The organism is Roseateles sp. (assembly GCF_039595595.1).
In the GTDB taxonomy this organism is placed as follows: domain Bacteria; phylum Pseudomonadota; class Gammaproteobacteria; order Burkholderiales; family Burkholderiaceae_C; genus Roseateles.
In genome coordinates, this window is the sequence record NZ_JBCNLG010000009.1 from 56,138 (window position 1) to 112,556 (window position 56,419).

The 56,419-nt window shown below is 67.5% G+C and carries 52 protein-coding genes (2 of these 52 cut by a window edge); 27 read left to right on the forward strand and 25 right to left on the reverse strand.

Features of this window, described 5'->3' with window-relative positions; all coding sequences use genetic code 11:
* Both fliG and fliF read right to left on the reverse strand, forming a co-directional pair.
* Positions 1 to 16, reverse strand: the beginning of a protein-coding gene (gene fliG / locus ABDW61_RS13135; protein WP_343639228.1) for a flagellar motor switch protein FliG. It extends 980 nt beyond the left edge of the window; only the first 16 of its 996 coding nucleotides appear in the window; the start codon lies at positions 14 to 16; its stop codon lies beyond the left edge, outside the window.
* A gap of 48 nt (positions 17 to 64) precedes the next feature.
* Positions 65 to 1,783, reverse strand: coding sequence for a flagellar basal-body MS-ring/collar protein FliF (gene fliF / locus ABDW61_RS13140; protein WP_343639229.1), 1,719 nt, complete (start codon positions 1,781 to 1,783; stop codon positions 65 to 67).
* A gap of 170 nt (positions 1,784 to 1,953) precedes the next feature.
* On the opposite strand from fliF, the gene fliE reads away from it, so the two are divergent.
* Positions 1,954 to 2,274: a flagellar hook-basal body complex protein FliE gene (gene fliE, locus ABDW61_RS13145; RefSeq protein WP_343639231.1), complete on the forward strand. Its 321-nt coding sequence runs from the start codon at positions 1,954 to 1,956 to the stop codon at positions 2,272 to 2,274.
* 24 nt (positions 2,275 to 2,298) lie between these two features.
* Here fliE and ABDW61_RS13150 read toward each other — a convergent pair whose 3' ends face one another.
* The 7 genes from ABDW61_RS13150 to ABDW61_RS13180 all read right to left on the reverse strand — a co-directional run bounded on the left by ABDW61_RS13150 (position 2,299) and on the right by ABDW61_RS13180 (position 9,043).
* Positions 2,299 to 3,021 (reverse strand): flagellar regulator YcgR PilZN domain-containing protein, encoded by a 723-nt coding sequence (locus tag ABDW61_RS13150; protein WP_343639232.1) that lies wholly within the window; start codon positions 3,019 to 3,021, stop codon positions 2,299 to 2,301.
* 204 nt (positions 3,022 to 3,225) lie between these two features.
* Entirely contained in the window at positions 3,226 to 3,525 is a 300-nt protein-coding gene (locus ABDW61_RS13155) for a flagellar protein FliT (protein WP_343639422.1), read from the reverse strand.
* Positions 3,526 to 3,627: 102 nt separating this feature from the next.
* Positions 3,628 to 4,062, reverse strand: a complete 435-nt coding sequence (gene fliS, locus ABDW61_RS13160) for a flagellar export chaperone FliS (RefSeq protein WP_343639234.1) — start codon at positions 4,060 to 4,062, stop codon at positions 3,628 to 3,630.
* Between the two features lie 204 nt (positions 4,063 to 4,266).
* Positions 4,267 to 5,697, reverse strand: coding sequence for a flagellar filament capping protein FliD (gene fliD / locus ABDW61_RS13165; protein ID WP_343639236.1), 1,431 nt, complete (start codon positions 5,695 to 5,697; stop codon positions 4,267 to 4,269).
* Between the two features lie 155 nt (positions 5,698 to 5,852).
* On the reverse strand, positions 5,853 to 6,722 hold the full coding sequence (locus tag ABDW61_RS13170; protein ID WP_343639238.1) for a flagellin: 870 nt from the start codon (positions 6,720 to 6,722) through the stop codon (positions 5,853 to 5,855).
* A 360-nt stretch (positions 6,723 to 7,082) separates the two neighbouring features.
* The gene (locus ABDW61_RS13175; RefSeq protein ID WP_343639240.1) at positions 7,083 to 7,925 is read right to left on the reverse strand and encodes a flagellin; all 843 of its coding nucleotides are present in this window, start codon (positions 7,923 to 7,925) and stop codon (positions 7,083 to 7,085) included.
* A 278-nt stretch (positions 7,926 to 8,203) separates the two neighbouring features.
* Positions 8,204 to 9,043, reverse strand: coding sequence for a flagellin (locus ABDW61_RS13180; protein WP_343639241.1), 840 nt, complete (start codon positions 9,041 to 9,043; stop codon positions 8,204 to 8,206).
* Between the two features lie 642 nt (positions 9,044 to 9,685).
* On the opposite strand from ABDW61_RS13180, the gene ABDW61_RS13185 reads away from it, so the two are divergent.
* The 19 genes from ABDW61_RS13185 to ABDW61_RS13275 all read left to right on the forward strand — a co-directional run bounded on the left by ABDW61_RS13185 (position 9,686) and on the right by ABDW61_RS13275 (position 28,457).
* Positions 9,686 to 10,180: a tetratricopeptide repeat protein gene (locus ABDW61_RS13185; RefSeq protein WP_343639243.1), complete on the forward strand. Its 495-nt coding sequence runs from the start codon at positions 9,686 to 9,688 to the stop codon at positions 10,178 to 10,180.
* A 250-nt stretch (positions 10,181 to 10,430) separates the two neighbouring features.
* Complete coding sequence (flhD, locus tag ABDW61_RS13190) at positions 10,431 to 10,754, forward strand: flagellar transcriptional regulator FlhD (RefSeq protein ID WP_343639245.1); 324 nt, start codon at positions 10,431 to 10,433, stop codon at positions 10,752 to 10,754.
* 72 nt (positions 10,755 to 10,826) lie between these two features.
* Complete coding sequence (gene flhC, locus ABDW61_RS13195; RefSeq protein ID WP_343639247.1) at positions 10,827 to 11,363, forward strand: flagellar transcriptional regulator FlhC; 537 nt, start codon at positions 10,827 to 10,829, stop codon at positions 11,361 to 11,363.
* A gap of 4 nt (positions 11,364 to 11,367) precedes the next feature.
* Positions 11,368 to 12,387, forward strand: coding sequence for a glycosyltransferase (locus ABDW61_RS13200; protein ID WP_343639248.1), 1,020 nt, complete (start codon positions 11,368 to 11,370; stop codon positions 12,385 to 12,387).
* A 164-nt stretch (positions 12,388 to 12,551) separates the two neighbouring features.
* A complete protein-coding gene (flhD, locus tag ABDW61_RS13205; RefSeq protein ID WP_067276158.1) occupies positions 12,552 to 12,875 on the forward strand; it encodes a flagellar transcriptional regulator FlhD in 324 nt (107 codons plus the stop codon).
* A gap of 54 nt (positions 12,876 to 12,929) precedes the next feature.
* A complete protein-coding gene (gene flhC, locus ABDW61_RS13210) occupies positions 12,930 to 13,466 on the forward strand; it encodes a flagellar transcriptional regulator FlhC (protein ID WP_091722407.1) in 537 nt (178 codons plus the stop codon).
* A gap of 11 nt (positions 13,467 to 13,477) precedes the next feature.
* Entirely contained in the window at positions 13,478 to 14,236 is a 759-nt protein-coding gene (locus tag ABDW61_RS13215; RefSeq protein ID WP_343639250.1) for a class I SAM-dependent methyltransferase, read from the forward strand.
* A 96-nt stretch (positions 14,237 to 14,332) separates the two neighbouring features.
* Positions 14,333 to 15,190 (forward strand): flagellar motor stator protein MotA, encoded by an 858-nt coding sequence (gene motA, locus ABDW61_RS13220; protein WP_343639252.1) that lies wholly within the window; start codon positions 14,333 to 14,335, stop codon positions 15,188 to 15,190.
* Positions 15,191 to 15,205: 15 nt separating this feature from the next.
* The gene (motB, locus tag ABDW61_RS13225) at positions 15,206 to 16,153 is read left to right on the forward strand and encodes a flagellar motor protein MotB (protein WP_343639253.1); all 948 of its coding nucleotides are present in this window, start codon (positions 15,206 to 15,208) and stop codon (positions 16,151 to 16,153) included.
* A gap of 45 nt (positions 16,154 to 16,198) precedes the next feature.
* Positions 16,199 to 16,591, forward strand: a complete 393-nt coding sequence (gene cheY, locus ABDW61_RS13230; RefSeq protein ID WP_058934552.1) for a chemotaxis response regulator CheY — start codon at positions 16,199 to 16,201, stop codon at positions 16,589 to 16,591.
* A 16-nt stretch (positions 16,592 to 16,607) separates the two neighbouring features.
* Positions 16,608 to 17,243 (forward strand): protein phosphatase CheZ, encoded by a 636-nt coding sequence (locus ABDW61_RS13235; RefSeq protein WP_183490177.1) that lies wholly within the window; start codon positions 16,608 to 16,610, stop codon positions 17,241 to 17,243.
* 217 nt (positions 17,244 to 17,460) lie between these two features.
* Entirely contained in the window at positions 17,461 to 18,657 is a 1,197-nt protein-coding gene (locus ABDW61_RS13240) for a flagellar type III secretion system protein FlhB (protein WP_343639256.1), read from the forward strand.
* Positions 18,658 to 18,963: 306 nt separating this feature from the next.
* Positions 18,964 to 21,063, forward strand: coding sequence for a flagellar biosynthesis protein FlhA (flhA, locus tag ABDW61_RS13245; protein WP_343639258.1), 2,100 nt, complete (start codon positions 18,964 to 18,966; stop codon positions 21,061 to 21,063).
* On the forward strand, positions 21,060 to 22,775 hold the full coding sequence (gene flhF, locus ABDW61_RS13250; RefSeq protein WP_343639259.1) for a flagellar biosynthesis protein FlhF: 1,716 nt from the start codon (positions 21,060 to 21,062) through the stop codon (positions 22,773 to 22,775). Before flhA ends, flhF begins: the two co-directional genes overlap by 4 nt.
* Positions 22,776 to 23,218: 443 nt before the next feature.
* Positions 23,219 to 24,040: a flagellar biosynthesis protein gene (locus tag ABDW61_RS13255; protein ID WP_343639261.1), complete on the forward strand. Its 822-nt coding sequence runs from the start codon at positions 23,219 to 23,221 to the stop codon at positions 24,038 to 24,040.
* Between the two features lie 20 nt (positions 24,041 to 24,060).
* A complete protein-coding gene (locus ABDW61_RS13260; protein ID WP_343639262.1) occupies positions 24,061 to 24,774 on the forward strand; it encodes an RNA polymerase sigma factor FliA in 714 nt (237 codons plus the stop codon).
* Between the two features lie 144 nt (positions 24,775 to 24,918).
* Positions 24,919 to 26,208 carry a methyl-accepting chemotaxis protein gene (locus ABDW61_RS13265; protein ID WP_343639263.1) on the forward strand — a complete coding sequence of 430 codons (1,290 nt, stop codon included), beginning with the start codon at positions 24,919 to 24,921 and terminating at the stop codon, positions 26,206 to 26,208.
* Between the two features lie 526 nt (positions 26,209 to 26,734).
* Positions 26,735 to 27,691 (forward strand): retron St85 family RNA-directed DNA polymerase, encoded by a 957-nt coding sequence (locus ABDW61_RS13270; RefSeq protein ID WP_343639264.1) that lies wholly within the window; start codon positions 26,735 to 26,737, stop codon positions 27,689 to 27,691.
* A gap of 271 nt (positions 27,692 to 27,962) precedes the next feature.
* A complete protein-coding gene (locus ABDW61_RS13275) occupies positions 27,963 to 28,457 on the forward strand; it encodes a hypothetical protein (protein ID WP_343639265.1) in 495 nt (164 codons plus the stop codon).
* Between the two features lie 134 nt (positions 28,458 to 28,591).
* Here ABDW61_RS13275 and ABDW61_RS13280 read toward each other — a convergent pair whose 3' ends face one another.
* Positions 28,592 to 29,038 carry a type VI secretion system amidase immunity protein Tai4 gene (locus ABDW61_RS13280; protein ID WP_343639266.1) on the reverse strand — a complete coding sequence of 149 codons (447 nt, stop codon included), beginning with the start codon at positions 29,036 to 29,038 and terminating at the stop codon, positions 28,592 to 28,594.
* A 167-nt stretch (positions 29,039 to 29,205) separates the two neighbouring features.
* Here ABDW61_RS13280 and ABDW61_RS13285 point away from each other — a divergent pair, with 167 nt between their 5' ends.
* From ABDW61_RS13285 to ABDW61_RS13295, 3 genes are all read left to right on the forward strand, one after another.
* Positions 29,206 to 29,493 carry a hypothetical protein gene (locus ABDW61_RS13285; protein ID WP_343639267.1) on the forward strand — a complete coding sequence of 96 codons (288 nt, stop codon included), beginning with the start codon at positions 29,206 to 29,208 and terminating at the stop codon, positions 29,491 to 29,493.
* Between the two features lie 33 nt (positions 29,494 to 29,526).
* Positions 29,527 to 29,859 carry a hypothetical protein gene (locus ABDW61_RS13290; RefSeq protein WP_343639268.1) on the forward strand — a complete coding sequence of 111 codons (333 nt, stop codon included), beginning with the start codon at positions 29,527 to 29,529 and terminating at the stop codon, positions 29,857 to 29,859.
* A gap of 92 nt (positions 29,860 to 29,951) precedes the next feature.
* The gene (locus ABDW61_RS13295; RefSeq protein WP_343639270.1) at positions 29,952 to 30,296 is read left to right on the forward strand and encodes a hypothetical protein; all 345 of its coding nucleotides are present in this window, start codon (positions 29,952 to 29,954) and stop codon (positions 30,294 to 30,296) included.
* Between the two features lie 100 nt (positions 30,297 to 30,396).
* Here the strand turns inward: ABDW61_RS13295 and ABDW61_RS13300 are convergent, their stop codons facing one another.
* A complete protein-coding gene (locus ABDW61_RS13300; RefSeq protein ID WP_343639271.1) occupies positions 30,397 to 31,569 on the reverse strand; it encodes a Fic family protein in 1,173 nt (390 codons plus the stop codon).
* Between the two features lie 260 nt (positions 31,570 to 31,829).
* Here ABDW61_RS13300 and ABDW61_RS13305 point away from each other — a divergent pair, with 260 nt between their 5' ends.
* From ABDW61_RS13305 to ABDW61_RS13315, 3 genes are all read left to right on the forward strand, one after another.
* Positions 31,830 to 33,125 (forward strand): DUF445 domain-containing protein, encoded by a 1,296-nt coding sequence (locus ABDW61_RS13305; protein WP_343639272.1) that lies wholly within the window; start codon positions 31,830 to 31,832, stop codon positions 33,123 to 33,125.
* A 201-nt stretch (positions 33,126 to 33,326) separates the two neighbouring features.
* Positions 33,327 to 35,741 carry an Ig-like domain repeat protein gene (locus ABDW61_RS13310; protein WP_343639273.1) on the forward strand — a complete coding sequence of 805 codons (2,415 nt, stop codon included), beginning with the start codon at positions 33,327 to 33,329 and terminating at the stop codon, positions 35,739 to 35,741.
* Between the two features lie 90 nt (positions 35,742 to 35,831).
* Positions 35,832 to 36,347 carry a DUF1697 domain-containing protein gene (locus ABDW61_RS13315; protein ID WP_343639274.1) on the forward strand — a complete coding sequence of 172 codons (516 nt, stop codon included), beginning with the start codon at positions 35,832 to 35,834 and terminating at the stop codon, positions 36,345 to 36,347.
* A gap of 32 nt (positions 36,348 to 36,379) precedes the next feature.
* Here ABDW61_RS13315 and ABDW61_RS13320 read toward each other — a convergent pair whose 3' ends face one another.
* Genes ABDW61_RS13320 through ABDW61_RS13330 form a run of 3 tightly spaced genes read right to left on the reverse strand, consistent with a single transcriptional unit; the run spans position 36,380 to position 40,992 of the window.
* Positions 36,380 to 38,326, reverse strand: coding sequence for a diguanylate cyclase (locus ABDW61_RS13320; RefSeq protein ID WP_343639275.1), 1,947 nt, complete (start codon positions 38,324 to 38,326; stop codon positions 36,380 to 36,382).
* 54 nt (positions 38,327 to 38,380) lie between these two features.
* Positions 38,381 to 40,588: an EAL domain-containing protein gene (locus ABDW61_RS13325; RefSeq protein WP_343639277.1), complete on the reverse strand. Its 2,208-nt coding sequence runs from the start codon at positions 40,586 to 40,588 to the stop codon at positions 38,381 to 38,383.
* A complete protein-coding gene (locus ABDW61_RS13330; RefSeq protein WP_343639279.1) occupies positions 40,585 to 40,992 on the reverse strand; it encodes an Hpt domain-containing protein in 408 nt (135 codons plus the stop codon). Before ABDW61_RS13330 ends, ABDW61_RS13325 begins: the two co-directional genes overlap by 4 nt.
* Positions 40,993 to 41,215: 223 nt before the next feature.
* Here ABDW61_RS13330 and ABDW61_RS13335 point away from each other — a divergent pair, with 223 nt between their 5' ends.
* Positions 41,216 to 42,868 (forward strand): ATP-binding protein, encoded by a 1,653-nt coding sequence (locus ABDW61_RS13335; protein WP_343639281.1) that lies wholly within the window; start codon positions 41,216 to 41,218, stop codon positions 42,866 to 42,868.
* 39 nt (positions 42,869 to 42,907) lie between these two features.
* On the opposite strand, the gene ABDW61_RS13340 is transcribed toward ABDW61_RS13335, so the two are convergent.
* The 11 genes from ABDW61_RS13340 to flgE all read right to left on the reverse strand — a co-directional run.
* Positions 42,908 to 43,516 (reverse strand): response regulator, encoded by a 609-nt coding sequence (locus ABDW61_RS13340; protein WP_343639282.1) that lies wholly within the window; start codon positions 43,514 to 43,516, stop codon positions 42,908 to 42,910.
* A gap of 102 nt (positions 43,517 to 43,618) precedes the next feature.
* Positions 43,619 to 46,144 carry a PAS domain-containing protein gene (locus ABDW61_RS13345; RefSeq protein ID WP_343639283.1) on the reverse strand — a complete coding sequence of 842 codons (2,526 nt, stop codon included), beginning with the start codon at positions 46,142 to 46,144 and terminating at the stop codon, positions 43,619 to 43,621.
* A 48-nt stretch (positions 46,145 to 46,192) separates the two neighbouring features.
* Positions 46,193 to 47,338, reverse strand: coding sequence for an HDOD domain-containing protein (locus ABDW61_RS13350; RefSeq protein WP_343639284.1), 1,146 nt, complete (start codon positions 47,336 to 47,338; stop codon positions 46,193 to 46,195).
* 13 nt (positions 47,339 to 47,351) lie between these two features.
* On the reverse strand, positions 47,352 to 48,599 hold the full coding sequence (gene flgL / locus ABDW61_RS13355; protein WP_343639285.1) for a flagellar hook-associated protein FlgL: 1,248 nt from the start codon (positions 48,597 to 48,599) through the stop codon (positions 47,352 to 47,354).
* 46 nt (positions 48,600 to 48,645) lie between these two features.
* Positions 48,646 to 50,622, reverse strand: a complete 1,977-nt coding sequence (gene flgK / locus ABDW61_RS13360; RefSeq protein WP_343639286.1) for a flagellar hook-associated protein FlgK — start codon at positions 50,620 to 50,622, stop codon at positions 48,646 to 48,648.
* Between the two features lie 43 nt (positions 50,623 to 50,665).
* Complete coding sequence (gene flgJ, locus ABDW61_RS13365; protein ID WP_343639288.1) at positions 50,666 to 51,565, reverse strand: flagellar assembly peptidoglycan hydrolase FlgJ; 900 nt, start codon at positions 51,563 to 51,565, stop codon at positions 50,666 to 50,668.
* A gap of 1 nt (position 51,566) precedes the next feature.
* Positions 51,567 to 52,640, reverse strand: coding sequence for a flagellar basal body P-ring protein FlgI (locus ABDW61_RS13370; protein ID WP_343639424.1), 1,074 nt, complete (start codon positions 52,638 to 52,640; stop codon positions 51,567 to 51,569).
* Between the two features lie 130 nt (positions 52,641 to 52,770).
* Positions 52,771 to 53,487, reverse strand: a complete 717-nt coding sequence (locus ABDW61_RS13375) for a flagellar basal body L-ring protein FlgH (protein ID WP_343639290.1) — start codon at positions 53,485 to 53,487, stop codon at positions 52,771 to 52,773.
* 94 nt (positions 53,488 to 53,581) lie between these two features.
* Positions 53,582 to 54,364, reverse strand: a complete 783-nt coding sequence (flgG, locus tag ABDW61_RS13380; RefSeq protein ID WP_343639292.1) for a flagellar basal-body rod protein FlgG — start codon at positions 54,362 to 54,364, stop codon at positions 53,582 to 53,584.
* A 51-nt stretch (positions 54,365 to 54,415) separates the two neighbouring features.
* A complete protein-coding gene (flgF, locus tag ABDW61_RS13385; RefSeq protein ID WP_343639294.1) occupies positions 54,416 to 55,144 on the reverse strand; it encodes a flagellar basal-body rod protein FlgF in 729 nt (242 codons plus the stop codon).
* Between the two features lie 52 nt (positions 55,145 to 55,196).
* A protein-coding gene (flgE, locus tag ABDW61_RS13390; RefSeq protein ID WP_343639296.1) for a flagellar hook protein FlgE crosses the window boundary here: on the reverse strand, positions 55,197 to 56,419 show its 3' portion. 181 nt of this gene lie beyond the right edge of the window; 1,223 of the gene's 1,404 nt are visible here — the last part of the coding sequence; its start codon lies off the right edge, out of view; the stop codon is at positions 55,197 to 55,199.

Sequence of the window (56,419 nt, forward strand, 5' to 3'; positions counted from 1 at the left end):
CGCCTTTGTCGTCCATGGTGATGTCTCGCTGTCGATCCTGATGGGCGGGCCGCGGTCGGCGGCCTCAGCGGCGGGCGCCCGCCGGGGCCGCCGTGTCCAGTTCCTCGCCGTTGACCCAGGCGCGCATGATGTTGGCCACCGCGACGGGGTTCTCCTTGGCCAGTTGGCGGGCGCGCACCAGCTTGTCGTTGGAGATCGGCGCCTCCAGGGCCGGCAGGCCACCCGGGCCGCCCAGGGCCAGTTGCTCGTCCTCCACGACGCTGAGCTGATTCGTGGCAGTGTCGTCCTTCTGTTCGGCCGGCGGCGGGAAAGCCGCCTTGAGAGCAGGGCGAACCAGCCCGAACACGGCGATCAGCGCGACCAGCACCAGGGCGGCGGGCACGGCCAGGTCGCGGGCCACGTCGCGCAGCCAGGGCTGCTGCCACAGCGGCACGTCGGCGCCATCGACCTTGTCCGACACGAACGGGGCGCTCAGCACCTTGACCGAGTCGCCGCGCTCCTGCGAGAAGCCCAGCGCCTCCTTGACCAGCGAATCCAGCTTCTGGATCTCGGTCTCGGACAGCGGCTGGCTGGAGGTCTTGCCGTTCTTGTCGGTGACGGTCTTCTGGTTGACGACGACCGCGGCGTTCAAGCGGCGGATCTGGCCGATGGCGTTGCGCGTGACGCGCACGGTGCGGTCCAGTTCGTATTGCGTGTCGGCGTTGCGGCGCTGGTTCTGCGTGCCGCCGGACTGGCCGGCCGGCTGCATCTGCTGGGCCTGGCCGTTGATCGGGGCGGCGGCCTGGGGCGGAACCTGGTTGGAGGTCGCGCCGGGCACGCCAGTGGGCACGGCGGCGCTGCCGCCGGATTGCTCCTCGGAGGTCAGGCGGCGCACCGCGCTCTGGGTGTTGGGCCCTTGGTTGGGCTTGTATTCCTCGGCGGTGGATTCGACCTGGTTGAAGTCGACGTCGGCGGTGACCGTCGAGCGCAGGTTGTCGCGGCCGACCACCGGCTCGAGCAGCTCGGCGATGCGCTTGTTCAGGTTGGCTTCGACCTGCTGCTTGTACTGCAGCTGCTGGCTGTCCAGGCCGGAGCCGTTGCCGTCCGGGTTCTGGGAGAGCAGGGCGCCGGTGCTGTCCAGCACGCTGACGGCCTTGGGATTGAGTTCGGGCACCGACGAGGACACCAGGTGGACGATGCCGGCGATCTGGGCGCGGTCCAGGGTGCGGCCGCCGCGCAGGGTCAGCATGACGGAGGCGCTGGGCTTCTGCTGTTCGCGGAAGAAGCCATTCTGCTGCGGCATGGCCAGGTGCACGCGCGCGTCGGCGACGTCGGCCATCGCGGTGATGGTGCGGGTGAGTTCGCCTTCGAGCGCGCGCTGGAAGTTCAGGCGCTCGTTGAAGGCGGTCTGGCCGATGGACTGCTTGTCCATCAGCTCGAAGCCGACCACGCCGCCCTTGGGCAGGCCGGCGGAGGCCAGCTTCATGCGCAGGTCGTAGACCTGGTTGGCCGGGACCATGATCACGCCGCCCGGGTCGTTGCGGTAGGGCACGTTCATCTGCGCGAGCTGCGCGATGACGGCGCCGCCGTCCTTGTCGGACAGGCCGGAGAACAGCGGGCGGTAGTCCGGCCGGGCGGTCATCATCGACATCGCCACGATCACCGCGAGCAGCGCGGCGACGCCGCCGCCCAGCATCAGCTTGCTCTTGGTGGGCATCGCGGCCAGACGGGCGGGCAGGCTCGTGGCGGCGGTCTGCTTCACCTCGGGAAGTCCGGCGGCGGGGCTGCTCAGGGCGTTGTCCATGGGGTGGGTGGCGGTTACGGCGGGTCGATCGGGCGGCGAGGGCCGGGCGGACGCCTCGGCACAGGTCGGAATTATTTCGATCGGGGGCCTCAAGAATGGGGGAAACAGGCCGAAGAAGGCCCCCCTGTTCCGGGCTATGGGAGGACGGTTGCATCCCTACGATGCGTGCCGTGGACCTCAAACTCAAACCCTTCGACTTCGCCAGCGCGGTGGCCCGTGCCGGACTGACCCCCCAGGGTCAGCCGGTGGCCAAGGCCGCCCCAGGCGGCACGAGCTTCGCGGAGGCGATGAGCTCGGCGTTGAAGTCCGTCAGCACGCAGCAGAACGAGGCGTCGCGGCTGCAGCGGGAAGTTCAACTGGACAACCCGACGGTCAGCCTGGAAGAAACCATGGTCGCCATGCAGAAGGCGCAGATCGGTTTCCAGGCCACGCTGCAGGTCCGCAACCGGCTGGTCTCCGCCTATTCGGAAATCATGAACATGCAGGTGTGAGCCCGCGTCCCGCGAGCTCCGCGTTCAGATGCCGCGGCGCATCAGCCGCTCGCGCTTTTGCGCCTGGTCGATGAAGACCTGCAGCGCACGCGCCGCCGAAGGCGGCAGCGACACGAAGGCGCAGCCCGCCTGGTGCGGCGCGCCCGCTTCCCCGTCCGTCATGTGCTGCACGCGCAGCAGCGCGGTGAAGCTGACCTCGCGCTCGAGCTCGAGCGTGGCGCTGATCTCCTCCCCGACCCGGGGCACCGGCACCACGTTCGCGGGCCATTGCAGCGCAACGCCGCCAGCGCTCACGTTGATCACCCGGATGCGCGGCAGGTCCGCCTGCGCCAGCTTGAGCGCCGGATACAACTGCCCCGCCGAGGCCACCCGATAGGCTTGGCGCCGCTGGAAGCGGTACAGCCGCAGCGGCGTGGGCGCGCGCAGCACCTCGGCGCCGTCGCCGCGGATCGCCACCAGCCCCGAAACGTCGAACTGCAGCTTGATCCGGTCCAGGTAGGCCGTCGCCACCAGCTCGTCGCTGGCCAGCACCGGCGCCAGCGTGCCGCCCGCCACGGGCGATTCCATCGTCAGCATCCCCTGCGGCGTGTCCAGCGAACGCAGCACCGTGTGGATCGCCTCGCCCTCGGGCGTCGACAGCTGGATGCGCGCCTGCGACTGCAGCAGCTCGCGCAACCAGTTCATGATTTCCCCCGGCGCGTCCAGCCGGAAATCGGCATCCGCGGGATCGGAGGTGAGGACAGGCATCTTCAGGTCGGTCAAGGCCAGCTTCCGGCAGGGAATCGTTCGGAAAATCTACTCGCAACCCCAAGGCAAACGCCGCGCCAACCCCATCCGTTCGAGGGGCCGGTCGCGGCGTCGTCGCGAGCGGCAGGCCCGGAGCGTGACCGATGTCTCGGATCGTGTCCGAGGGCGCCAGGCCGTCCGGGCGTCCGGGCGTCCAGGGCGGGCTCAATGCACCGTCTTGGCCTTGCCCTTCATCAGCTGGTCCAGGTCCTCGAGCCAGGGCTCGGCCAGGTGGCGGATCTCGGCGTCGTTGAGCAGGATGCGCTGCATGATGCGCGTCTTGAGCTGCGATTCGTCCGGGCCCAGCTGCTGGCTGGACGCCGCGTGCTTGAGCTGCGAGATCAGCAGGACGCAGGCGCCCTCGAGTTTCACGACCTCGTCCCAATTGCCGGAGCGGGCGGCGCTCAGCATGTCGGCGCTGGCCTGTTCGATGGCTTCGTAGTAGCTCAACAGTTGGGTGCTCATGATGCGGTCCGGGGTCGGGGCGTGGGCGGTCTGGGGCTTGGCGGTGTACTTGGACATGGAACTTCTCAAGTCGTCAGGCGTTCGGCGTCGATCCAGATCGGATCAGGCCGCGGCACGTTGTTCGGCGGCAGCCGGGGCGATGCCCGCCCAGGCTTCACGGATGGGCTGCAGCAGCGTCACGCATTCCTCGATCGCGACGTCGTCGCTGTTCAGGTTGGCGCGGGTCAGCCGCATGCAGATGTAGGCGTACAGGTCCCGCAGGTCCAGGGCGAGCTCGCCGGACTCCAGGTCCAGGGCCGCCTTCAGGCCCTCGTCCAGGATCCGGACCGCGCGCGACAGGCTGCGGTTCTTCAGTTCGACGTTGCCGGTGCGGATCGCGCCGATGGCTTGCGTCATCGAATCGAACGCGCCATCCAGCAGCAGCGTCACCAGGCGATGCGGCGAGGCCGTCATCACGTCGGTCTCCACGCCGACGCGGTTGTACATGTTGCTGGCGCGCTGAGCGTGGGAAGCGAAGGGGGAGGAGTTGCCGTACATGATGTGCTGCTGCGGGAGTGCTGAAGTGCTTGATTCAGTTTTCGGCCCCCGCCGACCTGACTTGAGCCTCTCCCGTGCCGAATTTGTCTCGAAATTCTGCCCGCGTGCAGAAAAGAGAAAGCCTCCGTGAGGAGGCTTGTCGGCGGGCTTTTCGAAGCGCCGGAGAAGGGCGGTCCCGGTGGTCCAGTTCGGCGTGCCCGGGCGTCAGCTGCTGCCGAGCATGCTGGTGATCTTGTTGACGTAGCTCTGCATGTCGTTGAGCTTGGCCATCTGCGTGTCCAGCGCGGTGTACTGGGCGCGCACGCGCTTCTCGTAGGAGTCGGCGCGGTCGTTGAGCTCGTCGATGCGCTTGTTGTTGGCCGTCACGCGCGACTGCAGCCCGGTGGTGCGCGTCGTGATCGAGCCGTCGAAGCCCGTCACCTGGTCGGCGAAGGCGCGCCAGCGCGAGGCCAGGCCGTTGTTGTTCGGATCGCTCGTGTCCACGCCCATGAAGAGGTTCTTCAGGTCGCTCATGCTGCCCAGCGCGCTGGTGAGCTTGCTGTCGTCGACGGTGATGGTGCCGGCGGTGCCGATGCTCAGCCCCAGGTCCGACAGCCGCTGGAAGGCGCCGCCCAGCGTGCTGCCCGAGGCGGTGATGTTGCGCAGCTGGCTCTGCAGCCCGACCGCCGTGCTGTCGCCCTGCAGCGCGCCGGCGGTCTTGTTGGCGTCGTCGTACTTGGTGTCGTTCCTCATGAGGTTCATGAGGCTGTTGTACGAGGTGACGAAGTCGTTGATCGCCTTCTTGACGCTGTCCTTGTCCTGGCCGACCGAAACGGTCGACTGGCCGGTCTTGAGCAGGTTGACGGTCAGGCCGTCGACCGCGCCCTCGATGTTGTTGCTGGCCGAGCTGATGTCCAGCCCGTTGATCTGCAGCTTGGCGTTGGCCGCGGCGGCGTTGCGCGTCATCGACTTGATCGACGCGGTCGGGTCGTAGGCCAGGGCCGACAGGCCGCTGGCGTCCGCGCCGTTGCCGTCGTCGTCCGCGGTGGTGATGCGGAAACCGTTGGCCTCGCCGGTGTCGCGCGAGCGGATCACCAGGCGCGAGCCGCTGGCGTCGGTCACGATCGAGGCCAGCACGCCGGCGCCCGAGCCGTTGATCTTGTCGCGGATGCTGCTCAGCGTGTCGGTCGAGGAGATGGAGATGCTGACCGGGCTGGCGCCGCTCTTGCTCGTGAAGGTCGGGCTGGCGTCGGTGCCGCCCCATTGGCCCAGCTCGATGGTCATGGACCCGGAGCCGACGGTCGCGTTGTTCGTGAAGGCCTGGCTGGAGACGCTCTGGGCCGCGGCCAGCTGCGTCACGTTGAGCGAGTAGCTGCCCGCGCCCGACCCCGCGCCGGCCACCACGGTGGCCATGGACGTGTCGGAGGAGGTGGCGGTCAGCGCGGCCCAGGTGGTGGGATTGCTCAGCTTGGCGGCCGCGTCGCGCATCGCGCTGAAGGCGCTCTGGATCTTGCCGTACTCGGAGATCTGCGTCTTGATCGTGTCGGTGCGGGATTGCAGGTCGCTGATCGGCTGCTTTTCCAGCGCGACCAGCTTCGTGACGATGCTCTCGACGTCCAGGCCGCTGCCCAGACCGGTGGAGGTGATGGTGGCCATTCTGCGAACTCCCAGTGACCCTAGACGCCGTCGGCGGGATGCCCTGCCGCAGGCCCCATGCGCAACAGGGCCCCGCGAGAGGCCCTGTCCTGCATATCGGCGCCGGTCGGTCCGACTTTAGGACGGCGACCCGGCGGCTTGATTGCGATTTCCTATCAGCCCTTGAGCAGCGACAGCACCTGCTGCGGCAACTGGTTGGCCTGGGCCACCATCGCGTTGCCGGCCTGCTGCAGGATCTGCGCGCGGCTCAGGTTGGAGGTTTCCACCGCGAAGTCCGCATCCATGATCCGGCTGCGGGCGGCGGTCTGGTTCTCGTAGGCCACCTGCAGGTTGGAGATCACGGCGTCGAAGCGGTTCTGCGTCGCGCCCAGCGTCGCGCGCTGGCTGTTGACCTGGTCCAGCGCCGCGTCGATGTTGGCCACCACCGTGGCGATCGCGCCGGCGTCGGCGGTGTGGTCGATCACCGAGCGGCCGGTGCCGCCGGTGTCGGAACCCGACACCTTGGTGATCGCGTCGTCGGACGACATGTTGGGCGTCGTGACGGTGATCTCGTCATTGGACGTGGTGTTCGGCCCGACCTGGAAGGTCTGCGGCGTGCCCGCGTCCTGGCCCAGGATGTACTTGCCGTTGAAGGTCGTGCCGCCGGTGACGCGCTGGATTTCCTTGGCCAGCTCGCCGAATTCCTTGTCCAGCGAATCCTTGTCGCTGTCCGCGTTGGTGGCGTTGCGGGCCTGGATGGCCAGCTCGCGCATCCGCTGCAGCGAGTCGGCGACCTTGCCCAGCGCGCCTTCCGCGGTCTGCGCCAGCGAGATGCCGTCGTTGGCGTTGCGCATCGCCACCGACATGCCACGCGCCTGGGCGTTCATGCGTTCGGCGATGGCCAGACCCGCGGCGTCGTCCTTGGCGGAGTTCACCCGCAGGCCCGAGGACAGACGCTGCATCGAGGTGGCCAGCGACGACTGCGACGAATTCAGATTGCGTTGCGCGTTGAGCGAGGCAATGTTGGTGTTGATGGTCTGTGGCATTGATGCACTCCTGCGGAGATCCTGTCCTGGCTGCGATCCCGGTTGGGTTGGTCGTTCCCGACCTCGCCTGCCGATCCTCGCTGCGCCATCGCAGTCATTGTTCGGATCTGCCGGTTGGACCGGTGGTCGAGCGGGATTTCAAGCTCGATGGTTGCCATTGTGCGAAACGAGTGCCAACGCCGAAGGGCCGATTAAGGGGCGGAAAACCGGCCAATCCCGAACCAGAAAAAAAGGCCCCGCATCGAACCCGGAGGTCGATGCGGAGCCTTTGGAGGCCGGCCGCGAGGGCCGTGCTTGAGGAGTCAACCGAAGGGCGCGTCCTCTGGAAGGAGGGCGGCGCCGGAGCGATCTGCTGGCTGCTCAGCTGCGCAGCAGCGACAGGACCTGCTGCGGCAGCTGGTTGGCCTGGGCCACCATCGTGTTGCCGGCCTGCTGCAGGATCTGCGAGCGGCTCAGGTTGGCGGTTTCCGCGGCGAAGTCGGCATCCATGATGCGGCTGCGGGCGGCGGTCTGGTTCTCCACCGAGACCTGCAGGTTGGAGATGATCGCGTCGAAGCGGTTCTGCGAGGCGCCCAGGATCGCGCGCTGGCCGGAGACCGTCGTGATGGCGGCATCGATGTTGTCGATGACCGTCTTGAGCGTGTCGGGCGTCGACGAGTTGTCGATCACGCCGCTGGTGACGGCGGTGATCGTGGCGTCGTTGGTCATGTTGTTGGTGACCACGTCCACCGAGTCGTTGGCCGTCGTGTTGGCGCCGATCTGGAAGGTCTGCGTGCCGGCGTCGTTGCCCAGGATGGCCTTGCCGTTGAAGGTCGTGCCGCCGATCACCCGGCCGATTTCCTGGCCCAGCTGGGCGTATTCCTTGCCGATCGAATCCAGGTCGGAGGTGGTGTTGGTCGCGTTGCGGGCCTGCACCGCCAGTTCACGCATGCGCTGCAGCGAGTCGCCCACCTTGGACAGCGCGCCTTCCGCGGTCTGCGCCAGCGAGATGCCGTCGTTGGCGTTGCGCACCGCGACGTTCATGCCGCGGACCTGCGCGTTCATGCGGTCGGCGATGGCCAGGCCGGCGGCGTCATCCTTGGCGGAGTTCACGCGCAGGCCCGAGGACAGGCGCTGCATCGAGACCGACAGCGAGGACTGCGAGGACGACAGGTTGCGCTGGGCGTTGAGCGATTGCAGGTTGGTGTTGATGATCTGAGCCATGATCCATTCCTTTAGAGATTCAAAGACCTTGTCGGTCTAGCCGGACGGTTGATTGACGTCCGACTGAGCCGGACCACGTGGCCCTTGCGTTGAATTGCGGACCCGTTGATGCAGTTATCGGGCCGCCAGGAATGGACTTGAGGCCTTCTTCGAAAGAAAGCCTGTAACGGGCCTTGCCGGCCGTGAACTCTTTCCTCGCCATCCCCCGGCGAAGCGGGAGGTGGCGAGGAAAGAGAAGGGGGCCGAGGCCCCCTTCACTGCGGGTGCTGCTCTTGTGATCAGCGCAGCAGGGCCAGCACTTGCTGCGGCTGCTGGTTGGCCTGCGCGATCATCGCGTTGCCGGCCTGCTGCAGGATCTGCGCGCGGCTCAGGTTGGCGGTTTCCGAGGCGAAGTCCGCGTCCATGATCCGGCTGCGGGCGGCGGTCTGGTTCTCCACCGAGATCTGCAGGTTCGACACGATCGCGTCGAAGCGGTTCTGCGAGGCGCCCAGCTTCGAACGCTCACCCGACACCGTCTTGATCGCCGCGTCGATGTTGTCGATCACGGTGGCCAGGTCGGTGGTCGTCGACGCGTTGGTGATCGCGCCGCCCGTCACGCCGGTGATCGTGCTGTCCGTGGTCATGTTGGTGGTGACCACGTCGACAGAGTCGTTGCTCGTCGTGTTGGCGCCGATCTGGAAGGTCTGCGTGCCCGAGTCGCCGGCCAGGATGGCGCGGCCGTTGAAGGTCGTGCCGCCCAGCACGCGCTGGATTTCAGAGCCCAGCTGGCTGTATTCCTGGCCGATTGAGTCCAGGTCGGAGGTCGTGTTGGTGGCGTTGCGGGCCTGGACCGCCAGTTCACGCATGCGCTGCAGCGAGTCGCCCACCTTGGACAGCGCGCCTTCAGCGGTCTGCGCCAGCGAGATGCCGTCGTTGGCGTTGCGCTGGGCGACGTTCATGCCGCGCACTTGAGCGTTCATGCGGTCGGCGATCGCCAGGCCGGCGGCGTCGTCCTTGGCGGAGTTGACACGCAGGCCCGAGGACAGGCGCTGCATCGAGATGGCCAGCGACGACTGGCTGGTGGAGGTGTTGCGCTGGGCGTTGAGCGACAGCAGGTTGGTGTTGATGACTTGGGCCATGATTTGCTCCTAACAGCTAGACGTAAATACCGGCAAAAGCGCCGAACCACACATGAGCGCCTGAGTCCTCCGATCCTCCGACGCGCCGTGAGGCGAACCGGCCGAGGATCTCGGATGCTCCTGCTGGACCTGCCGGGCCATTTCCCGGATCGGTCCCAGTCCGACGCTAGTCAACCGTTGCTCTCACCCTCTTGTTCAGAGCAAGACCGCCTGGCCTTCTAACCGGACCACGTGCCACTGCTGCGTCGACGGCCGCTTGGACTGCCTGTCCTTGCTGGTCTGTCGCTGCGTTCAGCAGCCCCGTTGAGTTGGTTGTCGGCACGCGTTCCATAGAACTTGAGGGCAATTTGTCAAGACAAGTGATCCGAAGATAAGCAGGTCCTGCAACGCGTTGTTTGTCGTTTGACGTCCGCCCGGTTTGTGGCCGGGTGTCGGTCTGGCGACGGACATGAGAGTGATAACGGCGTGCAGGCGCCGGGATTGAGGGGGAAAGCGGGCGCTTTTCGTGCGCTCGATCACGGGGGTGCCCCCCTAAAGTGCCTCTCGGCGCGGCCGACAAGGTGCGGCCGACGCCACCGCCACCCCCAACGGGTGCCGGCGCCGATGTGGCGCCGGACTCGATCAACGACCATGGAGAGGTCTATGCCACTGCAAACGCAAACCGAGGCACGGTCCGCCGTGTCGATGATCGATGCCTCGATCGAGCAACAGGTTCACGCCGGCCGCGTCCGCCCCGGCTCGAGCGAGGCCCGGCTGCTGCTGGCGCAGGCCCGCAATGCGGCCTACGCGCAGGCCTCGCAGGGCCGCATCGGCGACGGCGTGGCGCTGCTGTGCAATGCGCTGGAGATGGCGCCGATGAGCGTGGATCTGCTGTCCGACGTCGGCGCGCTGCTGCTGGCCTCGGGCCAGCTGGGCGAGGCCGCGCTGTACGCGCACCGCGCCGTCGAGCTGTCGCCGCAGCATGCGCCGTCGCTGTACACGCTGGGCTTCGCGCTGTCGGGCCTGGGCGAGATCAAGGCCGCCATCGAGGTGCTCACCATCCTCGGCGAGGGCGAGGCCCTGGAGATGCTGCGCCGCGATTCGCCGGAACTGCTGCCGATCGTCGACACGGAATTGCTACGCCTGCGCGCCGCCTGAGCGCGCGGCATCGCGCCCCCCGCGAGACGGCCTGACAGGCTGTCTCCCTGAAAAACCGCCGTCGAGCCCGGTACTTCCGGGCCTCGCGCGGCGGTTTCGCTTTGGAGGCCTGTCAGCGTGTAGGAATCCGTCCGACAAGGCCGTCGTCCCGCTCCCTAGCCTTCATCTGGCAGCAACCTGATGTCGCGGAAATGGGTGTTTCTTCAGAATTCATTCCATCGCAGCAACGCAACCGCCCAGGAGCCCAGAGATGAACAGCGACCAGATCCTTGCCGAGATCCGTGAAGCCAACCTGTCGTACCTGATGCTGGCGCAGAGCCTGATCCGCGCCGACCGCGAACAGGCGCTGTACCGCCTGGGCATCTCGGAAGAGACCGCGACGCTGCTCAACACGCTGAGCCCGGCGCAGATGATGAAGATGGCCTCCGGCAACACGCTGCTGTGCCGCTTCCGCATGGACGACGACCTGGTGTGGGGCCTGCTGACCTCGCACGGCAAGCCGGCCGCCAACGACAGCGTGTCCCGCCTGCATGCGTCCATGCTGATGGCCGGCCGCCACCAGGAAGCCGCCTGATCCGGACGGCCCAGGCAAAGCCCGGGCAAAGCGATTGCCGCCCGAGACAACCCGATTTCCCCGGAGCCACCCATGCGCACCAAGTCCATCCTGACCGAAGCCAAGCAGATCGAACGCGCCGTGACGCTGATCAAGCTGGGCGCGCGCCTGCAGGTGCTGGAATCGGAGACCGACCTGAGCTACGAGCGTCTGCTGCGCCTGTACAAGGAGGTCTCGGGCAAGTCGCCCAGCAAGGGCCAGCTGCCGTTCTCGACGGACTGGTTCATGACCTGGCAGCCCAACATCCACGCCAGCTTGTTCCTGAACATCCACGAGTACCTGAACAAGGTGGCCGAGATGGACGAGATCGATGTCGTCATCAAGGCCTACCAGCTGTATCAGGAGCAGACCGCGGCGCAGAACCTGGAGCAGCTGCTGTCGATGACGCGGGCCTGGCGCCTGGTGAAGTTCGTCGACAACGGCATGCTGACGATGACCAAGTGCAGCAAGTGCAACGGTCATTTCGTCACCCATCCGCACGAAGTCGCCAAGCATTACGTCTGCGGCCTGTGCAACCCGCCGGCGCGCGCCGGCAAGGGCAAGGCGGCCGGCGGCATCCAGATGCACTGAGCGCATGCCTTCGCGCTGGCGCACCTGCCTCGTCGTCATCGCCCGCGACGAGGCGGCAACGATCACGCGGCTGCTGGACAGCGTCCGCCCCTTCGTGGACGAACTGCTGGTGATGGACACCGGCTCCAGCGATGACACCGTCCGCCTGGCCGAGGCCGCGGGCGCGCGCGTCGCGCGTTTCGAGTGGATCGATGATTTCTCCGCAGCCCGCAATGCGGCGCTCGACGCGGCCGGGGCCGACTGGCACCTGGTGCTCGATGCCGATGAATGGCTGATCGGGGAGGGCAGCGGGGCGGCGCTGGCCGCGCTGCGAACGACGGCGCCCCATTTCGTCGGGACCATCGCGCTCGAAGACCACTTCGATGGCGGCACGGCGCGCTCGCGCCTGAGCCGCGTGCTCCCGGGCCGTATCCGCTACGCGGGGCGGATTCATGAACAGCCGGTGCATGAACTCCCCGTCCGGCCCCTTGATATTCAGGTCGGGCACGACGGCTATCTGCCCGAACGGCTCCAAGTGAAGCAGGGCCGCAACGAACAACTGCTGCGCGCCGCGCTCGAGCAGGATCCGGCCAATCCCTATCTCTGGTACCAGTTGGGGAAGGATTGCTCGGTCTATGACCGCTTCGCGGATGCGGAAGACGCCTTCGCGAATGCGGCCGACCGCTTGACCTCGATGCCCCTGCTGCCGCCATGGTGGTACGACCTGGTGGCTCGCCGGCTCTTCGGCCTGAAATCGCTCAAGCGCCATGCCCAGGGCATGGTCTTCGCCGAATCGCAATTGCAGCAATGTGCGGAGTCGCCGGACTTCTTCTTCGCGCTGGGCGACCTGCTGCTCGACTGGGCGGCGGATCAGCCCGACCAGGCGCCGATCCTGCTCCCGATGATCGAGGACGCCTGGACGCGCTGCCTGGAGATCGGCGAGCGCCCCGACCAGCCCGGCGCGGTCGCCGGCCGCGGCAGCCACCTGGCGCGGCACAACCTGGTGCTGCTCGCCTCGATCCTTCAAAAAGGACAGCCGCGATAGCGCTGATCCGGCAGCTTGTAGGAATTCATCTGACAAACGCGTCGGCGCGCTCCCTAACCTTTACATGGAAGCGACCTGATGTCGGCTTCTTGTCGCGATCCCTACAGTTCGTCTCACGCTGAAACACAACGGAATCAGCACCAGACACCCACAGGAGCCGAACGATGAACGCCGACCAAATCCTCGCCGAGATCCGCGAAGCCAACCTGTCGTACCTGATGCTGGCGCAGAGCCTGATCCGCGCCGACCGCGAACAGGCGCTGTACCGCCTGGGCATCTCCGAGGAAACCGCGACGCTGCTGAACACGCTGAGCGCCGCGCAGATGCTGAAGATCGCCTCGGGCAACACGCTGCTGTGCCGCTTCCGCATGGACGACGACCTGGTGTGGGGCCTGCTGACCTCGCACGGCAAGCCGGCCGCCAACGACAGCGTGTCCCGCCTGCATGCGTCCATCCTGATGGCCGGCCGCCATCAGGAAGCCGCCTGAGGTAGAACGGCACCTGGACGCCAAACCGACGACGCCCCCGCCCGGAGACCTGACATGCGCACCAAGTCCATCCTGACCGAAGCCAAGCAGATCGAGCGCGCCGTGACGCTCATCCACCTGGGCGCGCGCCTGCAGGTGCTGGAATCGGAGACCGACCTGAGCTACGAGCGTCTGCTGCGCCTGTACAAGGAAGTCTCGGGCAAGTCGCCCAGCAAGGGCCAGCTGCCGTTCTCCACCGACTGGTTCATGACCTGGCAGCCCAACATCCACGCCAGCCTCTTTCTGAACATCCACGAGTACCTGAACAAGGTCGCCGAGATGGACGAGATCGATGTCGTCATCAAGGCCTATCAGCTGTATCAGGAGCAGACCGCGGCGCAGAACCTGGAGCAGCTGCTGTCGGTGACCCGGGCCTGGCGCCTGGTGAAGTTCGTCGACAACGGCATGCTGACGATGACCAAATGCAGCAAGTGCGGCGGTCATTTCGTCACCCATCCGCATGAGGTGGCCAAGCATTACGTCTGCGGCCTGTGCAACCCGCCGGCGCGCGCCGGCAAGGGCAAGGCGGCGGGCGGCATCCAGATGCATTGAGGCCGCCATCCATGGCCGCCCCGCTTCCCCATGCCACTCCCGGACGGACCCAGTCCGCGCTGCGCTGGCCGGCGCTGGCGCTGCTGAGCTGGGCCGCCTGCTTCGCGGTCTGGCGCCTGTTCGGGCCCGACTGGCCGGCCGCCCTCGTCGCCTCGGGCCTGGGATTGATCCTGGCCGGCCTGCACCGGCAGGCCTGGCGGCGGCTGATCGTCGCCTCCGGCTTTCCGCTCGCGCTGCTGTTCACCGGCACTGAGCTGCCGGCCTGGATCTGGCTGATCCCGCTGGCGGTGCTGGTGCTGGCCTATCCGCGCCGCGGCTGGAGCGACGCGCCGCTGTTCCCCACACCCCACGGCGCGCTGCGCGCGCTCCCCGAGCGTGTGAAGCTGCACGCCGGCGCCCGCGCGCTGGACGCCGGCTGCGGGCTGGGCGACGGATTGGTGGCCCTTCGCCGCGCTTATCCGGCGGTCCGCCTGGCCGGCATTGAATACAGTGGCGTCCTGTGGCTGCTGGCCCGCCTGCGCTGCCCCTGGGCCGAGATCGCCCGGGGCGACCTGTGGGCCCAGTCGTGGCGCGAGACGGACCTGGTCTACCTCTTCCAGCGGCCCGAATCGATGCCGCGCGCGCTCGACAAGGCGCGTGCCGAGATGCGGCCGGACAGCTGGCTGGCGAGCCTGGATTTCCCGCTGCCGGGGCAAGCGCCCTTCGCGCAGCTGGACACCGGCACGCGCCACCAGCTGTATGTCTACCGGGTGCGCGAACTGCAGGCCTGAAGCGGGCCTCAAGGGCGCCGGGAGCCGGTCGATAAGGGATGGGATGGCCGGGACCGCGAGCGGACGCGGCGGCAACTTCAAGACGGAACGACCTTCATGTTTGTCATCATCGGTTGGGTGCTCGCGCTGGCCTGCATCTTTGGCGTCTTCATCGCGCACGGCGGCAACATCGGCGTCGTGCTGCACGCGCTGCCCTTCGAGATGACCACCATCTTCGGCGCGGCGATCGGCGGCATGCTGGCCACCAACCCGCCCAAGGTCATGAAGGCCACCATGAAGGGCCTGGGCGACTGCTTCAAGGGCAGCAAATACACCAAGGCCCGCTACATGGAGCTGCTGGCGCTGCTCTACGACATCCTGCAGAAGGCCCGCAAGGAAGGCCTGATGTCGATCGAAAAGGACGTCGAGGACCCGCACAGCTCGCCGCTGTTCCAGAAATACCCCACGGTGGGCAATGACCACCATGTGGCCGAGTTCATCACCGACTATCTTCGGATGATGGTCTCGGGCAACCTCAACGCGCACGAGATCGAGTCCCTGATGGATGCCGAGATCGACACCCACCACCACGAGGCCTTCCTCGCCGTGATCGCGCTGCAGCGCCTGGCGGGCGGCCTGCCGGCCTTCGGCATCGTGGCGGCGGTGCTGGGCGTGGTGAACACCATGGGCTCGGTCGGCCAGCCGCCGGCGGTGCTGGGCGGGATGATCGGCTCGGCGCTGGTGGGCACCTTCCTGGGCATCCTGCTGGCCTACGCCTTCGCCGAGCCGCTGGCCGGCGCGCTCGAGGCCAAGGTCGACGAGGCCGGCAAGGAACTGCAATGCATCAAGACCACCCTGCTGGCCTCGATGCAGGGCTACGCCCCGCAGGTGGCGATCGAATTCGGCCGCAAGGTGCTCTACTCGACCGAGCGCCCGACCTTCGCCGAGCTCGAAGGCCACGTGAAGAAGAAGTGAACGGGGTGATCCGACATGGCCGGTGACGCCAAGAAACTCCAGCCCATCATCATCAAGCGCGTCAAGAAGGGCGGCCATGCCGCCCACGGCGGCGCGTGGAAGATCGCGTACGCCGACTTCGTGACGGCGATGATGGCCTTCTTCCTGCTGATGTGGCTGCTGGGTTCCACGACCGAGGGCGACAAGAAGGGCATCGCGGACTATTTCGCCTCGCCGCTGAAGGTGGCGATGTTCGGCGGCTCGGGCTCGGGCGACGCCTCGCACATCATCAAGGGCGGCGGCCAGGACCTGACGCGCCAGACCGGGCAGGTCAAGGCCGGCGACGTCGAATCCCCTCGGAAAACCATCAATCTGAAAGCCCTCAAGGAAGAGCAGCGCCGCGCCGAGCGGGTGCGTCTGCAGCAATTGAAGGACAAGGTCGAGAAAATCATTGCCGACAACCCTCGGATTGCGGCATTAGGTGGGCAAATCCGACTCGACATGACCCGCGAGGGCTTGCGTATCCAAATCGTGGACGAGAATAATCGTCCGATGTTTGACAGCGGCAGTGCGGTGGTGAAGCCGTATATGCGCGAGTTGCTGCAGGAACTCGGCAACGTGCTGTCCGAGGTGCCCAACCGGCTGACGCTGGAAGGCCATACGGACGCACAGCCGTTTTCTGCGGGCGAGCGCGGATACAGCAACTGGGAACTGTCGGCGGACCGGGCCAATGCCTCGCGGCGCGAGCTGGTGGCGGGCGGTTTGCCGGATGCCCGGGTCCTTCGCGTGCAGGGTCTGGCGTCGAGCAAACTGCTCGACACGAAAGACCCCAAAGCCCAGGTCAATCGCCGCATCAGCATCATCGTGATGAATCGCGATGCCGAGGATGCGGTGCTGAAGAACCTGCCCGACGAGGACGAGGATGCTTCAGACCCCGCGGCCAGCGCGCCGCAGGCCTCAAGTGCCCTGTCCGCGGGCCGATAACGTCCAGAATCGAATAAAGCCCTCCAGTCCCCTCAGAGGAACGCCATGAGCACTGACATGAAATTCTTGATCGTCGACGACTTCTCGACCATGCGCCGGATCGTGCGCGGTCTGCTGAAGGAGATCGGCTACAACAACGCCGAAGAGGCGGAAGATGGCGTCGAGGCCCTCAGCATGCTGAAACAGGCGAAATACGATTTCGTCGTCAGCGACATCAACATGCCCAACATGAACGGGTTCGAGCTGCTGAAGGCCATCAAGGAGGACGCGTCGCTCAAGCATCTGCCGGTGCTGATGGTGACGGCCGAGGCCCGCAAGGAGGACATCGTCCTGGCGGCGCAGAGCGGTGCGGCGGGCTACATCGTCAAGCCGTTCACCAAGGCCACGCTGGAAGAAAAAGTCCAGAAGATCATGCAGAAGCTGGCCGCTGCGGCCTGACGCTGGGGAGTCCACCATGCAGATGGAAGAACTGGCCAAACTGTCGCAGGGCAACGAGCCGCTGATGGTCTCGCCCGAGGTGTTCCAACAGATCGGCACGATCACCCGCGTGCTGCACGACACGATGCAGCAGCTGGGCGTGATGCCCAAGCTGCAGGTCGCCACCGATGGCCTGCCCGACGCGCGCAGCCGCCTGACCTACATCGCCAACAAAACCGCCGATGCCGCCAACAAGGTGCTGAACTCGGTCGACCAGGCCAAGGCCGAGCACGCCAAGATCACCGAGGCCGCCAACGCGATGGCCCAGGCGATCACCGCGGACCCGGTGCGGGCCGTGGCCTCGGGCGCGGTGCTGAACTTCGTCAAGGAGGTCGAGTCCTCGACGTCCAAGATCGACACCCACCTGACCGACATCATGCTGTCGCAGGACTTCCATGACCTGACCGGCCAGGTCGTCGCCAAGGTGGTGACGCTGGCCAATGATCTGGAGGATTCGCTGGTGAAGCTGCTGGTCTCGGTGGTGCCGCCGGAGCAGCGCGAAAAGGTCGACCCGAGCATCCTGCAGGGCCCGGTGGTGAATCCCGAAGGCCGCGCCGACGTGGTGACCAATCAGTCCGAAGTGGACGACCTGCTGGCCTCGCTGGGCTTCTGATCCGGAAACCCGCGGCAGCGAATGAAACCCGCGCCTGGCGCGGGTTTCTGCTTTCTGGGGGAATTGGAGGCCCTTCGAAGGCCAGGATTGAAATGGGGTTTTCTCGGGCGTTCCCCGGGGCAAGAAGACCGGCTGATTTCCGGCCTTTATCGGGCGAAGGCCCGAGCCTTTCCGGCCGAACAATGGCGGCGCTGCGGTATCAGGCCGTGGCCCCCACATGGCCGATCAAGACGCACAAGACCGCAACTTACCCGCCTCGCAGAAAAAGATCGAAAGGTCGCGCAAGGAGGGTCAACTGCCGCGCTCCCGGGACCTGCCGCATTTCGCGGTGATGGCCACAGGCGGCGCCTTGTTCGCGACCGCGACCCCCTACGCGGTCGACACCCTGCAGCGCATGGTGGAAGGCGCGCTGCGCTTCGACGCCGAGCAGCTGCGCGGCGCCGGCATGATGACCGAGCGCCTGTCCACGCTGACCTGGCAGGGCTTCATGTTGGGCCTGCCGGCGCTGCTGATCCTGGCGATCGCGGCGATCGCGGCGCATATCGCCTCGGGCGGCTGGAACTTCACGATGAAGCCGCTGACCCCGAAATTCACGCACCTGAACCCGATCAACGGCTTCGGCCGGCTGTTCCAGTGGCAGAACCTGACCACGGCGCTGAAGGCGGTGCTGCTGTCGCTGGTGCTGGGCGTGGTGGGCGCGATGGCGCTGAAGGACCGCATCGCCGGCTTCGTCGGGATCATGTCGGTGCCGCTGCCGTCGGCGCTGGCCTTCGCCGGCAAACAGCTGATGGGCGGTCTGGCGCTGCTGGGCCTGTGCCTGGCGCTGTTCGCCGTGATCGACGTGCCGCTGCAGCGCCATCTCTATCTGAAGCGCCTCAAAATGTCCCGCGAGGAGGCCAAGAACGAGCTCAAGGAAGCCGAAGGCAACCTCGAGATGAAGCACAAGATGCGCGCCAAGGCCCGCGAGCTGGTCAAGCGCCGCATGCTGGCCGCGGTGCCCAAGGCCGACCTCGTCGTCATGAACCCGACCCACTACGCGGTCGCGATCGCCTACGACGAGAGCAAGATGGGCGCCCCGCGCGTGGTCGCCAAGGGCCTGGACCTGCTGGCGTTCAAGATCCGCGACATCGCCAAGGACAACAAGGTGCCGGTGCTGCAGGCGCCGGCCCTGGCCCGTGCCCTGTACGCCCACGCCGAACTCGACCGCGAGATCCCCGGCGCGCTGTTCGGCGCGGTGGCGCAGGTGCTGGCCTACGTGTACCAGCTCAAGGCGGCGCTCAAGGGGCAGGGCATGGCGCCGAATGCGGCACCGGATCCGGCCGTGCCGGACGAGCTCGACCCGCACAAGAAGCCGGGCTGGACGCCGCCCGAGGACGAAGCGGACGACGCCTTCCCGGAGGGCAGTCCGGGCTGATGGCCCAGCGGGCGGCCGGGCCGGTGGCGACTGATCCGGCCGCGACCGAGCCAGCGGCGACCGATCCGGCGGCGACCGAGCCAGCGGCGGGCAGGACGGTGCCCCCTTTCCGCTCAGGCGCCTGCGCCCGCTCGGCATTCGCTTCAAGGGGGCACCGTCCTGCCCGCCGCCCCCCCACCAATGGCGCCGTTCGGGGGGGAAATCACCCGCTTATCCGGCTAAAGGCAGACCAGTACCCGCCGAACAATGGCGCAGCTCGACAGTCTCGTCGAGCCATCCATTGAACCCAGGCAGAAGGCAACCCCGATGAACGAGCTCATGGCCCGTTTGCAGAACCTCCTCGGACCCCGCGCCGCCATCGTGCAGGCACTCGGGGCACCGATCGCCATCATCATCATCCTGTCGATGATGGTGCTGCCGCTGCCCGCCTTCGCCCTCGACCTGTTCTTCACCTTCAACATCGCCATGTCCATCATGGTGATGCTGGTGGCCTCCCAGATGGTCAAGCCGCTCGACTTCGCGGCCTTCCCGACCGTCCTGCTCATCACCACCCTGCTGCGCCTGTCGCTCAACGTGGCCTCCACCCGCGTCGTCCTGCTCGAAGGCCACACCGGCGCCGCAGCCGCCGGCAAGGTCATCGAATCCTTCGGCCACTTCCTCATCGGCGGCAACTTCGCCGTCGGCCTGATCGTCTTCGCGATCCTGGTGGTCATCAACTTCATCGTCGTGACCAAGGGCGCCGAACGCATCGCCGAGGTCGGCGCACGCTTCACCCTCGACGCGATGCCCGGCAAGCAGATGGCCATCGACGCCGACCTGTCCGCCGGCCTGATCGACGAGAAGGAAGCCAAGCGCCGCCGCGCCGAACTCGGCGACGAAGCCGACTTCTTCGGCTCCATGGACGGCGCCTCCAAGTTCGTGCGCGGCGACGCCGTCGCCGGCATCCTGATCCTGTTCATCAACATCATCGGCGGCTTCGTCATCGGCGTGGCCCAGCACGGGCTGTCCGCCGGCCAGGCCGCCGACAGCTACATCCTGCTGGCCGTCGGCGACGCGCTCGTGGCCCAGATCCCGGCACTGCTGATCTCGGTGTCCTCGGCACTGGTGGTGTCGCGCGTGGGCAAGGACAAGGATGTGGGCCAGATGATCGGTTCGCAGGTGTTCGGCTCGACCAAGGCGGTGGCCATCACCGCCGGCGTGGTCTTCATCCTGGGTCTGATCCCGGGCATGCCGCACCTGGTGTTCCTGATGATCGCCGGCGCCATGGGCTACCTGGCCTATTGGCTGCGCACCAGGGAGCAGGCCAGGAAGGCCGCCGAGTCCAAGAAGCCCGCCGCCCCCGTGCCCGGCGCGCCCAACCCGGACGCCGAGGCCTCCTGGGACGACGTGCAGGCCGTGGACACGCTGGGCCTGGAAGTGGGCTACCGCCTGATCACGCTGGTGGACAAGTCGCGCGAAGGCGACCTGCTCAGCCGCATCAAGGGCGTGCGCCGCAAGTTCGCGCAGGACATCGGCTTCCTGCCCCCGTCGGTGCACATCCGCGACAACCTGGAGCTGCGCCCCAGCCAGTACCGCGTGACGCTGCGCGGCGCGGTGATCGGCGAGGCGGAGGCCTACCCAGGCATGTGGCTGGCGATCAACCCCGGTCACGCGACGCAGAAGCTGATCGGGACCCAGACGACGGATCCCGCCTTCGGACTCCCGGCGGTCTGGATCGAGGAGCGGCAGCGGGATATGGCGCAAATGGCGGGCTTTACCGTCGTTGATTGCGCGACCGTGGTGGCCACGCATCTCTCACACTTGCTGCAAGTTCACGCGGCCCGATTGTTGGGCCGGGTGGAAACCCAGCAGCTGGTGGATCACCTCACCAAGCAAGCGCCTCAACTCATCGAAGACGTGATTCCGAAGATGGTCAATGTCGCCGCCCTGCGACGAGTCCTCCAGTTCCTGCTGGAGGAGGGCGTGCACATCCGCGACATGCGTTCCATCGTGGAAAGCCTGGCGGAGAACGCCACGCAGACCTCGGACCCGGCCGAGCTGGCCCGTCGCATCCGCATCCACATCGCTCCGGCGATCGTGCAGCAGATCTACGGTCCGTCTCGCGAACTGGATGTCATCGCCCTCGATCCGGAGCTGGAGCGTCTGGTCACGCAGGCCCTGCACTCGCCTCACGGCGCGGCGCTGGATCCGGGCGTGGCGGACACGCTTGCGCGGAGTGCCGCCCAGACCGCGCAGTCCCAAGAGGATCGCGGTTTGCCCGCCTGTCTGCTGGTGCCTGACCTGATCCGCGCGCCCCTGGCCCGACTGCTCAAGCGCGCTGCGCCGCGGCTGAAGGTCCTGGGACACAGCGAGATTCCTGAAACGCACACGATCCGCATCGGCTCCATCATCGGAGGCACGGCATGAACGTCAAACGCTTTACCGCCCGCAGTTCCCGCGAAGCCATGGCCCTGGTCCGCCAGGCCTTTGGAGACGACGCGGTCGTGCTCTCGAACAAGCCGTGCCCGGAAGGGGTGGAAGTGCTCGCGATGGCGCCGGAAGGCATGTCGCAGATCGAGCGCGTGGCCGCCCAGGCGCCGCGGGCCGCGCAGGCCCAGCGCCAGCAGCCGGCCGCCCAGCCGCAGCGCCAGGAGGCGCAGCCGCGCCAGGCGCTCAAGCAGCGTCTGGCCGGTTCGCCGCAGCCGCAGCAGCAGCGCGCGGAGCCGGGCTTCGGCGGCTCGCATGCCGGATCCAATGCAGGCTTGAATTCGGGCTCGATTGGTGACGACGTGAACGCGATGGCGATGAGCACGCTGTCCTTCCAGGACTACGTGCGCGAGCGCATGCTCAAGCGCCGCGCGGCCGAGATGAACGGCCAGCCCGACCCGCTGATGGACGAGCCGGCGCAGCCGGCGTTCTCGGCGGCGCAGATGGAGTCGGTGGCCTCGATGGCGGCGCAGCGCGACCAGCGCGCGCGTGCCGCGATGCAGACCCTGGGCGCGCGCCGCGTGGACGAGCGCGCCCATGAACCCGCGCCGGCACCCGCGCCGCGCGTCGTGCCGCCGGTGCTGCGCGACGAGATCCGCATGCAGCAGCCGGTGCAGGACCTGGGCGGTATTGGCGGAGGTTTTGGCGGCATGGGCGGCCATCCGCTGAACGACATGCCGTCGTCGCGCCGCGAGCAGGAGATGATGACCGAGCTGCGCGCGATGAAGGGCATGATCGAAGAGCGCTTCGGTGCGCTGGCCTTCATGGAGAAGCTGCAGCGCCAGCCGGCGCAGGCGCGGCTGACGCAGAAGCTGCTGGACGCCGGGTTCTCGCCGGCGCTGGTGCGCAAGCTGGTTGAGGGCCTGCCGGCCCAGATGACCGAGGAATCGGAATCCCACGCGTGGGCGGCCAACGTGCTGTCGCGCAACGTGCAGACGGCCGAGCAGATGGCGCCGCTGGAGGACCAGGGGGGCGTGTTCGCGATGATCGGGTCGACGGGCGTGGGCAAGACCACGACGACGGCCAAGATCGCGGCGGCCTTCGCGACCAAATACGGCGCGAGCCAGCTGGGTCTGATCACGCTGGATGCCTACCGGATCGGCGCCCACGAGCAGCTGCGCGCGTACGGCCGCATCCTGGGCGTGCCGGTGCACACGGCGCATGACCGCGCGTCGCTGGAAGACCTGCTGGAGCTGCTGGCGGGCAAGAAGATGGTGCTGATCGACACGGCTGGCACGGCGCAGCGCGACAGCCGCACCGCGGAGCTGCTGGAGATGCTGGCTCACAAGAGCATCAAGCGCATCCTGGTGGTGAACGCGGCGCAGCAGGGCGAGACGATCGAGGACGTGGTCGGTGCCTGGCGCGGCGCGCAAGCGCAGGGCGTGATCCTGTCCAAGCTGGACGAGGCGGTGAAACTGGCCCCGGCGCTGGACACGGTGATCCGTCACAAGCTGCGGGTGCTGGGCGTGACCAATGGTCAACGCGTGCCGGAAGACTGGCATCGCCTGTCGTCGCAGGCGCTGGTGCAGCGCGCGCTGCGCAGCCACGGCCAGTCGGCCTGGCGGATGGACTCGTCGGACGTGAATCTGATCTTCACGGCGGGCTCGGTCGGCCCTTCAGGCGGCGCGGCGTCGCCCATGGGACTGAACTGAACAGCCGGCCCTCACCCACCCGCAAGTGGGCGAGGAGTAAGAGCCGGACGTCGTAGTAAACCCCTCGCCCCAGCGGGGAGAGGGAGGGGAGAGGGGGATCTCCCGCCGGCTACGGTGCCATTCGCGCCGCTCATTTGCCAAATCACTGCTGAAGTTCTAGAAAAGGGGAAGGGCTCGGGCTCTTCCCTTTCGTCGTTGGCGTGCGCGTTCGCGCGATATTCATCTAGCTGACGCCGTCATGAATGAAGACTCCGAGGTCGCGGGGCCTGGCGACGAGGGCAGGGGACCGGACGAGAAATGCGGGGTGTTTCCCCCTTTCAATTCCGCGTCGAAGGGGGGCCCCCGGGGCGAAACTTCCGGTAACGGCTCCGGCATTGCGGGTTCTTCCGATGGAGGAAAACGCGTCCGGGGCGGATAACGAAAGACGGACACAGAGCAGCCCAATGCGCGACTTCAGCAATGCTCCCAAGGATCAGGCCGATGGCCTGCGGCGCTTGTTCGCGACGGCCCGCGTGCGCGTGGTGCCGGTGGTGAGCAACCCGCATGTGATGGGCAGCGGCGCGCTGCTGGAAGGCATGTGCGCGGCGTTCAGCGAGCTGGGCCTGCACACGCTGGTGGTGGATGCCGGCGAGCAGGCCTCGGCGCCGTCCGACCTCGCTGCGGTCGACCTTGCCGCCTGCGTCGAGCCGCTGTCCGCGAAGGTCTCCTTCCTGGCCGCGCGCGGCCTGCCGCTGCGCTACATCAACGCCAATGGCTCGGCGGCGCAATTCCTCGAAGCCGTCACCGACGCCGCCCCGTTCGCCGACGTGGTGCTGCTGCACGCCAGCGCTGCCGAGCTCAGCCGGGTGCTGGTCTCGCGCGAGGTGCGTCCGGTGCTGCTGGCCGACACCGACGTGCAGAGCGTGACCTGCGCCTACGCCGGCATGAAATGGTTGACGCAGCGGGCGGGCCTGATGGTCTACAGCCTGCTGCTGGCCTGCAACCCGCAGCTGCGGCTGGCGGAGCGGATCGCGCAGCAGCTCTCGAGCTGCGGCGATGGCTTCCTCGGCGCGGTGCTGCGGGAGTGGGCCTGCCTGGATCCTCGCCAGCCGGTGAGCGCGCCCCTGACGCACGAGATGCGGCACATGGCGCGTGAATTGCTGCTGGCGTCGGTGCCTGGCGCCGCGCTGGACAGCGCCGCCGAGGCGATGCCGCTGCGTCCGCGGCCGATGTGGCAGCCCAAGGCCGGCCGCGCCCCGCAAGGCGTGACCCTGGCGGCGCATTGACGCGGATGGGAGACGAGACGATGTACACCGCCAAGGGACAACTCGACAACAACTCGCTGATCCGCCAGTACAGCCCGCTGGTGCGCCGTCTGGCGCATCAGATGATCGCGAAGCTGCCGGCCAACGTGGAGCTGGACGACCTGATCCAGGTCGGCCTGATCGGTCTGACGGATGCGCTGTCGCGTTTCGACACGGCGCAGGGCGTGCAGTTCGAGACCTTCGCGACGCAGCGCATCCGCGGCGCGATGCTGGACGAGCTGCGCGGCAGCGACTGGATGAGCCGGGGCAACCGGCGGCAGCAGCGCTCGATCGAGAGCGCGGTGCACAAGCTCGAGCAGAAGCTGGGCCGTCCGCCGCAGGAGTCGGAGATCGCGGCGGAGATGGGCATCACGCTGGCCGAGTACCAGGAGATGCTGGGCCGGGTGCGCGGGACGCAGCTGGTGTACCTGGAGGACATCTCCGGGGGCGACGACAGCGACGACTACCTGGACCGGCATGTCGGCGACGAGTCGGCGGATCCGATGTCGATGCTGCGGGATCACCGCATGCGCGAGGCGCTGGTGGAGGCGATCAAGAACCTGCCGGAGCGCGAGGGCTACGTCATGTCCATGTACTACGAACATGACATGAACCTGAAAGAGATTGCCGCGGTGCTGAAGGTGACCGAATCGAGGGTGTGCCAGCTGCACAGTCAAGCGATTGCACGGTTGCGCGTGAAGCTGCGCGACTGGTAAAAGGGCCCGAGACGGCCGCTGTCCCTGGTGGTCGAAGAACCATGAGGGGAGTGGCTGATGTGGGACTCGTGGCGCGGGCGCGCCGGGAAGGTGGCGCCTGAGGGGCCGGAGGGGCGGGCCGAGGGCGGTCCGCGCGAACCGGCGATGCCAGGCAGGACGGAGACGGTGGTCCGGGAGCTCTCGGGCGGTGTCTCCAAACTGGGCCGCGACGCGGCCGAGGTGCGCGGGCTGCTGGAGGACACGCAGAAGGTCGTGACCTCGCAGGCGCAGGCGATGCAGGCGCTGGGCGGCGAGCTCGAGCACGTGCGGCACGCGCAGGACGCGATCAATCAATCGACGAACCAGACCCGCGAGGCGGTGGATCGCGCGCGCGCGGCGCTGGCCGGGGTGGGCGACGAGGTCGGCGGGATCGTGGCGACGCTGCGGCAGGTGAGCGACGCGGCGTCCGAGATCACGAAGATCGCGTTGCAGACGCGGCTGGTGGCGTTCAACGCGTCGGTGGAGGCCAAGCGCGCGGGCGAGGCCGGGCGCGGCTTCGGGGTCGTGGCCGATGCGGTGAAGGACCTGGCGGCGCAGGTGGAGGCCTCGTCCAAAGCGATCATGGGCACGGTGGGGACGCTGGACACGCGGATCGAGAGCTTCAGCCGCGAGCTGCGGGCCGACGGCTCGGGCGGGGCGGGGCAGAGCAAGATCCATCAGGCGTTCTCGGACGTGGAGGTCGATGTCGACCTGATCGCCAAGTCCGCGCGGGAGAGCCAGACGACGACGCAGCAACTGGCGGAGCGCTCGGGCGAACTGGGGACGGAGATCCAGCAGGCGATGCGCAAGCTGGAGGCGGCATTCGCGTGCAGCGACCGTTTCCTGCGGCTGAGCGAGCAGATGATCGAGCAGATCGCCTCGAGCGGCGTCGAGGTCGAGGACTCGCCCTACATCCAGGCGGTGCAGGAGGCGGCTGGGGAGATTTCGCGGCTGCTGGAGCGCGCGGTGCGGGAGAAGCGGATCGATCTGCCGTCGCTGTTCGACGAGCAATACCAGCCGATCGCCGGGACGGATCCGCAGCAATTCACGACGAGATTCACGCAGATCGCGGACCAGCTGTTTCCGGAGGTCCAGGAGCGGGTGCTGTCGTTCTCGAACAAGGTGGTGTTCTGCATCGCGGTGGACCGCAACGGGTATGTCGCGACGCACAACAAGCGCTACTGCCAGCCGCAGCGGCAGGGGGATACGGCGTGGAACACGGCGAACAGCCGGTATCGGCGGATCTTCAATGACCGCACGGGGCTGGCTTCAGCGCGGAATCAACGCCCCTTCCTTTTGCAAACCTACCGCCGGGACATGGGCGGCGGGAATTTCGTGCTGCTCAAGGAGGCGTCCGCCCCAGTCACCGTTGCCGGGAGGCATTGGGGTGGGGTGAGGTTGGCGTTTGGGTTCTGAGCATTGAGCCGACCCGCACGAGGGACTCGACTGATGAATTGAAGTGTTCCGGCCTCCGGCTTCCCACTGCAATGGTGGGAGCGGAGGCCGATTTGCGTTGATGCGCGGCGCACTTCATTCAATTGATCAATTCTGGTCTCGCCATGAAATTGACTTGTTTAAGGGAGCTAAATGCCCGAATTCAAGTCATGACATCGATTTTCGGTCTGCCTAGACTGGAAGCCTCAATTAGCGAACCGATAGCGCTGCTATCAATGTCCGGCGAAACGCAGGACTGATTGAGTTGCACGGCATTTACGGCACGGATCCCCGTGCCGGACGAGCCGGCACGCGTCTCCGTGCCTATATTGAAGGTAATTGAGTTGTCTGGACAGCCCCTGGATCAGATTGAATTTCAGTTGGATCCGGGGGCTTGCCGCATCACCAAGCTGCCAGACCGGGTTTGGCTGTTTGGCGGGCTCAAACTGGGGCGTCAAAAGATCCTTACTTGCGACAAGCGGCTTCATGCCGTCTTTGGGAGGGCAGCGTGAAAATCTCCGCTACTCCCCTTTTTCAACGCCTGCGGAAGCGGACACCATTTTCCCGTTATGAACTCGAACTTCTGATAGTCACGGCGTGCGCCCGCTACAAGACCCATCACATCGCCAAGCGGCATGGGCGTGGAACCCGGGAGATTGCGCAACCGCGCAGTGAGGTGAAATACATCCAGCGGATCGCGATGGAACTGGAGATGAACCGGCTGCAGATTCACGATGCCGCCAAGGCGTATCGGCAGGGATATTCGATCCTGGATCATGCCCGGCCCCATGCGGAAGGGCGTTATCTATTGAAGATGGACTTCAAGGACTTCTTTCCCAGTATTGGTATCGGGGCAGTCACACACCGGCTTGCCATGGAAACGGAATACTCGGAAGTGGAGCGCTGGATCCTCGGCAGGATTCTTACGAAATTCGACTCACAAAGCGGCCGGTTCCATCTTGCGATCGGGGCCCCGAGTTCTCCGCTGGTCTCAAACTTTGTGCTTCATGAATTTGATTCCGTGATCGACAAGTTTTGTTCCAGCCGAGGGGTGCGATACACCCGATATGCAGACGACTTGGCCTTTTCGACCATGGAGCGCGATGTATTGCGAACAGTCGAGGTGCAAGTGAAAGATGAACTGAGCCGACTGTCGTATCTTGGGCTGACGGTCAATGAGGAGAAGACGGTGCATGTCTCAAGGAAGCACCGGCGATCACTGGTCGGGCTGACATTGACGAACGAAGGGGAGGCCTCCGTGGGGCGGCGAATGAAGCGTGAATTTCGACTGCTATTGCACAAGGCGTCGACCGGAAATCTCCCTGCGGACCAGTATGCCACCTTACGCGGGCGTTTGGCATTTGCGCATGCTATTGATGGCGACGCGGTTCAAATGCTCTTGAAGCGCTACGGTTTTAATAATATCTGCGAGGTTCAATCAACGGAAACCAGTAGGTGCGACTAGAGACTTCAGTAGGGAGGGCTGGGGTCGCTAGAGGTTTGAGTCATTTTCGGTTTGCGGCAGGGGGTCAATAATTGCTCTCAGGTGCTCAAAACACTCGATGTGACGCGCCGCCAGAGGGCGGTGTCTCGTTTTCCCGATTTTTGGGCGAGATGGACTTCTCCGCGAGGAAAGTCGCACGTTCACGTCGCGTGTTTTGACATCTCGCCCACCCTCTGTATTTGATGCTTTGGATGGGTATCCCTCAACTGCTGTTAATTGAAGCAACCTGATCATGTTGACCGAAGAGTTTATGGACGCTGTCGCAAGGGGCGGCACCGCCATCTCCGAGCAGCTTGCCAAGCAGAAGCACGAAATGGAATTGGAGAAGCGCGAGTCAGGTGATGACACCCCGCGCGTTCCGCTCCTCGAGCGCAAGCCGCTCGAAACCTCCAGCGATGAAACCCTCGAGGTGCTTCGCGTCGCGGCCGGAAACCCCTATCGCTACGAATCGCCCCAGCCTGGCCGCGGCCATGCACGACCGCTCGTGCTCCGCCGCTCAACTTCGGTCGGCGAAGCGATGGCCAATGTGCGCAATCGCCTGACCTATATCACCGCGCTGGTGCAGGAGTTTGACGTCCCCATGGAAGTCCGCCTCGGCCCCCACAGTCATCTGCGCGATGTGGTCGTCGATCTGATTCACGAGGCGACCAGCTTCTATTCGGTGGTCGAGATGGCGGCTATTCAGGAGAACAGCTACCAGCTTCAAAGCTGCGCGCAGTCGAAGTAATGGGGGCTCCCAGACCTTTCTTCATACCAAAGAGCCATCCGCGTCCGAAGAGACGACGAATCCGGCTGCGAAGAGAAAACGAGTGCCCACGCGGGAGCGTGAGGCACTCGTTTCATTTTGGGGCGGAAGAAAAATCAGCGCGTTTGAGAATCCTTGCTTGATGAGTGCTTCGGGCGCATGACCAGGCGTTTCGCCTGAGCATCGAGTTCCGAGCTGTGATAGAGGTCCAGGCACTTCAGAAGGTTGAATTGCTGGCCTGGAGATTCGGCTTCGGCGAGCGGGTTTCGATAGTCTCTCGCTAGGAAGCGATCGACGAGCTGCTTCATTGCGTCAGGCGCATGGTCCAGGTCGTATTCGGTCCAATCGCGCAGCGCGCTGACGGTACTTGCAGCGTCAGACGCGGCTGCTGAATTTTGCCGATATGCCGTCGCCACGCAAGTGGCGAGAACCATATCCTTATAGTTTTGAAGATGAGTCCGCAAGGGCGCTTGAGGAGCGCTCGTCCGCGGAGTTTGCGGCTGGGCCAGTGCAGAGATCGACGACAGTAAAACTGCGCTGAGTAGCGAGCGAATGGCGATCACGGGAGCCTCCAAAGGTTGATGCGGTCGGTTCGGCAATTCGCACCCGGTTTGTTGAAATAACGAACCTTACGAAAGCGATCTGCGATACGCACATGACTTTCGTCGCCTTTTTGTGGTTCCCGAATGTGGTTTGGACGCCTTGAGTGATTTGCCCATCGAGCCCGTGCGTGAAGAGTTGCGACATTCAAGTCATTTTTAATAGCAACTTCCTGATGTCTGTTGGTAATTTGAAGTCAACTTCTGATTCGAATGATCTGCTTGGACCGCTGTATCGCCTTGACGAACGGCAAGCGAAAATCTCTGTCGGCATGTTTTTGCCTACTTCTTTGGGATCCCCTGCCTTGGGTATGCAATTGAAGTCGAAGTCAGTCTTCGATAAGCTGGCGCAGATTCTTGAGGTGACTTTAAGGGTGTTGCTCGTCCCTTCCCAGTGGATCTGCCGGGAGGATTTGTAGTAATGGATGAGCTATTAGGTGAGACGAGCCATCATGGAACCGCTGATCAAGAGTGTTTTCTTCTACTTTTTACCCGGGCTCATGGCCGCCGGCCCATATTGGGCCATCTGGCCCATTCGTCGCAGCCTGATTGATGTGATCGCTGCTGTCGCTGGCTCGGCCATGTGCGTGCAAGGACTCGCGCGTATTGCTTCGTCCTTCTGTGAGTCTTTCCTGGGTGGAACGATGATGTTTGGCCAGTGGGGTGAGGTTGCATCCATCGGCACTCTGAGCCTTATGGGAATTACTCTCGGGGTATTGCTGGGCCGCCATTGTGATCGCTGCGGGCCAAGTTATTATCCGTTTAGTCCAATTCCGGTCCGTTGAGATGTCGTGAGGACATGCAAGCAGGTTCCAAAGCTGAATGGCTCGCTGCTTTGGAGTTTTTGATGATTATTCGAGTGCTGGAGAGATGAGTAATGGAATTTGTTGATTCAGTCAAGGCGCTGATGCACTTCTTGCTGCCGGGGATGATGTTTGCCATTTCCTATTGGATTGGTTGGCCCGTTGCGCGTAGTTCCGGTGATTACATCGCCACGCTGGCATATTTTGTTTTGCTCATGCAAGCCTTTGGTGATATCGCTGCGGAAATATGCCGACTGTTTTCGAACTCCAATTGGATCTTCGGAGCCTACGGGGCTGACTGCAAGATGGTGGCCTTGTGTGGCTGTGGCTTGGTCATCGGCATTTGGGTGGGACGGTTCTGCAAAGGCAGGACCGATTTGGGGTATGACTATTACCCTTGGTTTCTCGAGTTCCGATGAGTTGCAGGGCGCCGCCGATTGGATCTTCGCCCCAGCAAGATGGGCGCCGACGCATATTGGATGAACTGACCCGTTCGCCGCCGGCGACGTTGTCAACGTATCATGCCGCTACAGCACTCGGAATGAATCCACGGTCTGTCAGCGCTTTGATCACACCTCGCAGCAGCGTGCTATTGCTGAATCCGATCGTGTATTGACGCGCCTCGGGGCGTGTCGGCTGTAACATCCCATTGGCCAACAGTTTGCGGATCTGATACGTCCGCTGTTGGCCGGTCAACCCGGGCATGGCCTCGGCCAAGTCTGCGGATTTCACGACCTTCGCGCTGATCGCCACCTTCAGAATGCTTTCCTCCTGCGCCGTGATCAGTTGGCGTGCCCGCGCGTGAGACAAGGCCGGCAACAAAATCTCCGTGGTCAGAATCTGGTGGTCAGCCAAACGGTCCACCTTGTGCATTTCATCCCGGACGCCCGCCAGTACATAGGTACACCACGCTTCGAGCGCTTGGTCCGTTCCAGTATCCGCCCGAGACAGCATGTCGTAATACTTCTCCCGATCGGCGCAGAACACCGCGGCTGGGTTCAATAGACGTCCGCTTTCGGCGCTCACCCGAAAACCGTACTTGACCAGCAAGGCATACGTGAACAGGCGCACGACGCGTCCGTTGCCGTTGCCAAACGGGTGGATCCACGCAAAGCGGTGGTGCGCCAGCGCGACCTTCATCAGGTCGTACTTGCGCTGGTCCTCGCGGTTGACGAAGCCGACCAACTCCCGCATGAAGGCGCCGATCTGGACGGCCTCGGGAGGCGCATGTTCCGATTTCGCGATGCCCACGGTTCCGGTCCGGTAGGCGCCGGGCGTCTTGTCGCCTTCCCGCTGCAGACCGTCGACGGTCATCGCATGCAGTCCGCGCAAAAGGTGTTCGGTGATGGGGACCCCTGGCGCGACCGCGCTTTCGATCTCGTCCATGGCCAGTTCGATGTTGGCGATTTCTCGCAACGAATCTGCTTCTGGCCCCGGCCGACCCGCGCCGGAAGGTGCTGCGAACTTGGTCTCCACGTAGTCAGCCAGCGTCGTGTGGTTGCCCTCTATCCGGGCTGACGCCAAGCTCTCGAGGAGGTGGAACACCTGCTTGAGCTGAACGAACACTGTTGGATGCGTCGTCGCCCTGATCTCCAGTCGTCGCAAGTGCTCCAGATCCGTCAGCACGTCCAGCAGCGGCGATGAAAAGCTTGGATTCAGCAAGCGCAGCGGATGATCAACGAACGTCGCCATGATGTGTGGTGGAAGTGAAATCATGTCTGGTGATATGTTTAATGTATTTGGAAAATTCGTTTGCTGACAATGACTTGTCGACGTGTTGGTTGGTGAGGAAGTTGAATTCCGATCAAAGGACATGTTGAACAGCCGCTTCCCGCAAGTTGAATGAGCCGGGCGTCGGCGCCCGCTCCGTTCGGCCCTGGCGGTGATACAAGCGCATTCACCGCCTGTCCGCCTGCCCAGGCACCGCGCCTGCCGCCCCGTCGCCGATGCCCTTGATCTCTGCCCCGGACCCCTCCGACCCTCGCGCCGTCGACCTGCGCCGGATGAAGCTCGTCGCGCTGGGCTGCCTGCTCGCCTCGCTCGCGGGCCTGCTGCTGAGCCTGGCCATGGGCGCCGCCGGCCCCTGGGCCTGGCTCAAGGCCTTCTGCGAAGCCGCCGCCATCGGCGGCCTGGCCGACTGGTTCGCCGTCGTCGCGCTGTTCCGCCACCCGCTCGGCCTGCCCATCCCGCACACCGCGCTCATCCCCCAGGGCAAGCACCGCATCGCCGACAGCCTCGCGAGCTTCGTCCGCGACAACTTCCTCCATCCCGAGGTCCTGCTTCAGAAGCTCGAGATCCTCAACCCTGCCGAGCGCCTCGGCCAATGGCTGCGCGAGCCCGCCAACCTCGCGCAGCTCACCGGCTCGCTGCGCGCGATGGCCCTGGAGGCGCTCTCACTCCTCAACGAGCAGGCCGTGCGCCGCGCGCTCGGCGAGTTCCTCGTCGCGCGCGCGCTGTCCTGGAACGCCACCGGCACCGCCGCCTCGGTCCTGGACGTCATGACCCAGTCCGGCCGCCATCAGGACGTGCTCGATGGCGCGCTCGCCAAGCTGCGCGACTACCTCTCCACGCCCGAGGTGCGCGCGCTGGTCGCCGCGCGCCTGGTGAAGTTCTCGCGCGCCCAATGGCCCAAGGCGACCTCGCTGGTCGACACCATCGCCAACGTCGACAAGATGGCCGACAGCCTGTCCGACAAGCTCGCGCTGCAGTTGGTGGAGGAGGTCCAGACCGCGCTCTCGCAGCCCGACCATTCGGTCAGACGCCAGTTCGACGTCTGGATCCAGGAGTTCATCCAGCGCCTGCGCGAGGACCCCGGGTTCGCGCGCGAGGTCAACGCGCTGAAGGACCGCATCGTGCAGAGCGACGACGTCCGCGCCTATCTCGACGGCGTGTGGACCGAGGTGCGCGCGAGCGTCGACGCAGACCTGCGCCGCGACGACTCGGTGCTGGTGCGGCACGTGGACCGCTCGCTCGCGGCGCTGGGCGAGCGGCTGAGCAGCGACCCTGCGCTGGTGCAGGCGATCAACGAGCATGTGCTGTCGTCCGCCGAGCGGCTGGTCGGCGGCATGCGCGAGGGCGTCACGCGCCACATCGCCACCACCGTGAAGTCCTGGGACGACCGCAGCCTGGTGCGGCAGATCGAGCTCAGCGTCGGGCGCGACCTGCAGTTCATCCGCCTCAACGGCACGCTGGTGGGCGGCGTCATCGGCGTGCTGCTCTATGCGCTGACCTTGCTGGCGCAGCGCTAGGGTGTTGTTGAATCGGCAACGGATGTTGGATTCAGCATCGGGCTCACGTTCATGGCTGACGTCTTCCAGCATTTCTCGCCCCCTTCCTACTTAATCGAGTGAAAGGCGCAGCAAGACTTGGCTCCCCTCGGCTATCGAAGCCGGCGCCCTGCATGACGAGACTGGCCGCTTCCTCATTCGAGTGGCCAGCGGCCTCACGTCATGTCTCATCGACCCATTTCCGCCCCCGTCGCCCGTTCGCCGGAACGCGCCGATTCCATCTCCAGCCAGATCGCCCAAGCCGTGCCGCGCCGGCGTCGCGATGACGCCGACAGCGGTGCCGGCGAATCCTCCGATCCCGTCGAGCCGGCCGGCCCCGACCTTGCGTCGTCCGCCTCTCCCGGCGCAGCGGCTGGCGATGCCGGCCTCCCGATCGAGGAACGCTCCAGCTCGTGGCTCTGGGCCGGATTGGGCCTGCTGGGTATCGGCGTCGTGGCCGGCGGGACTAGCGGCGGCTCCGCGTCGGCCATGCCGGTGACGGTGGACCCGCCAGCACCCGACAGACCCAAGCCCGAAGACAAGCCCACGCCAACGCCCGAGCCGGAAGAGAAGCCGAAACCAACCCCGGAGCCCAAACCCGATCCAAAGCCCGATCCAAAGCCCGATCCCGCGCCGGATCCGAAACCAGACGCCAAGCCGGATCCAGTCCCCGATCCGAAACCAGACCCGACACCAGACCCGAAACCCGACCCCAAGCCCGACCCGAAGCCTGATCCGAAGCCTGATCCGAAGCCTGATCCGAAGCCTGATCCCGGACCGGATCCGAAACCCGATCCCAAGCCGGACCCCGACACCGACCCGCCCGCCGCGCCCGTGCTGGCGCTGATGAACGACACCGGCGTCAGCGGCTTCGACCGCGTGACCCGCGATGCGACCGTGCTCGTCTCGGGCCTGGAGGCGGGCGCGGCCTGGCACTACTCGCTCGACGGCGGCCAGAGCTGGCATCGCGGCAGGGACTCGGCCATCCCGGCGTCGGCCTTCACCCGGGACGGCGACTGGAACGTCCTCGTGCGCCAGACCGACACCGCCGGCAACGTCGGCGCCACCGGCGCGCTCGAGTTCAAGCTGCTGACCTCCGCCGCCAAACCGACGCTCCGGCTCGAGGAGGACACCGGCGCTTCCGTCTTCGCCGATCCGGCCGGCGTCTCGCTGCACGACGGCATCACGAGCGACGCCACCGTGCGGGTCGGCAACCTGCTCGCCGATGCGAAGTGGCAATACAGCATGGACGGCCTGTCCTGGTTCGAGGGCAGAAACGGCCGCGTCGAGCCCGGCTTCTTCGGCGACGACGACGGCGCCAAGGTCGTCCACGTGCGTCAGTTCGACAGCGCCGGCAACCTCAGCCAAACCGAGACCCTGCAGTTCATCCTCGACACGCACGCCGATGGCCCGGTGGCGGTCCGCCTCGTCAACGACAGCGGCGTGAGCAGCACCGACCGGCTCACCAACGACGCGCGGCTCGAGTTGACGCTGTCGCCCGGCAAGACCTTCAGCTACACCTTCGACACCGGGCACTTCGGCTCCGGCAGCGGCCCGAGCGACAACGTGGTGCCGATGCCCACCTACCTGCCCGACGGCGCCCGCTGGGTCGACCTGCGCGTGTACGACGGCGCAGGCAACGGCACGCTGCAGCGCTTCAACTTCACGCTGGACCGCACGGCGCCGTCCATGCTCGGCGCGAAGCTGCTCAACGACACCGGCGCCAGCGCCACAGACGGCGTCACGCAGGACGCGACGATCCAGGTGAGCGGCCTCACCGCGGGCAACCGCTGGCAGTACCGCATCGCGAGCCGGGGCGACACCTGGTTCGATGGGGACGATTCGATGCGGATCGAGAACTCGGCCTATGGCGGTGACGGCGTCAACTGGGTCGACATCGCGCAGATCGACGCCGCCGGCAACCGCAGCGAGCCCACCCGCGTGCGCTTCGAGCTCGACCGCGTCGTTCAGGCGCCGAAGCTGTGGTTGAAGAACGATAGCGGCGCCAGCGCCTCCGACTTCATCACCGCCGACGGCACGGTGGTCATCGGCGGCCTGGAGAACGGCGCGACCTGGTTGGCGGGATTCAATGGCCAGCAATACACCGGCACGGCCGCCGCCGGCGTCCATCCCACCGTGACGCCGTCGTCCAGCGATCAGTTCATCTTCGGTGCCCGTCAGACGGACCTTGCTGGCAACGAGAGCGCGCTGTCGACGCCCCTGCGCGCCTTCGTCACCACGAAGGAGGACGCCGACGCGCGTCAGCCGGCGCTGCGATCGGGTGAGGGGGCGCTGCTGAGCGGCACCGATCGCCAGGACGATTTCCTGGTCGAGATCGGCGCCAATATCCGGCTGGTCACCGTCACGAACTTCTCCAGCGAGCAACACGATGTCCTCGACCTGAGCCAGATCCTGACGCTCGGCGCCGGCCAGAAGATCGGGGACGCCGTGAGCAAGTGGAACCGGGGCAACGGGTGGCTGGGCGTCGAGCTCGCCATCACGGCCAACGGCGGAGACCGATACATGGTCGACCTGTGGAACCTGCCCGCCACCGACTCCATCTTCATCCGCACCGCCGACGGCCTGCACGTCCTCTGAGCCCGGGACGGGCATGACCCCCGTGGCGAGCGCCGGCGTCCTCTAGACTCCGGCGCTCGTTCCTGTCCGTTCATGCTTGTGGAGCCCCTCATGCCCCGATACGTCGCCTTCCTCCGCGGAGTCAGCCCGATGAACGCCAAGATGCCGGACCTCGTCCGCGCCTTCGAGGCCGCCGGCTTCACCCGCGTGAAGACCGTGATCTCCAGCGGCAACGTGGTGTTCGACCATGATGGCGCGCCGGTCGACGAACTCGAGCACCGCGCCGAGCAGGCGATGACGGACACGCTGGGCAAGAGCTTCGGCACCACGGTGCGGCCGGTCGAGCACCTGGTCCGCGTCGTCGACGCCGACGTGCACGCGGCCTTCGATCCGCCGGCCGGCGCCAAGCGCCTGATCACCTTCCTCAAGCGCCCGCACGAGGGCCAGGTCGAGCTGCCGCTGCGTGGCAACGACGCGGCCATCCTCCGACTCGACGGCGTGGAGGTGTTCAGCCACTACCTGCCCAACGAGCAGGGCCCGCTGTTCATGACCATGCTGGAGAAGACCTTCGGCAAGCAGATCACGACGCGCACCGTCGACACGGTGCGCAAGTGCATCAAGGCCTGACGGCCCGGCGATGACGCGGCCCGGGCCGCGGCTCAGGCCACGCAGGCCCGGTTCTTCCCGGTGCGTTTGGCCTCGTAGAGCGCCTCGTCGGCGCGGTCCAGCGCCTGCTCCAGGGTCTCGCCCATCCGCAGCAGCGTCACGCCGGCCGAGAACGTCACGAACACGTCGCGCCCCTCGTGCATGAACAGGCTGGCCGACAGCGAGCGCTGCAGCCGCAGCAGCACCGCCTGCGCCTCCTCGAGCGGCGCCTCCGGCAGGATCAGCACGAACTCCTCGCCGCCCCAGCGCCCGACCTTGTCGCCGGGCCGCAGCAGCCCCGACACCCGCGCCGCGAGCGCCTTCAGCGCCTCGTCGCCGGCCGCGTGGCCCAGGTTGTCGTTGAGCTTCTTGAAGTTGTCGATGTCCAGCAGCGCCAGCGCCAGCGGCTTGGGATCGCGCTCGAGCTTGGCGCGCTCGGTCTCGAAGGTCGCGATCAGGCCGCGCCGGTTGGCGACCTGCGTCAGCTGGTCGGTCTGGACTTCGCTGGAGAGCTTGCGCAGCTCGCCCTCGAGCTGCTCGACCCGCTCGGCCAGCTGCGTCGCGCGATCGTGCTCGTCGCGCAGGCGGCCCTGCGTGGTCTGTACCAGCGACTGCACGCTGCGGCTCTCCTCGACCATCTCGCGCACCACGCCGGCCAGGCTTTCCAATGAGTCCGCCTGCTCGATCACGGTGGCGTACTTGCCGACGCTGTCGCTGAAGCGGTCGGTGTGCTGACCGAGCTCGCCCAGTTCCTGCAGCATCCGGTTGATCAGGCCCTTGAGCGCGTCGCGGGCGCGGCTGCGCTCCTCGCGCAGGCTGTGCTGGCGCTCGCGCGTGTTGTGCAGCAGCTCGCTGACCGAGCGCACGCTGCGCGCCGTCAGCCCCTGCGCCAGCGTCTGGCCCATGGCCTCGCACTGGCCCTGCGCCCAGGAGTCGTCCTCGGCCAGGTCGGCCAGGCTGTCCGTCAGCTCGCCGCAGAGCTTGCCCAGCTCGTTGAACGCGTGATTGCGGTGGTCCAGCCAGCGCCGCGCCCGGATGCACAGCGCGTCCATCTGCGCGGCGCGCTCCGGCGTCGCGCCGTGGCGCACCAGCTCGGCATGGGCGACGCCGAGCTCGTCGATCAATTCCTTGGCGCGCGCGTCGTCCGAGGCCAGCGCGTGGCGCACGGTGCCGTTCAGATGCGTGCCGACCTCGGGCCAGGACTGCAGCCCCGGACCCGCCGGCGCCGCCCCGCCCATCAGGGTGTCGAGCGAACCGTAATGGCCGCCTTCGCCCGGGGCCACGGTCCCGGCGCCCGGCTCGGCCGGGGCCTGCGCGTTCTCCTCGTCGGTGAAGAACTGCGTCGGGGTGCCCGAGCGCTCCTCGTCCTCATGGCCGTCATGGTCCTGATCGCCGCCCGGTCCCGCGGGCGCCGCGTTCGGCGCCGCGGCGAGCGCGTCCAGCGGCCCCGGCTGCGTCTCCACGCGCGAGTCGCCGGTGTCACCATCCCAGCTCGCGACCAATTGCCGCAGCCGCAGCGTCAGCCGCTGCGGATCGCTGCGGTTGCTCTGCAGCACGCGCAGCACGCCGTCCTTCTTGCGCGCCAGCGTCCATTGCCGGCCGCCGCGCTCCAGGCCGCGCATCAGCTTCTCGACCAGCTGCGCCAGCTGCTCCGCCTGCGCGCCCGGCCCATGGGTCTGCTGCAGCGCCTCGAGCGCGCGCTGCAGCTCGTCCCAGCGGCCCTCGCGCATCTGCGCGGCATAGCCCTGGCGCTGCTGCGGATCCGGCACCGCCAGGCCCAGCAGCCGCGTGATCGAGGCCTGCGCGCGCTCCGGCAGCGCGCCACTCGCGGCCGCGCGCGCCGGCTCGCCGGCCTCCTGCGCATAGGCGCGGGCGTAGTTCTCGGGCGTGGGCTCCAGCTTGTCCAGCGCCAGCCGGCGCAGGGCCGCTTTTGCCAGGAGAGCGGGAGGCTGCTGCGGCATCGGTCGGGGCGTGGTGAAACGTGTCGGGGCGCTGCGGGTCGCGGCCAGGCCGCGTCAGCGCGTCGGAAGTTCGTCGCCGGCGTCGGACGTCGGCAGGATCCAGGGCGCCTTGCGCGGCAGCACCGTCTGCGCCAGCCAGCGCTCGAGCTCGTCGGGCGGCAGCGGCTTGCTGAACAGGAAGCCTTGCATCAGGCTGCAGTCCAGCCGGCGCAGCACCTCCATCTGGCGCAGCGTCTCGACGCCCTCGGCGATCACCTGCAGGCCCAGCGAGCGCGCCAGCGCGATGATGGCCGTGACCACCGCCGAGCTCTGCGGCGTGATGCCCAGGTCGCGCACGAAGCTGCGGTCGATCTTCACTTCGGAGATCGGCAGCGTCGTCAGATACGCCAGCGACGAGTAGCCGGTGCCGAAGTCGTCGATCGAGATCTCGACGCCAACCTCGTTGAGCCGGTGCAGCGACGGGATCACGCTCTGCAGGTCCTTCATCAGCCCGGTCTCGGTGATCTCGAGCTGGATCGCGCGGTGCGGCACGCCCCACTGGCTGACGAATTGATGGATGTGCTCGACCAGGTCCGAGCGCTCGAACAGGCGGTTGGGCAGGTTCACCGCGATCGATTCGCTGAAGCCGAAGTTCAGCTGCCAGACCTTGGCCTGGCGCGCGGCCTCGCGCAGCGCCCACTCGGACAGCGGCACGATCAGGCCGGTCTCCTCGGCCAGCGGGATGAACTCGCCCGGCGGCACCAGCGTGTTGCCGCGGCGCCAGCGCATCAGGGCCTCGGCGCCGACCATGCGGGCGGTGCGCACGTCGATCTTGGGCTGGTAGTGCAGTACCAGCTCGTCGCGCTCGATCGCCTTGTGCAGCGCGGATTCGAGTTCCAGTTTCTCGCGTCCGCGGCCCGCGAGCATCGGCGAATAGAGCGCCGATGCGTTGCGGCCCTGGTTCTTGACCGCGTACATCGCCACGTCGGCGTTGCGCAGCAGGTCGGCCATCGTCAGGCCGTCGCGCGGATAGAGCGCGATGCCGACCGACGCGGTCACGAAGCATTCCTGGCCGGCGATGAAGATGGGCTCGCGCAGCGCCTCCAGCACGCGGCCGGCGACGCGCTCGGCATCGCTCTCGTCGCCGACCTCGGGCAGCAGCGCGACGAACTCGTCGCCACCCAGCCGCCCCACGGCCTCCAGCGTCCGGTGCGAGCGCGTGCCGACCGACTCCAGCATGCCCTCCATCACCTGGTCACTGTGCCGCACGCAGCTGCGCAGCCGGCGTCCGACCTCCATCAGCAGGTCGTCGCCGGCGGCGTGGCCCAGCGTGTCGTTGATGACCTTGAAGCGGTCCAGGTCGATCAGCAGCAGGCCGACCTCATGGCCCATGCGGCGGCCGGCCTCGATCGCGCGCTCGGCGCGCCACATCAGCTGGCGGCGGTTGGGCAGGCCGGTCAGCGCGTCGAAGTTGGCCAGCTCGCGGATCCGGTCCTCCGCCATGCGCCGGTCGGTCACGTCCTGGATCACGCCGGTGTAGCCGCAGGCGTTGCCGTGCTCGTTGAACTCGGGCTCGGCCTCGATGTGGATGACGCGCTTGCGGCCGTCCAGCAGCGTGAAGGGGAGGTCGGTCACCAGCACCGAGTTGTGGGCGACGACGTCGCGCAGCAGCCGCATGAAGAGCAGCCGCTCCTCGCGCGGGACCATGCGCATCACGCCGATGAAGTCCAGCGGATCCGACGGGCCGCGGCCGAACACGCGCAGCGCCTCGTTGGCGAGCTTGAAGCCATGACCGGTCTGCCACTCGAAGCTGCCCATGCGGGCCAGGTCTTGCGCGCGCGCCAGCTTGGACTTGCTGCGCTCGAGCTCCTGGCGCGTGCGCGCGCTGCGCAGCATGTAGCGCAGCCGGCCGGCCAGCAGCCGCCACTGCGTGGACTTGACGAAGAAGTCGGTCGCGCCGGCCTGGTAGGCGCGGTTGATGGAGGCCTCGTCATCGAGGCCGGTCAGCATCAGGATGGGGGCGTTCTCGAAGCCGGGCAGCGCGCGCAGCCGCTCGCAGGTCTCGAAGCCGTCCAGGTCCGGCATCAGCGCGTCCAGCACGATGAGCTCGGGCGTCCACTGCGTCACCAGCTGCAGCGCCTGCTGCCCGCCGGTGAGCGCGGTGACCTCGAAGCCGTGCTCCTGCAGCGCGGCCTCGATCAGCATCAGGTTGACCGGGTCGTCGTCGACCAGCAGGACGCGTGGCCGCTCGATCAGATCGACTTCCTTCACGTCGCGGCTCATCGTGAGGATTGCACCAGTTGCTGCATCGCCAGCCGGGCGGCGGCGATGTCGTCCAGGACCGTGCGGATCAGGTCGGGCAGGCCCTCCTCACGGCCGGCGCGGGCCAGGGATTCGATCTCGGCGCAGCGCTGCGACAGCACCGCCGCGCCCAGGCTGGCCGCGGCCGACTTCAGCGTGTGCGCCACGTGGCGCAGGCCGTTGAGGTCGCGCGGCGCGTCGCGGCCTTGCGCGAGCACCTGCTCCTGTTGATCCAGCGATTTGAGGAAGGCCGCCACGACACGCTCCAGCAGATGGTTCACGCCCTCGGGGTCCAGCTCGCGCAGACGGGCGAGCGCCTGATCGTCCAGCACGGCGGGTTCGGGCTGCGTCCGGGAGGGCATGGTCGTGGGGTGGTCTGAGGACATCTTCTGATCATGGCGCCGCGCGGTGGTTCCACGCGGAGTTGCGGGGCCATTGTCGTTCACCGGGAGGATGGAAGCGCGCGAAAAAGGAGTCAATTCTGGTGTTCTTGGGGCCTCCGCTCGGGGTAAGTCCCGGGTTGGATGTCGCGCCGGCGCGTCCCTGGGGCCGTGAGGCGGTGGTGAATCCCCGGTGAGGGGGCGGTGAGGCCTACATACAATGGTCCGCATGAACAGGTTGGGGGAAGCCGCCGCTCGCCGTCGGCCATGGAAGGGCGCCGCGCTGGCCTTGGGGCTGGCCGTGGTGATCCTGCTCCTGCTGCTGGCGCTGAACATCGAACCGGCCGGCCCCGGCCTGGTCCTGACCGCCGTGACGGCGGGCGCGGCGCTGACGATCGTCGTGGCGGCGCTGACCTGGCATCTGGCCGTGCGGCTGGCGCGGGCGCAGTTCGGCGAGCTGCTGCGCGAGAGCCGCCAGCACGCCCAGTCGCTGACGCAGCTGCAGGCCGACTGGCTGTGGCAGACCGATGCGCAGCACCACCTGATCCGCTGGCAGGCGCCGCAGGGCGCGCCGGCCTCGAGCTGGGCCGGCACGCCGGTCAACGGCGCGGTGACGCAGCGGTTGTGGGAACGTTTCGACGCCGCGCAAGACGCCGTCACCGGCGAAGCCGTCGATGTGCGCCGGCGCGTCGAGCCGGGCCAATCCTTCGACCGGCTGCGCGTCGTCGACGCGCAGGGCCGCCGCTGGGAATTGCGCGCGCAGGCCACGACGGACGCGGCGGGCCGCTTCGCGGGCTACGTCGGCGCGGCGCGGGCGCTGGACGAGGCGCCGGCGCTGCTGGCCGCGCCGGACGCCGCCGCGCCGGGCGCGCTGCCGACCGACTGGCTCCAGGCCTTGCCCGGTCCCGCCTGGCTGCTGAGCGGTGACGCGGGCGCCTCGACGCGGCTGATCGATTTCAACGAGGCGGCCAGCCAGATGATGGGCGGCTCCGAGGCGCGCGGGCAGTCGTGGCGCGCCTGCGAGGAGCGCCTCCCCGAGGAGCTGCGCCAGGCGCTCGCGCAGCCGGACCTGCAGTCGGGCAGCGCCTGCGGCGCGTGGTGGCTGTGCCTGACGGCGCTGCCGCATGACGGCGGCATGCTGCTGAGCCTGTGGCCGCAGGGCGCGGTCGAGACGGTGCCCGCGGCGCTGGCGATGCAGGCGGCGGAGCAGGCGCGGGCGGACCAGGCCTCGTTCAGCTACACGGTGTCGCATGACCTGCGCGCGCCGCTGCGCGTGGTGGAGGGTTTCACCCGCATCCTCAAGGAGGACTACGGCAGATTGCTGGACCGCGCCGGCAACGACCACCTCGACCGCGTGCTGGGCGCGTCGGCGCGGATGCACAGCATGATCGACTCGCTGCTGGCGTTGTCGCACCTGTCGTCGCAGGCGCTGCGGCACGAGACCGTGGACCTGTCGCTGATGGCCTCGCAGGTGGTGGACGAGCTGCGCCGCGGCGCGCCGGCGCGCGAGGTCGATGCGCTGGTCCAGCCAGGGCTGCGGGTGCAGGGCGATCCGACGCTGCTGCGCATGGTGCTGGAGAACCTGATCGGCAATGCCTGGAAGTACAGCGGCAAGCGCGAGCAGGCGGTGATCCGCTTCGAGGCCGAGCAGCGCCAGGGCGAGCGCGTCTACGTCGTGACGGACAACGGCGCGGGCTTCGACATGCGGTTCGCGGACCGCCTGTTCGGCGTGTTCCAGCGGCTGCACAGCGCGAGCGATTTCCAGGGCACGGGTGTCGGGCTCGCGTCGGCGCGGCGCATCGTGCGCCGGCATGGCGGCGACATCTGGGCCGAGTCCGAAGTCGGGCAGGGCGCCCGCTTCTACTTCACGCTGCCGGGCTGATCGCCGCGGTGCGCCGGCTCGCCTGCGCGGGCGAGCGCTTCAGCCGCCGAGCGCGAGCTGCTCGACCGCCTCGACGACGCGGCGGGCCTGTTCCCCGAGATCGATCTTCTGCTCCGCGGCCATGCGTTCCAGGCGCGACAGCGCCTGCGCGCGCGTGAGCGAGTAGCGGTGCATGAGCACGCCCAGGGCCATGGCTTCGAGCATGCCGAGCGAGGCGGCCGCCTCGGCGACGGGCGCGGCGGGCGGCGCGGGCGCGGCGGCGGGCCGGTTGGCGAAGGCGGCCTCGACGGCGGGGACGATCTGGTGGATGTCCAGCGGCTTGACCAGATAGGCCAGGGCGCCGAGTTCCTTGACCTTGGCGACGGTGGCCTCGTCGGCGAAGGCGGACAGGAACATGAAGGGGATCTGCAGGTAGTCGCGCAGGTAGCCGGCGACGTCGAAGCCGGTCATGCCTTCCATGCGGATGTCGAGCAGCGCGAGGTCGGGGCGGTGCTGGCGGGCGATGAGGATGGCGTCGTCGCCGTTGTCGGCGTCGAGCACGTCATAGCCGGCCTGGGCCAGGCCGTGGGTCAGGGTGGCGAGCACCAGCCGGTCGTCGTCCACGACCAGGATGCGGCCCTTGCCGCTCGCGCCGCCGTCCTTGCTCACGCTATCCACGCTGCTCCCGAATCCAAGGCTCCCCGGAGGGTGACCGCGGATTGTCACCGAAATGCCGCGTGCGCAGGCGCAGGGCGGCAGGGTTTCGGGTGGTCACAAGGCCTCGAGCAACTGCACCCCCGGCGGCCACAGGCTGAGCTCGCACACGACCTGCTCGCCCTCCTGCGTCAGCCCGAGCAGCGCGCTGCGGCGCGGCAGCAGCGCCCGCACCAGTCCCAGGCCCGATACCCCGCCGCGCACCTGCGCCAGGTCGAAACCCGCCGGCAACTGCCCCTGGTTGAGGATGCGCAGCAGCACCTGCTCCGGATCGAAACGCAGCTCGCAGCGCACCGGCGCCTGGCCGCCATGCTTGAGCGCGTTGGTGAAGAGCTCGTTGAGCGTCAGCGCGATCGGGATCGCCTCGGCCTCCGGCAGGCCCCAGCGGTGCGACTGCTCGGCCATCGCGCCGTCGACCTCGACCAGGATCTCGCGCCCGAACATCCGCTGCACCGAGCCCATCACCGCCTCGACCACCTTGCGCAGCCGCAGCGGCCCCGACATGCCCACCTGCAGCCCGTAGACCTGCGCGATCGCCTGCACCTGGCCCACCGCCTCGTTGATCACGCCGCGCACCTCGGGCCGCCGCGCCGCGATCTGCTGCAGCAGACCCGCCACGCCCTGCAGGTTGTTCTTGATCCGGTGATGGACCTCGCGCACCAGCAGCTCGCGCTGCGCGATCGCGGCCTCCAGGCGCGCCGCCTCCTGCGCGCGCTGCTGCGTCACGTCGCTGGCGACCATCAGCAACTGCTCCGGCTCGAGCTCGCCGCTGGCATCGTTGACGCCCGCCAGGTGCAGCAGCCGCACGTCCCAGATCCGCGCCTGGCCGCGCACCGTCAACCGGTACTCGCGTTGCAGCACCTCGGTGCTCTGGAGCGCGAACTCCATGTCCGCGCGGATCGTCTCCACCTCCTGGCCGGCGCCGAACAGCGCTTCCAGGCTCGCGCCCAGAAGCTCTTCCTCGGGCCGGCCGGCCAGCGCGGCCGCCGCCTGGTTGATCTGCCGCACCTGCAGCGTGCGCGCGTCGTGCAGGCTGATGGCGATCGGCGCGGCTTCGATGATGCGGTGCAGCGAGGCCTGCGCCTGCAGGCTCTGCGCCTCGGCCTGGCGGCGGCGCTCGATGTCCAGCAGCGCGTAGGTGAGCTGGCGCGCGCCGTCCGGCCCCACCGTCGCCACCGCGTTGCCCACCACCCAGAACTCGCGGCCGTCGCGCGCCACGACCCGGCATTCGAAGGTCTCCGCCTGCCCTTCGGGCAGGTCGTCGAGGTAATGCGTCTGCCGGAACGGATGGTCCGGCGCGTCGGTCGCGACGCTGCTGATGGGCTGGCCGGCGAATTCGGGCAGGTCGCCGCCGAACATGCGGCGCGCGGACCGGTTCATCCATTCGATGCCCTCGCGGCCCACCGTCACGATGCCCACCAGCACCGAGTCCAGCACCGCGCGCTCGCGCTCCGTCTGCAGTTGCAGCGAGTGCTGCAGCAGCTCGTTGCGTTCCTGCGCCTGCTGGTGGTCGGTGATGTCGACGGTCAGCACCGAGGTCGTCTTCTGGCCCGAGGCGAGCTGGCCGATCTCGACCCGGGTCATCAGCCAGCGCAGGCCATGCTCGGGATGCCGCACCGCGTAGCGCGCCACCGCCGGCACGGCCTGCTTGAGCGCGAGTTGAAGCTTCTCGTACTCGGCGCGCGAGTCGGGCTCGACCATGTCGCGGTTGACGCCCTGCAGCGCGGGTGCGGGCTTGAGGCCGTCGGCGGCGGAGGCGGCGCTCGCGGGCGTGCCGTCGACGCCGGGCCGCGACCATCCGGCCTCGGGCTGGAAGGTCGCCAGGCCCACGCCCGCCGTGTCCATCAAGGTCTGCAGCTGCTGCTGCGCGAGCTCCAGGTCCTGCTCGGCGCTGCGGTCCTCGAGCATCACCAGTGTGCGCGGCCGCGTCCATGGGCCGCTGAGCCGCCGCGCGCGAACGCGGATCCAGCGGCGGCGGTCGCCCGGCGGCGCGAGCAGCGCGTTGCGCTGCGATTCCTGGCCGGATTCAGGGGCCTTTGCGTGCAGCAGCTCGCGCCACTCGGGCGGCAGCTCGTGCAGGCTGATCGGCATCTGCGGGTTCAGGCGGCGGCACAGCGCCGAGAACGCGGCGTTGAAGCGCAGCAGCAGGCCCTGGTCGTCGTGCATCAGCGCGGGCAGGGGGCACAGGTCCAGCCACTGGTCGATCTCGGATTGCATCCGGTCGGCGCGCTCGCGGGCGGCGAGCTCGGGGCTGTGGTCCTGCAGCAGCGCCAGGCCGAGGCCGCCTTCCAGCGGGTGCACCCAGGAATGCAGCAGGTGCTCGCGGCCCTGATCGTCGACGAGGCGGAGTTCCTGCGCCTTGCCGCTGGGGAGCAGGCGCTCGCCCTGGAGCGAGACCTCGCCCATCAGGGACTGCAGACGCGCGTTGGCGAGCAAGACCTGGCCCTTGGCGTCGAGCACGAAGGCCGGCCAGGATCCATCCCACAGGCCGGCGAGCAGGCCGGGCAACTCGAGCCCGCGTGCCGTCAGCAAGGCGCGCAGCGCGTCGAGATCAGGAGAGGCAAGGGGGAGTTGGGGCGACACGCCGCGAGTGTATGAGGCTGGGCGTGTCCCGGTCGCCGCACCTGGCGTTCACTCGAGCTGAGCGGCCTTTTCCAGCGCGCGCAGCACCGCGTGGTTGACTTCGTCGGGGCCGAGCATCAGCGAGTCCAGTGCATCGCGCACATCCAGGCCCGATTCGTTCTCGATCGCCTGCACCAGCTGCAGGTAGCCGTGATACGGCCCGGTCTTGTCGACCAGCGCCTGACGCACCCGCTCCGGCACCGGGATCGACTGCAGCAGCTTGTCGAAGGGCTGTTTCAGCATGTGGTCCAGCAGCGAGAACAGGCCGCAGATGAACATCTCGTCCCGGACCTCCGAGTCCGACATGCCCTTGGCCAGCTCTTCCATCACCAGGCCGCGGCGCAGCGCGCCGAACATCACCGGGCGCATCGCGTGGTCCTTGCTCGCCGTGGCCAGCAGCAGCGCCAGCCAGCGGCGCAGCCGCGCGTAGCCCAGCAGCATGATGGCGTGCCGGAAGGACGACACTTCCACCGACAGGCCGAAGGCCGCCGAATTCATGTAACGCAGCAGCTTGAACGCCAGGCTCGGGTCCCGCTTGAGCGTCTGCTCCAGCCGCTCGACATCCTCGCCCTGGTCGACGCGCGACATCAGCTCCACGATCACCTGCAGATCCGCCTGCGCGTCATTGCGCGCCACCGGCGCGGCCGGGGCCTCGAACTCGCCATGCACCGTCCAGCCCAGCACGCCGGCCGCGCCGGCGTCCAGCGCCTGCTTGAAATCCGCCGCGCTGCGCGCGCCCGACACCAGCACCGACTTGCCGGCCGGCAGCGGCCCGCCGCTCAGGTCCTGCAGGTCCAGCACCACCTGCTTGAAGCCGGCCGCGTCGGAGCGGCCCTTCAGCAGCGCGCCGCGCGCCTGCGCCTGGGCCGCGACTTCCGCGTCCGACAGCAGGAAGGCCGGCACCTCGATCTTCATGTTGCCCGGCAGCGCCGTCGCCAGCAGCCCCTTGAGCAGACCCTCGTGCGCCACGTTCAGCAGCACCGGCTTGGCGGGGAAGGCATCGGCCAGCGCCGCCAGCAACTCGCCCGCGGCCGGGGTCCCCTCCGGGCGAAGGGCGAATACCGTGACGCGGGTGGCCTCGATCTCGAGGGACTTGGAAACCAGGGGCGCGTACCCCAGGGCCACTTGGCCCAGCACGGCGTGTGTCGAGTTCATGCAGATCGGCGCATCAGGAGTTGATGTACTGGAACAGCGACATGCGCTGCACCATCGAGTAGGTCTTCAGCGCCGCATCGTAGCCCGTCTGCTGGTTCTGGAAATCGGAAATGCCCTGCGTCATGTCCAGATCCTCTGCGGCAGATTGCTCAGCCTGGTTGTAAACCTTCAGCGTCTGCAGCCGCGATTCCGATCCGTCCAGATTGTTCATCTGCTCGCCGACCTGGCTGCGCACATTGGTCAGGTTGCCCACCACCGCGTCCAGGTCGCGCAGGTTCATCAGGTTGTCCTGCGTGATCTCGGGGCCGGTGCGGCCGGTCTTCTTCAGCGATTCGATGGTGCGGTCCAGCACGTCGAAGACCTTCAGGTCGGCCGTCGACGGCTTGACCGTGAAGGTGTCGCCATCGGACGGCGCGCCGGCCACCGTCATGGCCATGCCGGCGAACTTGATGGTGTTGCCGGCGGCGTAGTTGTCGCTCGCGACCGGGACATGGCCTTGCGATTCATTGAAGACCGTATACGTCTGCGACGGCGCCGCGCCGCTGATGACGATGCTGTAGCTGTCGCCGGTGACCTGCGCCGGGTCGGTGACGCGGCCCGAGTCGATGTAGCCGGTCGAGGCCTTGCCCGTCAGCGCGTTGGGCGCCGGTCCGGTCACGAAGGTGCCGTTGCCCGAGCGCGCCTGCTCCCAGGCCATGCGGCCGTCGACGCTGAGCGGGTAGTTCTCCAGGTTGCCGGTGGTGACGTTGCCCGAGACGCCCTCGAAACCGACCCCGCCGCCCACGCGGTTGCCCGACGCGTCGCGCTGCACCGGGTTGTCCAGGAAGGGCACGCCCGAGGTGCCCTGGCCCGAGAACAGGTAGCCGCCCGCGCCGTCGCCGCGGTTGGCGATCGCCAGCAACTGGTCGCGCAGTCCCTGGATCTTGGTCGCCAGGCCCTGGCGCTCCGGATCGCTGTAGCTGGCGTTGCCGGCGGCCACCAGGGTCTCGCGGATCTGCTGCATGAGCTCGTTGGCGTCGCCCAGCGCGCTCTCGGCCAGCGTCATGCTGTTGCGGCTGGCGTCCAGCGCGCGCTGGCTGGCATCGACCTGGCCGATCGAGGTGCGCGCGCGTTCGGCCCGCGCCGCGCCGGTCGGGTCGTCGCTGGCCTTGTTGACGCGCTTGCCGGTGGTCAGGCGCTGCTGCGCGTCCTGCATCTCCTGCTGGCGGCGCTGCAGCGTCGAGATGCTGGCGTCGAACATGTTGGCGGTGGAGAGTCGCATGGCTCGGTCCCTCGGGGTTCAGATGGTCGGCAGCGCACGGGCGCGCTCAGCGCGACACGATGCTCAGCAATTGATCGAACAGGCTCTGCGCGGTCTGCAGCATCTTGGCGGAGGCCTGGTAGGCCTGCTGGAACTGCATCAGCCGCGCGGCTTCCTCGTCCAGGTTGACGCCGGCCTGGCTGGAGCGCGTCGTCTCGGCGTCGGAGGCGACCGAGGTCGAGACCTGCGCCAGGTAGTCCGCGCCCTGCACGCGCGAGCCGATGTCGGCCATCGACGCGGCGTAGGCCTCGTTGACGGTCTGGCCGCGCGTGAGCGTGCCGTTGGCCTGCAGCTGCTTGCCGACGAAGGGCTCGCTCTGCAGCGCCACGAAGGCCTTGGCGTTGCCGTTGTTGGTCGAGACCACCGCGTCCGAGACCTGCATCGCGATCTTGTCGCCCTCGCGCGGCACGCCGTTGAGCCGCAGCTCGAAGCCCAGGTCCACGCCGCCCGCCGGATCGTTGCCGATCGCGGTGCCGGCCTTCCAGACGCCGCTGACGCTGGTGTTGTCCGACAGCGTGATCGTGTAGTTGATGCTGTTGTCGGCGTTGACGGTGCCGAACTGCACCGTCGCCGGCTGCTTGCTCTTGTCGAACTTCTCGTTGACGGCGTACAGCGAATCGACGGTCGCCGTGCCCTTGTTGTTGACGTCGGCGGTGGCCACGATCGGCGCCGCGGCGGCCAGGCCGCTGGGGTCGTCCATCGCGCGCTTGAAGCTGCCTGCCGCGCCGGCCACCGGCTCCAGCAGGAAGCTGTCGCCCTGCTGCATGGTGCCGGTCATCGACAGGCTGACGCCGTAGGCCTGCTTGATCTGGTCGTTGCTCATGATCGTGGGCTGGCCGCCGGGGCGCACCGCGATCTGGTAGCTGTCGGGCGTGCCGGTCGGATCCGGCGTGACGGTGAAGGACAGCGCCGGCACCAGCGAGCCGTCGGTGACGGTGGCCGTGAGCTTGGCGTCGCCGCGGTTGGTCGAGGCGGGCAGCACGTTCGGATCGGCGATCGTGAACAGCGGGCCGCCGGCCTGCGCCTTCAGGTCGATGCCCAGCTTCTGCTGCTCGTTGATGCGGGTGGCCACGGCGGTCGCCATCTGGCCCAGCAGGTTGCGGGCGTCCTGCAGGTGCGTGTTCTGGTAGCGCAGCAGCGCCGTCAGCGAGCCGCCGGTCAGCGTGCTCTCGTCGAGCGCGCGCGTGCCGGCCGTGTCGCTGATCGAGAGCTGCCCGCGCGCGCCGTCATAGGGATCGGGCGTGACCGAGAGCTGCTGCGCCTGGCCGCCCAGCACCAGCACCTGGCCGCCGCCGATGAAGACACCGGTGGTGCCGTCACGGCTGTTGGGCACGGTGGTGACCTGCACGTACTGGCTGAGCTGCGAGATCAGCTGGTCGCGCTTGTCGAGCAGGTCGTTGGGCGTGTGGCTGCTGCCGGCCGAGCGCGCGATCTGGTCGTTGGCCGCGGCGATCTGCTTGGCCAGCTCGTTGACCTGCTTGACGTCGGCGTTCATGTCGCTGACGACACCCGACTGCAGGTCGGCCAGCTGCTGGCCGGCGCTCTGGAAGCGCGAGGCCAGCGCCTGCGCCTTGCCCAGCACCACCTGCCGCGCGGACGGGTCGGCCGGGCGGCTGGCCACGTCGACCAGCGCGTTCAGGAAGTCGTTGGCCGACTGGCCCAGGCCGTCCGAGCCGGTCGGGAACAGCTTCTCCAGCTGCCCGAGCTGGGCCTGCATGGTCGTGTCCATGAAGGCCTGCGACTTGGCGGCCGCGGCCTCGCGGGTCAGGAACTCGTTGTGGGAGCGGGTCACCGTCTCCACGTTGACGCCCTTGCCGAAGTAGCCCGCGCCGGTGAACTGGCCTTCCGGCGTCGTCAGCACCACCTCCTGGCGCGAATAGCCCGGCGTGTTGGCGTTGGCGATGTTCTGGCCGATGGTCTGCAGCGCCGCCTGGTTGGCGAACATGGCGCGCATGCCCAGCGACAGCAGCGGTGAGGTGCTCATGGGGGTCTCCTCGGTCCTTCGGCGTCAGCCCGTCGCCGCGCGATCAGGCCAGCGCGCGCTGCACGCGCATCGTGGTGTTGATCGTGCGCGCGAGCTTGGTCGCGTACTCGGGGTCGGTGGCGTAGCCGGCCTTCTGCAGGCCCTTGGCGAAGCCTTCGGCGCTGCCGGTGTTGGCCTTGGCCACGACATCGCGGTAGCGGTCGTTGCCGCTGATCAGCTTGGCGTAGTCCTTGAACGCCTCTTCATAGCTGCCGTAGGCGCGGAACTTGGCCATCACGCGCATCGGCTTGCCGTCGACGTATTCGGTGGTGGGCACCTCGGCGACCTTGCCCGTCCAGCTGCCGCCGGCCTTGATGCCGAAGACGTTGAAGCTGGTCGAGCCGTCCTTGTTCATGATCTCGCGCTTGCCCCAGCCGGACTCGTGCGCGGCCTGCGCGATCATGAAGCTGGCCGGGATGCCGGTGGAGGCCTGCGCGGCCTTGGCGGCGCCGTCGTGCTTGAGGATGAAATCCTGCACGTGCGGCTGCACGTTCTTGACCGCCAGCGCCGGCAACTGCTGGACCTTGGTGGCGTCCTTGGCACTGGGGAGCTCGCCGTCCTTGACGCCGAGCTGGCGCTGCAGGTGGCGCTCGATCGCCTGCGACAGGCCGCCGGGCAGGCCGGTCATCTTCGCCGCGTACTGCTGGTCCAGCATCTCGCCGCCCATCTGCGTCGCCGAGTTGTCCATCATGCCGCTGCTCATCGTGGCCTGGCGCATGCTCTTCATCACTTCCTGCATGAAGAGCGCCTCGAACTGGCGCGCGGTCTCCTTGACCGCGGCCTTGGGGTCGCGCGAGGCGGTCGACTTCAGCTGCTCGACGGAGCGCGTGTCCGAGGACAGTCCATTGCTGCCGAAGTTCGCCCCCATGCCGAGGGCGGTGCCGAGTGGGGTGGAGAGGGCCATGTCAGATCACCTCGAGCTCGGCGTTCAGGGCGCCGGCGCTCTTCATCGCCTGGAGGATCGCCAGCAGGTCCTGAGGCGTGGCGCCCAGCGTGTTCAGCGCCTTGACCACGTCATTGAGCCGCGCGCCGGCCGGCAGCTGGATCAGCGAGCCAGGGTCCTGCTTGATCGAGATGTCGGTCTTCTGCGTGACCGTGGTCTGGCCGCCTGACAGCGCATTGGGCTGGCTGACCTGCGGGGTGCTGGAGATGGTCACCGCCAGGTTGCCGTGCGCGACCGCGCAGGGCTGCAGCGTGACCGCCTGGTTCATGACGACCGAGCCGGTGCGGGCGTTGATCACGACGCGGGCGGCCGGGATCTCCTGGTCGAAGGCCAGGTTCTCCATGTCGGCCAGGAAGGCGACGCGGGCGTCCGGCGCCAGCGGCGCGCGCACGCGGATGACGCGGCCGTCCACCGCCATCGCGGTGCCTTCGCCCTTGGACTTGTTGATGGCCTTGGCGACGGCGCGCGCGGTGCCGAAATCGGAGCTGTTGAGGTCCAGTTGCAGCCACTCGTTCTGCTGCAGCGGCGTGGGCACGCTGCGCTCGACGAGCGCGCCGCCGGGGATGCGCCCTGCGCTCAGGTGGTTGATCTGGACCTTGGAGCCGCCCGCCGAGGCGCCCGCGCCGCCCACGATCAGGTTGCCCTGGGCGATCGCGTAGACCTGGCCGTCGGCGCCGCGCAGCGGCGTGGCGATCAGCGTGCCGCCGCGCAGGCTTTTGGCGTTGCCCATCGAGGAGACGACGACGTCCAGCGGCTGGCCGGGTTGCGCGAAGGGGGGAAGCTGGGCGGTGATCATGACCGCCGCGACATTGCGCGGTTGCATGGTCACGCCGGGCGGCAGCAGCACGCCGAATTGCTGCAGCATGGCCGTCATGCTCTGGCCCGTGAAGGGCGCCTGGGTGGTCTGGTCGCCGGTGCCGTCCAGGCCCACCACCAGGCCGTAGCCGGTCAGCGGGTTGGAACGCACGCCCTGCACGGCCGCGACCTCCTTGATGCGCGTGGCCTGCGCCGGCGTCGCCACCGACAGCAGGGCCATCAGCGCGAGCAGGCCAGGGGCCAGCAGGCGCAGGGCGCCTTCAGAGCTGCGGGAGAGGAAGCGGGGGAAGGTGGAGGGGTACATCTCGGTCACACGGTTGCCAGACTCGTGTGACCGATTGTGGGGAAACTTAAATGGGCGAAAGGTTCAAGAAGAAGCGGGATAGCCAGCCAATTCCATGGGCGTCGGCCACGGCGCCGCGGCCGCGCTGCTCGACCCGCACGTTGGCGATCGCCGTCGACGGGACGGTGTTGCCCTGGCGGATGGACTGCGGGTCGACCTGGCCGTAGAAGCGCAGCACGTCGACGTTGTTGTTCACCCCGACCTGCTTCTCGCCCGAGATCAGCAGGTGGCCGTTGGGCAGCACGCCGGTGACCACCGCGGTGATCGTCCCGGAGAAGTCGTTGGTGTTCTCGTTCGTGCCCTTGCCGGTGTTCTTGTTGGACGAGGTGCCCGCCACCTCCGCCCGCCCGTTGGCGAACGAATTCGGGCTGAAGCCCGGGATCGCGGTCACGCCGGCGCCGATGGCGCCGGTCTTGTCCAGTTCGCTGCTCGACTTCTGCGAGGCGCTGACCTTCTCGGTGATCTGCACGGTGACGATGTCGCCGACCAGGCGGGCGCGGTGATCCTCGAACAGCGGGCGGTAGTTGGCGTTCTGGTAGATCGCGCCGTTGTTGGCGGAGGCCGGGATCGGCTCGGGCATCTTCACGACCGGCGCGGGCTGCATGTCCACGCGCGGCTGCGGGTACATCGTGCCGCAGGCGCTGAGAACCAGCGCGGCGGCGGGAACACTGAGCCGGCTCGCCAGACGGGCAAGCGCTCGGGAAGAAGACGGGATCGATTGCATGACAACTCCTTGGATCGCGGACAACGGCGCGGGCCCTCGCATGGTCGCCGGGGCGGCCGTCGCCCGGTCGCTCGATCAGCAGGGCTCAGGCGGGTCAGATCTGCGACAGCTTCTGGAGCATCTGGTCGGTGGTCTGAATCGCCTTGGAATTCATTTCGTAGGCGCGCTGGGTCTGGATCATCTGCACGAGTTCCTCGACCACGTTGACGTTCGAGGTTTCGACGAAGCCCTGCTGCACCGTGCCCAGGCTGTTGGTGCCGGGGGCGCCGGTCTGCGGCGTGCCGGAGGCCACGGTCTCGGCGTACAGGTTGCCGCCCAGCGACTCCAGGCCCGGCGGGTTGATGAAGTTGGCCAGCTGCAGCTGGCCCAGCGTGGTGGGCGTGGCGCTGGCGGCGGTGGTGACGCTGACCGTGCCGTCCGCGCCGATGGTCAGCGACTTGGCGTCGGCCGGCACGATGATGCCGGGCAGCACCGTGTTGCCGTTGTTGGTGACGATCTGGCCGTTGGGGTCGAGCTGGAAGCTGCCGTCACGGGTGTACGCGGTGGTGCCGTCCGGCATCTGGACCTGGAAGAAGCCGTTGCCCTTGACGGCCACGTCCAGGTTGTTGGACGTCTGCGTCAGGCTGCCCTGCGAGTGGCTGCGCGAGGTCGCCACCGCGCGCGCGCCCAGCCCGACCTGCATGCCGGTGGGCAGCGTGGTCTGCTCGGTGTTGTTGGCGCCGGGCTGGCGCAGCGTCTGGTACATCAGGTCCTCGAAGACGGCGTGCGACTTCTTGTAGCCGTTGGTCGAGACGTTGGCGAGGTTGTGGGAAATGACGTCCAGCTGGGTCTGCTGGGCTTCCATGCCGGTCTTGGCGGTCCAGAGCGAACGAAGCATCGGGGACTCCTGATTCCTGTGCGGTGCGGGCGGATCCGTTCAGCGAACGGATCAGCTGTCGGACAGCAGCTTGGAGGCTGCCTGGCCGTGGGTCTGGGCGATCGAGAGCAGCTTCATCTGCTGCTCGAACTGGCGGGCGGCGGCGATCATGCCGACCATGGTCTCGACCGGGCTCACGTTGGAGCCCTCGAGCGCGCCCGACTGCAGCCGGGCATTGGGATCGGCGGGCAGCGGGTCGCCGCCGTCGGCGATGAACAGGCCGTCATCGCGCCGGGTGAAGCGGCCGTCCTCGGTCACCAGCTTGATCTTGCCGATGTTGACCGGGCGCTGGCCGTCGGCCTTGGCCACCACGGTGCCGTCGTCGCCGATCGAGATCGTCGAGTTGGGCGGCACCGTGATCGTGCCGCCGTCGCCCAGCACCTGCAGGCCGTTGCGCAGCCTCAGCACTCCGTCCTGGTCGACGTCCATCGAGCCAGCGCGGGTGTAGGCCTCGGTGCCATCCAGCGCCTGCACCGCCATCCACGCCTTGCCCTTCATGGCCACGTCCAGGTTGCGGTCGGTGGTCGACACCGGGCCCGCCGACAGGTCGTGGCCGGTGGTCGTCTCCAGCGCGAAGGCGCGGGTGGTGGCGCCGTCGCCGCGGATGGGCACCGCGCGGAAGGCCTGCAGCTCGGCCCGGAAGCCGTTGCTGTTGGCGTTGGCCAGGTTGTTGGAGAGCACGTCCTGGCGCGACATCGCCGCCTGGGCGCCGCTCATCGACAGGTAGATCATGCGGTCCATGGGAGGTCCTCAGCGCGGGGCGGAAACAGCGGGGGCGGTGCTCATGCCGGCGTCAGCGCAGGTTGACCAGCGTCTGCAGGACCTGGTCCTGCGTCTTGATGGTCTGCGCGTTGGCCTGGTAGACGCGCTGCGCGGTCACCATGTTCACGAGCTCGGAGGTCAGGTCGACGTTGGATTCCTCCAGCGCGCCCGGGGTCAGCGAACCCAGGTTGCCGTCGCCCGGCACGCCCACGACCGGATCGCCCGAGGCGTTGGTGCGCGCCCACAGGTTGCCGCCCAGCGGCTGCAGGCCCTGCGGATTGCGAAAGTTCGCCAGCTCGACCTGGCCGGCCGGCTTGGATTCGCCGTTCGAGTAGCGGGCGGTGACGATGCCGTTGTCCTCGATCTTGATGCCCACCAGCTGGCCCGGCGCGTAGCCGTCCTGCTTCAGGTCGGTGACGGCGAAGTTGGAGCCGTTCTCGGTGGCCGAGCGCAGGTCCAGCTTGATGCCCTGCACCGACGGATCGGACGGGTCGGCGGGCGGCGAGGGGATGGGCAGCGTCGGGGCGCCCTGCGAGTTCACGCCGGCGGGGATCTTCAGGTTCAGGAATTCGCTCGGGCCGGGCGAGACGGGCTTGCCGCCGGTGGGCAGGAAGGTCATCTGCGTGAACGGCGTCAGCGGATTGCCCGAGGGCTTGCCGTCGTCGGTCTCGATCGGGTTGCCCTTGGAGTCGAACTGCACCGCCGAGCCGTTGGCCGTCAGGTAGACGTTCCAGACGGTGTTGCCGTTGGCGTCGTCGTTGTTGGCGCGCTGGTAGTACATGGTCAGCGCGATCGGCTGGCCCTTGGCGTCGTAGACGGTCATCGACGTGGCGTTGTTGTACGTCGTCGGGTCGTTCAGCGTCAGGCCGGTCTTGTCGATCTTGGCCGAGTTCGGGTCCGCCGGATCGGTCAGGTCGTAGGCGGCGGTCGGGCCGGCGCGGGAGTCCAGGTTGAACTCCATGTTGATGTTGCCGGTGGTCTTGGGGTCGATGCCGCCGGTGGGCAGCTTCAGCGCCTGGGCCAGGCCGGGCTGGATCACGCCGTTGGCATCGGCGGGGTAACCCTGCAGCTTGAGCTGGCTGTTGTTGACGATGAAGCCGTCCTTGTCGACCTTGAACTGGCCGTTGCGGGTGTAGGTCGTGGGGTTCTTGCCGTCGCTGACCTGGAAGAAGCCCGCGCCGTTGACGGCCAGATCCATCGGGTTCTCGGTGATCGAGATGTTGCCCTGCGTGAACTGCTGGGCCACGGTCTGGA

Bases quoted from the DNA above. Each gene is read 5' to 3' on its own strand.
- ABDW61_RS13325 (WP_343639277.1), bottom strand. From the start codon at position 40,588: ATGAGCCGCGACGTGAAGGAAGTCGATCTGATCGAGCGGCCACGCGTC.
- fliD (WP_343639236.1), bottom strand. From the start codon at position 5,697: ATGGCCACCATCACCTCCACCGGTCTGGGCAGCGGCCTGGACGTCGAG.
- flgJ (WP_343639288.1), bottom strand. From the start codon at position 51,565: ATGGCCCTCTCCACCCCACTCGGCACCGCCCTCGGCATGGGGGCGAAC.
- ABDW61_RS13330 (WP_343639279.1), bottom strand. From the start codon at position 40,992: ATGTCCTCAGACCACCCCACGACCATGCCCTCCCGGACGCAGCCCGAA.
- ABDW61_RS13310 (WP_343639273.1), top strand. From the start codon at position 33,327: ATGTCTCATCGACCCATTTCCGCCCCCGTCGCCCGTTCGCCGGAACGC.
- ABDW61_RS13155 (WP_343639422.1), bottom strand. From the start codon at position 3,525: ATGAGCACCCAACTGTTGAGCTACTACGAAGCCATCGAACAGGCCAGC.
- ABDW61_RS13370 (WP_343639424.1), bottom strand. From the start codon at position 52,640: ATGGCCCTGCTGTCGGTGGCGACGCCGGCGCAGGCCACGCGCATCAAG.
- ABDW61_RS13275 (WP_343639265.1), top strand. From the start codon at position 27,963: ATGTTGACCGAAGAGTTTATGGACGCTGTCGCAAGGGGCGGCACCGCC.
- ABDW61_RS13295 (WP_343639270.1), top strand. From the start codon at position 29,952: ATGGAATTTGTTGATTCAGTCAAGGCGCTGATGCACTTCTTGCTGCCG.
- ABDW61_RS13315 (WP_343639274.1), top strand. From the start codon at position 35,832: ATGCCCCGATACGTCGCCTTCCTCCGCGGAGTCAGCCCGATGAACGCC.
- ABDW61_RS13320 (WP_343639275.1), bottom strand. From the start codon at position 38,326: ATGCCGCAGCAGCCTCCCGCTCTCCTGGCAAAAGCGGCCCTGCGCCGG.
- ABDW61_RS13235 (WP_183490177.1), top strand. From the start codon at position 16,608: ATGCAGATGGAAGAACTGGCCAAACTGTCGCAGGGCAACGAGCCGCTG.
- ABDW61_RS13185 (WP_343639243.1), top strand. From the start codon at position 9,686: ATGCCACTGCAAACGCAAACCGAGGCACGGTCCGCCGTGTCGATGATC.
- ABDW61_RS13375 (WP_343639290.1), bottom strand. From the start codon at position 53,487: ATGCAATCGATCCCGTCTTCTTCCCGAGCGCTTGCCCGTCTGGCGAGC.
- ABDW61_RS13240 (WP_343639256.1), top strand. From the start codon at position 17,461: ATGGCCGATCAAGACGCACAAGACCGCAACTTACCCGCCTCGCAGAAA.
- ABDW61_RS13300 (WP_343639271.1), bottom strand. From the start codon at position 31,569: ATGGCGACGTTCGTTGATCATCCGCTGCGCTTGCTGAATCCAAGCTTT.
- flhD (WP_067276158.1), top strand. From the start codon at position 12,552: ATGAACGCCGACCAAATCCTCGCCGAGATCCGCGAAGCCAACCTGTCG.
- ABDW61_RS13335 (WP_343639281.1), top strand. From the start codon at position 41,216: ATGAACAGGTTGGGGGAAGCCGCCGCTCGCCGTCGGCCATGGAAGGGC.
- flhA (WP_343639258.1), top strand. From the start codon at position 18,964: ATGAACGAGCTCATGGCCCGTTTGCAGAACCTCCTCGGACCCCGCGCC.
- motB (WP_343639253.1), top strand. From the start codon at position 15,206: ATGGCCGGTGACGCCAAGAAACTCCAGCCCATCATCATCAAGCGCGTC.
- ABDW61_RS13255 (WP_343639261.1), top strand. From the start codon at position 23,219: ATGCGCGACTTCAGCAATGCTCCCAAGGATCAGGCCGATGGCCTGCGG.
- ABDW61_RS13215 (WP_343639250.1), top strand. From the start codon at position 13,478: ATGGCCGCCCCGCTTCCCCATGCCACTCCCGGACGGACCCAGTCCGCG.
- flgK (WP_343639286.1), bottom strand. From the start codon at position 50,622: ATGAGCACCTCACCGCTGCTGTCGCTGGGCATGCGCGCCATGTTCGCC.
- flhD (WP_343639245.1), top strand. From the start codon at position 10,431: ATGAACAGCGACCAGATCCTTGCCGAGATCCGTGAAGCCAACCTGTCG.
- cheY (WP_058934552.1), top strand. From the start codon at position 16,199: ATGAGCACTGACATGAAATTCTTGATCGTCGACGACTTCTCGACCATG.
- ABDW61_RS13200 (WP_343639248.1), top strand. From the start codon at position 11,368: ATGCCTTCGCGCTGGCGCACCTGCCTCGTCGTCATCGCCCGCGACGAG.
- motA (WP_343639252.1), top strand. From the start codon at position 14,333: ATGTTTGTCATCATCGGTTGGGTGCTCGCGCTGGCCTGCATCTTTGGC.
- ABDW61_RS13170 (WP_343639238.1), bottom strand. From the start codon at position 6,722: ATGCCACAGACCATCAACACCAACATTGCCTCGCTCAACGCGCAACGC.
- flhF (WP_343639259.1), top strand. From the start codon at position 21,060: ATGAACGTCAAACGCTTTACCGCCCGCAGTTCCCGCGAAGCCATGGCC.
- fliS (WP_343639234.1), bottom strand. From the start codon at position 4,062: ATGTACGGCAACTCCTCCCCCTTCGCTTCCCACGCTCAGCGCGCCAGC.
- flgL (WP_343639285.1), bottom strand. From the start codon at position 48,599: ATGCGACTCTCCACCGCCAACATGTTCGACGCCAGCATCTCGACGCTG.
- ABDW61_RS13265 (WP_343639263.1), top strand. From the start codon at position 24,919: ATGCCAGGCAGGACGGAGACGGTGGTCCGGGAGCTCTCGGGCGGTGTC.
- flhC (WP_343639247.1), top strand. From the start codon at position 10,827: ATGCGCACCAAGTCCATCCTGACCGAAGCCAAGCAGATCGAACGCGCC.
- flgG (WP_343639292.1), bottom strand. From the start codon at position 54,364: ATGCTTCGTTCGCTCTGGACCGCCAAGACCGGCATGGAAGCCCAGCAG.
- ABDW61_RS13350 (WP_343639284.1), bottom strand. From the start codon at position 47,338: ATGAACTCGACACACGCCGTGCTGGGCCAAGTGGCCCTGGGGTACGCG.
- flhC (WP_091722407.1), top strand. From the start codon at position 12,930: ATGCGCACCAAGTCCATCCTGACCGAAGCCAAGCAGATCGAGCGCGCC.
- fliF (WP_343639229.1), bottom strand. From the start codon at position 1,783: ATGGACAACGCCCTGAGCAGCCCCGCCGCCGGACTTCCCGAGGTGAAG.
- ABDW61_RS13175 (WP_343639240.1), bottom strand. From the start codon at position 7,925: ATGGCTCAGATCATCAACACCAACCTGCAATCGCTCAACGCCCAGCGC.
- ABDW61_RS13290 (WP_343639268.1), top strand. From the start codon at position 29,527: ATGGAACCGCTGATCAAGAGTGTTTTCTTCTACTTTTTACCCGGGCTC.
- ABDW61_RS13260 (WP_343639262.1), top strand. From the start codon at position 24,061: ATGTACACCGCCAAGGGACAACTCGACAACAACTCGCTGATCCGCCAG.
- ABDW61_RS13150 (WP_343639232.1), bottom strand. From the start codon at position 3,021: ATGCCTGTCCTCACCTCCGATCCCGCGGATGCCGATTTCCGGCTGGAC.
- flgF (WP_343639294.1), bottom strand. From the start codon at position 55,144: ATGGACCGCATGATCTACCTGTCGATGAGCGGCGCCCAGGCGGCGATG.
- ABDW61_RS13180 (WP_343639241.1), bottom strand. From the start codon at position 9,043: ATGGCCCAAGTCATCAACACCAACCTGCTGTCGCTCAACGCCCAGCGC.